The sequence below is a fragment of the Streptosporangium sp. NPDC048886 genome (assembly GCF_055586905.1).
The window spans coordinates 1-57311 of the sequence record NZ_JBVJHH010000011.1 but is presented as its reverse complement, the minus strand read 5'-3'; the positions used below and the strand labels follow the sequence as shown (position 1 = coordinate 57311).

The following is a 57311-nucleotide window of genomic DNA, read 5'->3' as shown; positions in this document are numbered from 1 at the left end:
CGCCCAGTACAAGGCCGACCCGGACCTGCAGGCCGCGCACGCCGCCGCGTCCTGGCTGGTCGTCTGGGACGACCACGAGCTGGACAACAACTGGGCCGACGAGGTGCCGGAGAAGCCCGAGGTCCCGCAGCCGGACTTCCTCGCCCGGCGCGAGGCGGCCTTCCGGGCCTACTACGAGAACATGCCCCTGCGCCGCGAGTCGATCCCCCGGGGCGTCGACATGCAGCTCTACCGGCGGATCCGGTGGGGCAGGCTGGCCACCTTCCACATGCTCGACACCCGGCAGTACCGCAGCGACCAGGGCTGCGGCGACGGCTACAGCGACTGCCCGGCCGCCGTCGACCCCGCGCGCTCGATCACCGGCGACGCGCAGGAGCGCTGGCTGCTGGACGGCTTCCGCCAGTCGCGGGCGCAGTGGGACATCCTCGGCCAGCAGGTCTTCTTCGCCCAGCGCGACAACAACGCCGGGCCCGCCAAGATCACCAGCCAGGACGCCTGGGACGGCTACGTCGCCTCACGGCAGCGGGTCACCCGGGGATGGGTGGACGCCGGGGTGCGCAACCCCGTGGTGCTCACCGGCGACGTGCACGCCCACTGGGCCAGCGACCTCAAGCTCGACTACGACGACCCCACCACGCGCACGGTCGGCTCGGAGCTGGTCGCCTCCTCCATCACCACGGGCGGCGACGGCCGTGACTCCGACCCGAAGACCCATCCGTATCTGACCATCAACCCGCACCTGAAGTTCTACAACAACCAGCGCGGCTACGTGCTGACCCGGATCGGGCGCGAGCAGCTCACCGCGGACTTCAAGGTGCTGCCGCAGGTCACCCGTGCGGGCGCGGCGGCGCACACCAAGGCGACCTTCGTGATCGAGGACCGGGTCCCGGGAGTCCAGCAGACCTACCTGCGCCCGCTCGACCCCTCGGTCAGCAGGATGCCCGAGGTGCCGGCGACCGACCAGATCCAGGAGACCGTGGACTGGGAGACCAAGCGTCCCTGACCGTCCCGGGGCGGCGTCCGGAGAGGGCGCCGCCCCCTCTCCGGAATAATAGTTAGCCAGACTAAGTTAGACTGGCTAACTATGACGACGGACGATCTGGCGCAGAGCCTTTCGAGAGAGCTGCGCCACCTGGTGCTGCTGCTGCGCCGCGTGGCGGCCGGACAGCCCCTCACCAGCCAGCAGTACGCCGTGCTGGGCTCGCTGGAGAGCGGCCCCCGCCGGATGACCGAGCTGGCCGAGGAGCACGGCGTCCAGCTGCCCACCATGACCGTGCAGATCAACCGGCTGGAGGAGCCGGGCCTGGTGACGCGCGGCGCGGACCCGGCCGACGCCCGGGTCCGCGCGGTCGAGCTCACCGAGGAGGGGCGCGCCCGCCTGGCCGCCGTCCGCCAGGCCCGCATCGCCTACCTGACCGGGCAGCTCACGGCGCTGACGGCCGAGGAGCGCGCCGCGATCGCCGCCGCGCTCCCGGCCCTGGCCAAGCTCGGCGACGGCTGACCCGGACCCGCGGGCCGGCGCCCTCGCCGCCGGCCGCGGCCCGCGCGCGGACGGCCCGCGTCACGGAGAAAACCCGCACCACCGGACGGTCCGGCGCCCGCGCCCACCCCGTCCGAGAAGGAGTTCACCCCCATGTCCGCACAGAGTGGCGGCAGCATCCTGCGCCAGCCGATGTCCGTCTGGGCCACCGCCTTCGCCGCGGTCGTCGCCTTCATGGGCATCGGCCTGGTCGACCCGATCCTGCCCTCCATCGCCCAGGGCCTGCACGCCGGTCCCAGCCAGGTCTCCCTGCTGTTCACCAGCTACTTCCTGGTCACCGCCGTGGCCATGCTCGTCACCGGGTGGGTCTCCAGCCGGATCGGCGGCAGGTCGACCCTGCTGCTCGGCCTGGCCCTGGTCGTGGTCTTCGCCGCGCTGGCCGGCACCTCCGGCAGCGTCGGCGAGCTGGTCGGCTTCCGCGCCGGCTGGGGGCTGGGCAACGCCCTGTTCGTCGCCACCGCCCTGGCCGTCATCGTCGGCGCGGCCAGCGGCGGCGCCGAATCGGCCATCATCCTCTACGAGGCGGCCCTGGGCCTGGGCATCTCCATGGGCCCGCTGGTCGGCGCCGCCCTCGGCGACTGGAACTGGCGCGCGCCCTTCTTCGGCACCGCCTCCCTCATGGCCGTCGGGTTCGTCCTCATCGCGACCCTGCTGAGGTCCACCCCCAAACCGGCGGTGAAGACCCGCCTGACCGCCCCGCTCCGGGCGCTGGCCCACGGCGGCCTGTCCACCACCGCCTTCACCGCGTTCTTCTACAACTTCGCCTTCTTCACCATCCTGGCCTTCACCCCGTTCATCCTCGGCATGTCGCCCTACGGCATCGGCGCGGTCTTCTTCGGCTGGGGCGCCTGCGTCGCGCTCTCCTCGGTCTTCGGCGCCCCCTTCCTGCAGCGGAGGATCGGCTCGGTCCGGGTGCTCCACCTGTCCCTGGCGGTGCTGGCCGCCCTGCAGGTCTGCATCGCGCTGTCCGGCCATGTCGGGATCATCGTCTCCGTCGTCCTGTCCGGCATCCCGATCGGCCTGAACAACACGGTGTTCACCGAGGCGGCCATGGAGGTCTCCGACGCGCCGCGTCCCGTCGCCTCCGCCGGCTACAACTTCGTCCGCTGGATGGGCGGGGCGCTGGCGCCGTACGTCGCCACCAAGCTGGGGGAGGAGGTCGCCCCCGCCCTGCCGTACTTCCTCGGCGCGCTCTGCTGCCTGGCGGGCATGGCCGTCCTGTACGGCAGACGCCACCACATGAGGAGCCTGGAGCGGGTGGACGCCGGCCACGCCCTCCAGGAGGCCCCCGCCGCGGCCTGACCCGGTTTGGGACGATGCGCAGAGTGGCCATACGCTGTGAGGGCATTCCGCGCACCTTGAAAGGACCACTGGTGACCATCGCCCCGACGATCGGTGTGTTCGCGTTGCAGGGTGACGTGCGTGAGCACGTGCACTCCCTGGAGACGGCGGGCGCGAAGGCGGTAGCCGTACGGCGGCCCGGTGAGCTGGAGGCGGTCGACGCCCTGGTCATCCCCGGCGGGGAGTCCACCACGATGTGGAAGCTCGCCGAGACCTTCGACCTGCTCGAACCGCTCCGGCTGAGGATCAAGGGCGGCATGCCCGCCTACGGCTCCTGCGCCGGCATGATCATGCTGGCCGACCGGATCGAGGGCGGCGTAGACGGCCAGCAGACGATCGGCGGCATCGACATGGTGGTCCGCCGCAACGCCTTCGGCCGCCAGGTCGACTCCTTCGAGGCCGACGTCGACTTCGCCGGCCGGGGCCCGTTGCGTGCGGTGTTCATCCGGGCGCCGTGGGTGGAATCCGTCGGTTCCGGGGTCGAAGTGCTGGCCCGGGCCGAAGCTGGGGATAGGATCGTCGCGGTCCGTCAAGGACCGCTGCTCGCCACGTCCTTCCATCCGGAACTTACCGGGGACGTCGGCGTGCATTCATATTTTGTTGAGATGGTGAGGGAGCTCTAGGCGATGTCCGGCCACTCCAAATGGGCGACGACGAAGCACAAGAAGGCCGCGCTCGACTCCAAGCGCGGCAAGCTGTTCGCCAAGCTCATCAAGAACATCGAGGTCGCGGCCCGGACCGGCGGCCCCGACCCGGACGGCAACCCGACGCTGTACGACGCCATCACCAAGGCGCGCAAGAGCTCGGTCCCGATCGACAACATCGAGCGTGCCCGCAAGCGCGGCGGCGGCCTGGAGGCCGGTGGCGCCGACTGGCAGACCATCATGTACGAGGGCTACGCCCCCGGCGGCGTGGCGGTGCTGATCGAGTGTCTGACCGACAACCGCAACCGCGCGGCCTCCGAGGTCCGGGTCGCCCTGACCCGCAACGGCGGCTCCCTGGCCGACCCCGGCTCGGTGTCCTACATGTTCAACCGCAAGGGCGTCGTGCTCGTGCCCAAGGGTGAGCTGTCGGAGGACGACGTGCTGACCGCGGTCCTCGACGCGGGCGCCGAGGAGGTCAACGACCTGGGCGACCAGTTCGAGGTCGTCTCCGAGGCCACCGACCTCGTCCCGGTCCGCAAGGCCCTGCAGGAGGCCGGGATCGACTACGACTCGGCCGAGTCCAGCTTCCTGCCGACGCTGAACGTCCCGCTCGACGAGGACGGCGCGCGCAAGGTCTTCAGGCTGATCGACGCCCTGGAGGACAGCGACGACGTCCAGAACGTCTGGGCCAACTTCGACGTCTCCGACGAGGTGCTGGACAAGCTCGACGCGTGAGGTCCGGTGCGGCGCCCGTCTCTCCGAGGAGAGGCGGGCGCTCCGCCGTCTGATACGGACTCCACGTCGTCTGTGGCGTTTGTCCCCCAGGGGATGTTTGTCCCCCAAGGGCGGGGCAGATCACGCGGACGATGGGAAACCCTGATCTGATCTTCGCGCTGGCGGGCGCCGGCGCCCTGCTCGCGGCCGTCCTGCCCAGGCTGCTCAACCGCAGGCCCTTCTCGCTGCCGCTGGCCTGCCTGATCGGCGGGGCCCTGCTCTACCTGCTGCCGCTGGAGCTGCCCAGACCCGACCCGGTGGCCCACCGGGCCCTGGTCGAGCACGCCGCAGAGATCTGCGTGCTGATCTCGCTCATGGGCGCCGGGCTCGCGATCAACCGGCCCTTCGGGCCGCGCGGCTGGGCCTCCACCTGGCGCCTGCTGGGGTGGACGCTCCCGCTGACCGTCGTGGCGGTGGCCGGCGTGGCCTCCGCGCTGCTGGGCTGGCCCCCGGCCGCGGCGCTGCTGCTGGGCGCGGTGCTCGCCCCGACCGATCCGGTGCTCGCCTCCGACGTGCAGGTCGGCGAGCCCGTCGACTCGGAGAAGGCCGACGACGAGGTCCGTTTCACCCTCACCTCCGAGGCGGGGCTCAACGACGGCCTCGCCTTCCCCCTGGTGTTCGCCGCCGTCGCGATGACGGCCACCGGGGGCCTCGGCTGGGTCGGCGGCTGGGCGCTGGTCGACCTGCTCTACCGGTGCGGGGCCGGCCTGGTCTGCGGGCTGCTGACCGGCAGGCTGCTGGGCCGGCTCTTCTTCCGCGCCCAGGTCTCCGATCTGCGCCTGGCCGAGCACCGGGACGGCTTCGTCGCGCTGGCCGCGACGTTCCTGGCCTACGGCCTGACCGAGCTGGTGCACGGGTACGGCTTCATCGCGGTGTTCGTGACCGGGTGCACGATCAGGGCGGCCGAGCGCACCCACGGCTACAACGGCGTGCTGCACGGCTTCATCGAGCAGATCGAGCGGCTGCTGACCGCCTGGCTGATCCTGCTGCTCGGCGGTTACGTGGCGACCGGCGGCCTGGCCGCCCTCACCTGGCGGGGCGCGGCCGTCGGGCTGTCGCTGCTGCTGGTGATCCGGCCGCTGGCCGGCTGGGCCGCCCAGCTCGGCGGCCCGGCGGGCCCGCGTGAGCGCGGCGTGACGGCCTTCTTCGGGATCCGCGGCATCGGCTCGCTGTTCTACCTCGCCTACGCCCTCGGCCAGGCCGACTTCGGCGTGCCCGCCGAGGAGCTCTGGGCGGTGGTCGCCTTCACCGTGCTGGCCTCGCTCGTCCTGCACGGCGTCACGGCGACCCCGGTGATGCGGCGGCTGGACCGCCTGCGCGACAGGGCGGGGGCCGCGGACGCCGAGCCCGCCACGCGCCACCTGTAGGGACCGATTCACCTGTGGTGACGATTCGCCTTAGCTCGCGTTCTCTGCCTAGGTTGGAGCCTTGTGGAACTACGTGATCTGACCGTCGACGATCTCGACGCGGTGCTGGACAACCGCAAGCGCGCCTTCGGGCCCGTCCCCGAGGGGGTGCAGGAGGTCTGGCGGAAGCTGGCCGTCCCGGCGCTGGAGGAGGGCAGATACCTCGGCGTCGTCGACGGCGCCCGCCTGGTGGCGACCAGCCGGATCAACGACTTCACCCAGTGGTGGCACGGCAGGCCGATCTCCATGGGCGGCGTCGCCTCGGTGACCGTCGCCCCCGAGGACCGGGGGCGGGGCGTCGGCCGCACCCTGATGCAGGCCACCATCGACCGCTGCGCGGCCCTGGGCCATCCGGTCTCGGCGCTCTACCCGGCCACCACCCACATCTACCGCTCCCTCGGCTGGGAGCACGCCGGCGCCATGCACGTGGCGACCCTGCCCGCCGAGGCGCTGCGCACGATCAGGCCCACCGAGCAGGTCAAGATCCGCCGGATGGGCCCCGGCGACGCCCCCGAGGTGGTCGCGCTCCTCGGCCGCGTCCACGCCGCCACCCGAGCCTCCGGCCCCCTGAGGCGGGGTGAGAGCGCCTGGCGCGTGCTGCTGGAGAACAAGGACGACTTCCTCTATCTGGCCGACGACGGCTTCGTGACCTACCACTGGGACGGCGGCGACATCAGGGTCTCCGCTCTCGTCGCGGGCTCGGAGGCCACGGCGCGGGCACTGTGGTCGCTGGTCGGCACCTCGGCCTCCGTCGCCAAGTCGGTCCGGGCGGTCGTCGCCCCCGACGACCCGGTGTTCTGGCTGATCGGCGACCGTCCCGAGGACCACGTCGCGCAGACCCGCTGGATGTTCCGCGTCGTCGACCTCGTCGCGGCCGTCGCCGGGCGGGGCTTCCCGGCGGGCGTCACCCTCGACGCCGCTATCCAGGTCGACGACCCCCAGCGCCCCGGCAACTCCGGCCCCTGGCAGCTGTCGGTCTCCGGCGGCTCCGGTACGGCCGAGCCCACCGCGACCCTGCCGGGATTCACCCCCACCTTCACCGCGGCCGGCTTCTCGGCCCTGTACGCCGGGATCCCGGCCGCGACCCTGCGCCGCTCGGGGATCCTCACCGGCCCGGCGGACTCCGACGACGCCCTCGACGCCGCCTTCCACGCCAAGCCGTACATGCTGGACCACTTCTGACGGGCGCCGCCGGGTAGCCGTGCGAGCGGCGCTCCCACGCGGTAGAGTCGGGCACCGAACAGGTGTTCGGCGAGCGGAGGCGTGTCGGTGCGGTTGCCCGAGCTGCGGGTGATGGGGGTCGACCCGGGGCTGACCCGGTGCGGACTCGGTGCGGTCGAGGGACGGCCCGGGGCGCCGCTGAGCCTCGTCAAGGTCGGAGTCGTCCGGACTCCGGCCGACGACGAGATCGGGGCCAGGCTGGTGGCGATCGAAGCGGGCATCGAGCAGTGGCTCGACGAGGTCGAGCCCGACGCGGTGGCCGTGGAGCGGGTCTTCGCCCAGCACAACCTCAGGACCGTGATGGGCACCGCGCAGGCCTCCGCGGTGGCGATCCTGTGCGCCTCCCGCCGGGGGCTGCCGGTGGCGTTGCACACGCCGTCGGAGGTCAAGGCCGCGATCACCGGCAGCGGCACGGCCGACAAGCAGCAGGTGGGGACCATGGTGACCCGGCTGCTGCGGCTGGATGCGATGCCCAAGCCCGCCGACGCCGCCGACGCGCTGGCGCTGGCGATCTGTCACGTGTGGCGGGGCGGGGCACAGAACCGGCTGGCGGAGGCGGTCGCCAGGACCAAAACCGGGCCGGGCACGACCGCCGCCGCCTACTTCCGGGGGCGGGGCCGGGCCGGATATTCGAGAGGAACCACACAGTGATCGCCTCGGTGCGGGGACGGGTGGCCGCGGTCGCGCCTGACGGCGCGGTGGTCGAGGTCGGCGGGGTGGGGATACTGGTCCACTGCACGCCGGGCACGCTGGCGACGCTCCGGGTGGGCGAGGAGGCCCGGCTGGCCACCTCGCTCGTGGTCCGGGAGGAGTCGCTGACGCTGTTCGGCTTCGGCAGCGACGACGAGCGCGCCGTCTTCGAGATGCTGCAGACGGCCAACGGGGTCGGCCCCAAGGTCGCCCTGGCGATGCTGGCCGTGCACACCCCCAACGCGCTCCGGACGGCCGTGGCGAGCGCCGACGTGAAGGCGCTGACCAGGGTCCCCGGCGTCGGCCCCAAGGGGGCCCAGCGGATCATCGTCGACCTCAAGGACAAACTCGGCACCCCCGAGCAGGCCGTCAACGCCGCGCTCAACGGCGGCGCGTCCGCGCCCGCCTGGCGCGACCAGGTCCACTCCGGTCTGGTCGGACTCGGCTACTCGGCCAGAGACGCCGACGAGGCCGTCGCCGCCGTCAGCTCCCAGGCCGACGCCGAGGTGGCGGAGGGCCGCTCCCCGCAGGTGGCGGCGTTGCTCAAGGCCGCGCTCCGCGCGCTGAGCGTCCGATGAGGGGGGCGCGCCCGATGCGGGCCTCCCGCGGACGCGGCGGCTGTGGCGAGGCGTGGACCGCCCACGTGGACCGGGTCCGGGCCGGCGGGCCGGGAGCGGGCCGGGTGGCCTGGGCTGAAACCTGGGATGACAGAGGCGGGGCCGGCGGGCCGGCGACCGCGCGTGCGAGTGAAGGCGGACCGGCGTGAGCTTCGAGCGGGATCTGGTGGCGCCGGACGCCGAAGGGGACGAACGCCTGATCGAGGCGGCGCTGCGGCCCAAGCGGCTGGATGAGTTCATCGGCCAGGCGCGGGTGCGCGAGCAGCTGTCACTGGTGCTGCAGAGCGCGCTGCGACGTAACCGGCCGCCGGACCACGTGCTGATGAGCGGCGGGCCCGGGCTGGGCAAGACGACCCTCTCCATGATCATCGCGACGGAGCTCTCCGTGCCGCTCCGGATCACCTCCGGGCCCGCGCTGGAGCGGGCGGGCGACCTGGCGGCGATCCTGTCGACCCTCTCGGAGGGAGAGGTCCTCTTCATCGACGAGATCCACCGGATGGCCCGTCCGGCGGAGGAGATGCTCTATCTCGCGATGGAGGACTTCCGTGTCGACATCGTGGTGGGCAAGGGGCCCGGGGCGACCGCGATCCCGCTGGAGGTCGCGCCGTTCACCCTGGTCGGGGCCACCACGCGGGCCGGGCTGCTGCCCGCGCCGCTGCGCGACCGGTTCGGGTTCGTCGCGCACATGGACTTCTACGAGGTGGCCGAGCTGGAGCAGGTGCTGCACCGCTCCTCGCGGCTGCTCGGTCTGGAGCTGCCCGGCGACGCGGCGCACGAGATCGCCGGGCGGTCGCGGGGCACGCCCCGCATCGCCAACCGGCTGCTGCGCCGGGTCCGCGACTTCGCCGAGGTGCGCTCCGACGGGGTGGTCACCAGAGACGTCGCCTCGGCGGCGCTGAACCTCTACGAGGTCGACGCCGAGGGCCTCGACCGGCTCGACCGGGCGGTGCTCGGGGCGCTGCTGCGCAAGTTCGGCGGCGGTCCGGTGGGGCTGTCCACGCTGGCGGTCGCGGTGGGGGAGGAGCCGGAGACGGTCGAGGTGGTCGCCGAGCCGTTCCTGGTCCGTCAGGGCCTGCTGGCGCGCACCCCCCGGGGCCGGGTCGCGACCGCCGCCGCCTGGCTCCACCTGGGCCTGACCCCGCCGCCCGACGCCTTCGGCGCCTCGATGATCGTCGATCTTGAGGATGATCCGGGCCCCGTCTGACGTTGGGTTTCGATGGGGAAACCGTACAGAGTTGATCACAGATCGGTGACAACGGTATCGAAATGGGAACTTCCCTGCGCGCCTGTCCGTGACTTCGTTGCCGCGCTCTTACAGCTCGCCTAAACTCCGTGGCTTGGCTGGCTGTGTAGGCTGACGTGCTGAGCGGCGTGGCCGCATATGACGTCCGGCGCCAGGCCGGTCATTCTTAAGCCTAAGGAGCGGCCCTATGGGCGACTACTCAAGCCTTATCATGATCGCTCTGATGGTCGTGGTGTTCTACTTCCTGCTCATCCGGCCGCAGCGCAAGCGGCAGCAGGAGCAGTCTCAGATGCAGAACTCCCTGACCCCTGGAACCCGCATCATGACCACGACGGGGCTCTTCGCGACCGTTGTGGCGATCGATGCCGACGACGTGATCCTGGAGATCGCCCCCGGTGTCGAGACCCGCTGGGTCAAGGCCGCGATCGGCCGCGTGCTGACCCCGGTCGACGACGAAGATGTCAAGTCCGTCGACATCGTGGACGACAATGTGGTGGAGACCGTGAAGCCGCACGGTGACGACCCGGACTCGCCGAAGAAGTGATGATCAGGCTAACCGACCATCCCCTATAGCCGAAAGAACTGACGACCAGTGGCCCGACCGACCAGCGGCCAGAGCAGACCGGGGCGTATGCTCCTGGTGCTTCTGGCGATCATTCTCGCCATGGGCGGGGTGATGTTCCTGAACAAGGCGTTCACCCCGGAATATGGCCTCGACCTCGCCGGCGGCACGACAGTGACGCTGCAGCCCGTCACGCCGAACGGCAGCGCTCCCACCGAGGAGAGCCTCAACCTCGCCGTCAGCATCATCCGGAACCGGGTTAACGGCAGCGGAATCTCCGACGCCGAGGTCGCCAAGTCCGGTGACAACATCGTCATCTCCGTCCCCGGAGCGGGCCAGGAGGAAGTCGTCAAGCTGGTCGGCACCACCGCGGAGCTCCGTTTCCGCCAGGTGATGGCGGTCACGGCCGGGTCGCCGCCCCCTCCCGGGCAGATGTCCACCCAGGCGCCGACGCCGTCGCCCACCCCCGCGGCCACCGGTAAGCAGACCTCCAAGACGCGGCAGCCGGCCCAGACGGCCACGCCGAGCCCCACCGGCTCGCCGGCCGGCCGCGCCCTGTCCTCGGCGCTGACCAACCCGAGCCCGGCCACCACGCCGGCCCCCTCGGACCGGCCGCGCAAGAACGCCTCCCCGTCCGCGGAGCCGCGCAAGAACGCCTCCCCGTCCGCGGAGCCGAGCAAGAGCGCCGCCCCGTCGGCCCAGCCGACCCTCCCGGCCGACGACCCGATGGCGGGCGTCGACACGACCGGGATCGACTCGGCGGTGCTCAAGCAGTTCGAGGCGCTCGACTGCTCCAAGCACAAGGGCCAGGGTGCCCAGGACGACCCCAACAAGCAGTTCGTGGGCTGCAGCCAGGACGGCAGCGCCAAATACGTGCTCGACAAGGCGGCCGTGACCGGCACCTCGATCGACACCGCGACCTCCGGCGTGGACCAGACCACCGGAGAGTGGCTCGTCCAGCTCTCCTTCAAGGGCGATGGCCCGAGCCAGTGGTCGAAGGTCACCACCACCGCCTTCAACTCCCAGCCGCCGCGCAACCAGGTCGCCATGGTCCTGGACGGCGTGGTGATCTCCGCTCCGGTCATCCAGGAGCCGATCACCGGCGGCCGGGCGCAGATCTCCGGCAGCTTCACCCAGGTGACGGCCGACGAGCTGGCCAGCCAGCTCAAGTTCGGCGCCCTGCCGCTGAAGTTCGAGAAGAGCTCCATCGACGAGGTCTCCTCCACCCTGGGCGCCGACCAGCTCCGCGGCGGTCTGATCGCCGGTGCGATCGGCCTCGGCCTGGTGCTGATCTACTCGATGCTCTACTACCGGGGCCTGGGCATCGTCTCGGTGCTGAGCCTCATGGTCGCCTCGGTCCTGACCTACGAGGCGGTGGTGATCCTCGGCGAGTTCGCGGGCTTCCGCCTGTCGCTGCCGCACATCATCGGCCTGATCGTCTCGATCGGTATCACCGCGGACTCGTTCATCGTCTACTTCGAACGCATCCGTGACGAGATGAAGGAGGGCCGCCGCTCGCTGCGGACGGCCGTCGAGGTCGCCTGGGTCCGTGCCCGGCGCACGATCCTGATCGCCGACGCGGTCATGTTCATCGCCGCCGTGGTGCTCTACTTCCTGGCCGTCGGCGGTGTGGCCGGATTCGCGTTCGCGATGGGCCTGACCACTCTCATCGACATCGTCGTGGTGTTCATGTTCACCAAGCCGTTCGTCGCCCTGCTCGCCAAGAGGAAGTTCTTCGCCAAGGGCCACAAGCTCTCCGGTCTGGACGCCGAGCGCATGAGCACCCAGACGGCGGCCGGCTCCAAGCCCACCCCGCAGGAGGCCTGATGTCCGGCATCGCGCGCCGGCTCTACCGCGGCGAGGTCGACGTCGACTTCGTCGGGCGCAAGAAGCTCTGGTACGGCCTCTCCGCCGTCCTTCTGGTGATCTCCATCGCCGGTCTGGTCATCCACGGCCTCAACCTGGGGGTGGAGTTCAAGGGCGGGTCGGTCTTCTCCTTCAAGGCCCCGGCCGCCAACATCCAGGAGGTGCGCGGCACCTTCAGCGACGCCGGCGTGCACCAGATCATCGCGCAGACGACCAAAAACGGCTGGCGGGTCACCACCGAGAGCCTGCCGCCCGAGGAGGTGACCACGGTCCAGAAGTCGGTCGCCCAGAAGTTCGGCCTGCCGCAGAACCAGGTCAACCTCCAGGTGATCGGCGCCTCGTGGGGCGGTCAGGTGGCCGACAAGGCCGTCGTCGGCCTGATCGTCTTCATGCTGGCGATCATCCTGTACCTGACGCTCGCCTTCGAGTGGAAGATGGCGCTGGCCGCCGTCGTGGCGCTGTTCCACGACCTGGTGATCACCGCCGGCGTCTACGCGTGGTCCGGCTTCGAGGTCACCCCGGCGACCCTGCTGGGCTTCCTGACGATCCTGGGCTACTCGCTGTACGACGCGGTCGTCGTGTTCGACATGATCAAGGAGGTCACCGCCAAGCTCGGCACGACCTCCAAGATGACCTACACGCAGGCCGCCAACAACGCGCTGAACCACACGCTGATCCGGTCGCTGAACACCACCCTGGTGGCGATCCTGCCGGTGGCGGCGATCCTGTTCATCGGCACCACGCTGTTCGGCGCCGGTACGCTGAAGGACCTGTCGCTGGCCCTGTTCGTCGGCATGATCGTCGGCACGTACTCCTCGCTGTGCGTGGCGACGCCGCTGCTGGTCACGTTGAAGGAGCGCGAGCCGCGCTACCAGGCCATCGCCCGCAGGCTCGCCGCCCACGGCGGCGCGGCCGGGAGCGCGGCCAAGAGCACCCGCCAGCCGGTCACGGCGGGAGCCGCCAACGGCTCCGCCCCCGAGGCCGACAAGCGCGACAAGAAGAAGTAGGCAACAGCAGATCACGCCTCCGCTCCCTCCGAGAGGGGGGCGGAGGCGTTTTCGTAAGGATGTGACCATGAGTGACCTGCGCCGGCTGATCCTGGACCGGATCCGCGACGTGCCCGACTACCCCCAGCCGGGAGTGCTGTTCAAGGACATCACCCCCCTGCTCGCAGACCCGCACGCGTTCGCCGCGGTGGTGGACGAGTTCGCCGGGCTCCACCAGGTCGACAAGATCGTCGGCATCGAGGCGCGGGGCTTCATCCTGGCCGCCCCGGCCGCCTGCAGGGCCGGCGCCGGGTTCGTCCCGGTACGGAAGAAAGGCAAACTGCCCTCCGAGACGCTTGAGGCGTCCTACGATCTGGAGTACGGTTCCGCCACCATCGAGGTCCATCGGGACGCCTTCGCCCCAGGAGATCGCGTCCTGATCGTCGACGACGTGCTCGCCACCGGAGGTACGGCGCGTGCGGCGGTGGAGCTGGTCCGCAGGGCGGGTGCCGAGGTCGTCGCCATCGCCGTGCTCATGGAATTGGCCTCCCTCGAGGGGCGCAAGCAGCTGGACGGCGTCGAGCTGCACTCCCTCGTGATCGTCTGATTCCACCCCGCCGGGGGAAGCATCTAAGCCGGTCTGGATACACTTGGGGGATCTGGACTCGAATGTGAGGAGTCTGAGTGCCCCGTGATGTGGTCGTCCCCGACGTGACCGCCGACGGTGGCGGTCCCGTGACGGCCGTCCCGGCCGGCGATGCCGGTTCCGCCATGTCCGGAGCCACCGAAGAGAAGCCTGCGGTAAGGCGCAGACTCGCACGCTTTGGGGGGCAATGGGGTGGCGCCATGAATCCGGTGCTGGAGCCTCTGTTCAGGACGGTCCGCGCGACCCATCCGAAGGCGGACCTGCGGCTGATCGAGCGTGCCTACGACGTGGCCGCCTATCATCACCGCGATCAGAAGCGCAAAAGCGGCGATCCCTACATCACTCATCCCCTGGCGGTCGCGACGATCCTGGCCGAGCTGGGCACCGACGACGAGACGCTGTGCGCCGCGCTGCTGCACGACACCGTCGAGGACACCGCCTACGGCCTGGAGGAGCTGCGCTCGGACTTCGGCGAGAACATCGCGCTGCTGGTCGACGGCGTCACCAAGCTGGACAAGGTCAAGTTCGGTGACGCCGCGCAGGCCGAGACCGTGCGCAAGATGGTCGTGGCGATGTCCCGCGACATCCGGGTCCTGGTGATCAAGCTCGCCGACCGGCTGCACAACATGCGCACCATGCGCTACCTGCCCGAGCACAAGCGGCAGCAGAAGTCCCGCGAGACGCTGGAGATCTTCGCGCCGCTCGCCCACCGGCTGGGCATGAACACCATCAAGTGGGAGCTGGAGGACCTCGCGTTCGCCATGCTCTACCCCAAGCGCTACGACGAGATCGCCAGGATGGTCTCCGAGCGCGCCCCGCGCAGGGACCTGTTCCTGCAGGAGGTCATCGAGAAGGTCTCCGTCGACCTGCGCGAGGCCAAGATCCGCGCGGTGGTCAAGGGGCGCCCCAAGCACTACTACTCGGTCTACCAGAAGATGATCGCCAGGGACGTCGCCTTCGACGACATCTACGACCTGGTCGGCATCCGGGTGCTGGTCGACACGGTCCGCGACTGCTACGCCGCCCTCGGAACGATCCACGCGCGATGGAACCCGGTGCCCGGCCGGTTCAAGGACTACATCGCGATGCCCAAGTTCAACATGTACCAGTCGCTGCACACGACGGTCATCGGCCCCGAGGGCAAGCCGGTGGAGCTGCAGATCCGCACCCACGGCATGCACCACAGGGCCGAGTACGGCGTGGCCTCGCACTGGAAGTACAAGGAGGAGATGACCACCTCCGGCCCGCCCGGCGGGAAGCTGAAGCCGGCCAGCGACATGGCCTGGCTCCGTCAGCTGCTGGACTGGCAGAAGGAGACCGCCGACCCGGGGGAGTTCCTGGAGTCGCTCAGGTTCGACCTGTCGGTCTCGGAGGTGTACGTCTTCACGCCGCGGGGCCAGGTGATCGCCCTCCCCGAGGGGGCGACGCCCGTCGACTTCGCCTACGCGGTGCACACCGAGGTCGGCCACCGCTGCATCGGCGCCCGGGTCAACGGCCGCCTGGTGCCGCTGGAGTCGCGGCTGGGCAACGGCGACACCGTTGAGATCTTCACCTCCAAGTCGCCCGACGCGGGCCCCTCGCGCGACTGGCTCAAGTTCGTCAAGTCCGGCCGGGCCCGCAACAAGATCCGCCAGTGGTTCTCCAAGGAGCGCCGCGAGACCGCGATCGAGGCGGGCAAGGAGGCCATCGGCCGGGCCATGCGCAAGCAGGGCCTGCCCCTGCAGCGCATGATGTCCGGAGAGTCCCTCCTGACCCTCGCCAGGGATCTGCGCTACCCCGACGTCTCCGCGCTCTACGCGGCCGTCGGGGAGGGCCACATCGCCGCCCAGGCGGTCGTGCAGAAGCTGGTGCACTCCCTCGGGGGAGTGGAGGGCGCCGAGGAGGACATCGCCGAGGCGGCGGTGCCGACGAAGGTGCGCGGCCGTCCCCGGGGCAGCGGCGGCGCCGGTGTGGTGGTGGCGGGCGACTCGGACGTGTGGGTACGGCTGTCGCGCTGCTGCACCCCCGTGCCCGGTGACGAGATCATCGGGTTCGTCACCCGCGGGCACGGCGTGTCGGTGCACCGCACCAACTGTCCCAACGTGGAGCAGCTGAAGTCCGAGCCGGACCGGCTGGTGGAGGTGGCCTGGTCGGCCGCGGACGGCTCGGTGTTCCTGGTCGCCCTGCAGGTCGAGGCGCTCGACCGGCCGCGCCTGCTGTCGGATGTGACCCGGACCCTGTCGGACCAGCACGTCAACATCCTGTCGGCGTCGGTGACGACGTCCAGGGACCGGGTGGCGATCAGCAAGTTCACCTTCGAGATGGGCGATCCCAAGCATTTGGGGCACGTCCTGAAGGCGGTGCGCAACATCCCGGGCGTCTACGACGTCTACCGGGTGAGCGGCGCCGGCGCCTGACCCGTCCGCCCTCCCGCCGGGCCGGTCCACGCCGCCCGGCAGGAGGGCCGCTCCGCGCTCCGGAGCCCGGACCGCCTGGGGAAGCTCCGGCCGCGCCGTACGGGCCCCTCAGGGGGACCTGAGGGCGCCACAGGGGGTCCTGGCGGCGGCCGGCGCCGAGGGGAGCCGGGGAAAAACCTGAGGGCGTGCCCCCGAGCGGGGAGCACGCCCTCGGCGCCTGTCAGCGGGTCAGGAGAACTCGGCGAGCGTGCGCTCGGCCTCGTCCAGCCAGGAACGGCGGGCGTTCAGGGCCTCCTGCGCGTCCTTGACGTCCTTGTCCTTGCCGGCCGCCTGCGCCTTGGCCAGACGGGCCTCCAACTGCTCGATCGACTTGTGGAGCTGGTCGACCGTGTTCTGGGCCCGGGCGCGGGCCTCGGGGTTGGAGCGCTTCCACTCCGCCTCCTCGGCCTTGCGGACCGCGTCGTCGATCTTGCGCAGCCCGCCCTCGAGGCGGTCGCGCTGCTCGCGCGGGACCGGGCCGGCCGCCTCCCACCGCTCCAGGATTCCGCGCAGCGCGGTCCTGGCGGAGCGGGCGTCGGAGACCGGAACGATCTTCTCGGCCTCGGCCAGGAGCTGCTCCTTGGCCTCGGCGTTGGCCGCGAGCGAGGCGTCGCGCTCGGCGAAGACCGCGGAGCGGGCCTGGAAGAACTGGTCCTGGGCGCCCTTGAAGCGGGCCCAGAGCTCGTCCTCGACCTCGCGGGAGGCCCGGCCGGCCGACTTCCACTGCTGCATCAGCTCGCGGTAGGCGGAGGCGGTGGCGCCCCAGTCGGTGGAGGAGGCCAGCGCCTCGGCCTCGGCCACGATGCGCTCCTTGGAGGAGCGCACGCCCTCGCGCTGCTCGTCCAGCCCCGCGAAGTAGGCCTTGCGCCGCTTGGCGAAGGCCGTGCGGGCCGCCGACAGCCGCTTCCAGAGCGCCGCCTCGGTGACGCGGTCGATGCGCTCGGCCGCCTTCCACTCCTCGACGAGCTGGCGCAGCCGCTCGCCGCCGGTCTTCCAGTGGGTGGTGTCGTCGGCGATGCGCTCGGCCTCGGCGACGATCCGCTCCTTGACGCCCTTGGCCTCCGCGCGGGCCACGTCACGGGCGGCCTTGACCTCCTCGCGGCGCTGGGCGACCAGCTCCGTCAGGGCGGCCAGCCGGCTCAGCAGCGCGTCGAGGTCGCCGACCGCGTGCGCGTCGGTGATCGCTTCGCGGAGCTTGACGATGGTCGCCTCGGCCTGGGCGGGCGGCAGGTCGGTGCCGCGGACCCGCTGTTCCAGCAGCGTCACCTGCCCGGCCAGCTCGTCGAACTTGCGATGGAAGTAGGCGAGTGCCTCTTCCGGCTCGCCGGCCTGCCAGGACCCGACGGCCCGTTCTCCCTCAGCCGTACGCACGTAGACGGTGCCGTCGTCGTCTACCCGGCCCCACGGGTCGGTGCTCACCGTGTCCTCCCGCACTTTCATCAGCCTTTCGAGGCTAACCGCCCCTTGGTTGTATTACGTCAGCTCTTGTTGGACATTGTCACGTTTTTGATTTCGACGGTTTCCTTCGGGGCTCCGGTCCCGTCCGGCCCGGGGGTGATGACGCCGCCCTTGTTCACCTTGTCGATGATCTCCATGCCCTTGGTGACCGTACCGAACGGGGTGTACTGCGGCGGCAGCTGGGTGTCGCCGTACACGATGAAGAACTGGCTGCCGTTGGTGTCGGGGCCGCTGTTGGCCATGGCCACGACACCGCGGGTGTATTTGGCGCCTTCGAGGTTCTCGTTGACGAAACGGTAGCCCGGGCCGCCCTGGCCGTCGGTCTGGCCCTTGCCGTCGGCCTTGGCCAGTGGGTCGCCGCACTGCAGCATCGGGAACTGGTCGGAGCCGAGGCGGTGGCACTTGGAGCCGTCGAAGAACTTCTTCTCCGCCAGGAACGCGAAGGAGTTGACCGTGCACGGCGTCTTCTCGGCCGAGACCGCGATCACGATGTCGCCCTGGTTGGTCTTGAGGGTCATCGTCTTGGGTTTGGTGTCCACCTTGGCCGGGGGCATGCCCACGTTCTTGGCGGGGCCGCCGTCGGCGTCGGCGACGTAGCCGCAGGTGCCGCTGGCCGGGTCGAAGGCCGTCGGCTTGGCGGCGGCGGCACCCGTCTCCGACGGGCTCGCCGAGGCCGCCGGGGTGGCCGTGGCCGGTGAGTCGCCGCCTCCGAGCAGGGTCGTCGCGGCGACGACGCCGCCGATGACCACCACGACGGCCACGCTGGTGCCGATGATCGCGTTGCGCTTGGCCCTGGCCTCGCGCTCCAAGCGCCGCTGGGTCTGCCGCTCGTAGTGCTCGCGCGCCAGCTGCTTCTGGCGGTCCTTGCCGCTCACCGCTTCGCCCTCCCGAGTGCCGGAGTATTACTTAATGAGGTGGGCGAATCGTATCGGCCAAAGGGTAATGGTTCGCAGCCCGCCGACCCGCACCGGTACCCTTCGGTTACATTCCCATCCGTATTCTTGACGAGATCAGCTGAGGCAGATGCTCATCGCCGGCTTTCCCGCAGGGTCGTTTCAGACCAACTGCTACGTCGTCGCTCCCGCCGCCGGCGAGGAGTGCGTCATCGTCGACCCGGGCCAGAACGCCGTCGGCGACCTCGACGACGTGCTGCGCGAGCATCGGCTCAAGCCGGTCGCGGTGCTGGTCACCCATGGGCACATCGACCACATGTGGTCGGTCGCCCCGGTCTGCGGGGCACGCGACGTCCCCGCGTGGATCCACCCGGAGGACCGCGAGCTGCTCTCGGATCCGGGCAAGGGGCTGTCGCTGACGACCCGGCAGCAGCTGTTCGGCGGGCTGACCTTCAGCGAGCCCGACGACGTGCGCGAGCTCGCCGACGGCGAGGTGCTGCGGCTGGCGGGCATGGAGCTCACCGTCGACCACACCCCGGGCCATACCAGGGGGTCGGTGACGTTCCGGCTGCCCAGCACCGAAGAGATCCCGGACGTGCTGTTCTCGGGCGACCTGCTGTTCGCCGGCTCCATCGGCCGCACAGACCTCCCGGGCGGCGACTACCCGACCATCCTGCGCAGCCTGGCGACCAAATGCCTGCCGCTGCCGGAGGACACGGTGGTCCTGCCCGGCCACGGACCACAGACCACGATCGGCCACGAGCGCGCCACCAACCCGTATCTCGCGGAAGCCGCCCCGTACGCCGCTCCCACCAGGGGACTCTAAAAATGACTTTGCAGGCGCCCAAGGGCACCTTTGACTGGCTCCCACCGCGTTCGGAGCAGGCGCTCGCCGTGCGGGAGGCGCTGACCGCCCCGGCCCGCCGCGCGGGCTACGGCTACATCGAGACCCCGGTCTTCGAGGACACCGCGCTGTTCGTCCGCGGGGTCGGCGAATCGACCGACATCGTCTCCAAGGAGATGTACACCTTCGAGGACAAGGGCGGGCGCTCCCTCACGCTGCGCCCCGAGGGCACCGCCTCGGTCGTGCGCTCGGTCCTCCAGCACGGCCTGCACAACGGCCAGCTCCCGGTGAAGCTGTGGTACTCCGGCAGCCAGTTCCGCTACGAGCGCGCCCAGAAGGGCCGCTACCGCCACTTCTGGCAGGTCGGCGCCGAGGCGCTGGGGGCGGAGGACCCGGCGCTGGACGCCGAGCTGATCGTGCTGGCCGCCGACGGCTATGCCGGGCTGGGGCTCACCGGGGTCCGGCTGCTGCTCAACACGCTGGGCGACCGGGAGTGCCGCCCCGTCTACCGGGCCGCGCTCCAGGACTTCCTGCGCACCCTCGACCTCGACGAGGCCACCCGGCAGCGGATCGAGATCAATCCGCTGCGCGTGCTCGACGACAAGCGCCCCGAGGTGCAGGCCCAGCTCGCCGGGGCCCCGCTGGTCGTCGACCACCTGTGCGAGGCGTGCAAGATCTACCACGAGGAGGTCCGCTCGCTGCTGACCGCCTCCGGCGTGGCCTACACCGACGACCCCAGGCTGGTCCGCGGGCTCGACTACTACACGCGCACCACGTTCGAGTTCGTCCATGACGGGCTGGGCTCCCAGTCGGCGGTCGGCGGCGGTGGCCGCTACGACGGGCTGAGCGAGATGCTCGGCGGCCCGGCCCTGCCCAGCGTCGGCTGGGCGCTCGGCGTCGACCGGACGCTCCTGGCCATGGAGGCCGAGGGCCTGGCGGGCGCCGAGACCACCGACCCGCGCGTCCAGGTGTACGGTGTGCCGCTGGGTGAGGAGGCGCGCCGCCGGATGTTCCTGCTCATCACCGAGCTGCGCCGGGCCGGTCTCGACGCCGACATGTCGTTCGGCGGCAAGGGCGTCAAGGGCGCCATGAAGGGCGCCGACCGGTCGGGGGCGAGCTATGCGGTGATCCTCGGCGAGCGAGATATCGCCGCGGGGTCCGCACAGGTCAAGGACCTGGTCAGCGGCGACCAGGCCGCCGTACCGCTCGCTGAGATCGTCACGACCTTGAAGGAGAGACTGAAGAAATGATCCGCACGCACGAAGCGGGATCACTGCGCAAGGAGCACGCCGGGCAGCAGGTGACGCTGGCCGGCTGGGTGGCGCGCCGCCGCGACCACGGCGGCGTGGTCTTCATCGACCTGCGTGACGCCTCCGGTTCCTCCCAGGTGGTCTTCCGCGAGGAGGACGACGCGCACGGCCTGCGCGCGGAATACTGCGTCAAGGTCGTCGGAGAGGTGCGGGTCCGTCCGGAGGGCAACGAGAACCCCGAGCTGCCGACCGGTGCGATCGAGGTCGTCGCCTCCGAGGTCGAGGTGCTCAGCGAGTCCGCCCCGCTGCCGTTCCCGATCGAGGGCGGCACCGGGGTGTCGGAGGAGGCCCGGCTCAAATACCGCTACCTCGACATCCGCCGCCAGCAGGTCGCGCAGGCCATGCGGATCCGCTCCAAGGCCACCTACCTGGCCCACGAGGTGATGAACGAGCACGGGTTCAACTACATCGAGACCCCGACGCTGACCCGTTCCACCCCCGAGGGCGCCCGCGACTTCCTGGTCCCGGTCCGCCTGCAGCCCGGTAGCTGGTACGCGCTGCCCCAGTCGCCGCAGCTGTTCAAGCAGCTGCTCATGGTCGCCGGCATGGAGCGCTACTACCAGCTCGCCCGCTGCTTCCGCGACGAGGACCTGCGCGCCGACCGGCAGCCGGAGTTCACCCAGATCGACGTCGAGATGTCCTTCGTGGACCAGGACGACGTCATCGCCCTGGGCGAGGCTCTGATCAGCCGCATCTGGAAGGAGACGCTCGGCTACGAGCTGCCGACGCCGCTGCCCCGGATGACCTACTGGGAGGCCATGTCCCGCTACGGCTCCGACAAGCCGGACCTGCGGTTCGGCCAGGAGCTCGTCGAGATGACGGAATACTTCGCCGAGACCACCTTCCGCGTCTTCCAGGCTCCCTACGTGGGCGCCGTGGTCATGCCGGGTGGCGCCTCCCAGACCCGCAAGGAGCTGGACGGCTGGCAGGAGTGGGCCAAGTCGCGCGGCGCCAGGGGCCTGGCCTACGTCCTCGTCGGCGAGGACGGCACGCTCGGCGGCCCGGTCGCCAAGAACCTCTCGGAGAGCGAGGCCGCGGGCCTGGCCGCCAAGACGGGCGCCAAGCCCGGTGACGCGATCTTCTTCGCGGCCGGCGCGGCCTCGGGCTCGCGCGACCTGCTCGGCGCGGCCCGCCTGGAGATCGGCCGCCGCTGCGGCCTGATCGACGAGTCGGCGTGGAACTTCCTGTGGATCGTCGACGCCCCCATGTTCGAGGAGGACGGCGAGGGCGGCTGGACCGCGGTCCACCACCCGTTCACCGGGCCCAAGCCCGAGTGGGCCGACAACTTCCAGGACCACCCCGGCGAGGCCCTGGCCTACGCCTACGACATGGTCTGCAACGGCATGGAGATCGGCGGCGGCTCGATCCGTATCCACCGGGCCGAGATGCAGCAGCGCGTCTTCGACGTGCTCGGCATCTCCAAGGAGGAGGCGGAGAGCAAGTTCGGCTTCCTGCTGGAGGCGTTCAAGTACGGCCCGCCCCCGCACGGCGGCATCGCCTACGGCTGGGACCGCGTCTGCATGCTCCTGGCGGGCGGCGACTCGATCCGCGACGTCATCGCCTTCCCGAAGACGGCTTCCGGCTTCGACCCGCTGACCAGCGCGCCCACCCCGATCACGGGTGAGCAGCGCAAGGAGGCGGGCGTGGACGCCAAGCCGAAGGCGGAGGTCTAGGCTCCCCGGCACGGTCGGAGGCCCCCCGGAACAGCCGCGTTCCGGGGGGCCTCCGCCGTGACCGGAAGGGGCTAGAAGCGGACGGGCAGCGCCCGCAGCCCACGGATCAGCGAGCCGTTCCGGTGCCAGGCGATCTCGCCGGGCGGGCAGGCGAGCGCGAGGTCCGGCAGGCGGCGCAGCAGCGTCTCGAAGGCGATCTGGGCCTCCAGGCGGGCCAGCGGCGCGCCCAGGCAGAAGTGGATGCCGTGGCCGAAGGCCAGGTGGCGGTTGTCGGTCCGGGTGATGTCGAGGGTGTCGGGACCGTCGAACGCCCCGGGGTCGCGGCCCGCCGCGCCGAGGCAGATGTGGACCAGGCTGCCCTTGGGGATGGGGACGCCGGCGATCTCCATGTCGTCGGTGGAGAAGCGGAAGGAGGCTCGCTCCACGGGGCCGTCGTAGCGTAGGAACTCCTCGATCGCCGACGGCAGCAGTCCGGGCCGTTCCCGCAGCAGCGCGAGCTGGCCGGGGTGGGTGAGCAGGGCCAGCATGCCGTTGCCGATCAGGTTGACCGTGGTCTCGTGCCCGGCGATGAGCAGCAGCGTGAGCGTGGACAGCACCTCCTCCTCGCTGAGCAGCTCCTCCTCGTCGCGGGCGGCGACCATCGCGCTGACCATGTCGTCGCGGGGCCGGGCCCGGCGCTCGGCGATGATCCGGGTGAAGTAGGCGCGCACGGCGTCGTTCGCCTCGGCGCGGTGCCGGACCTGCTCCTCGTCGAGAGGCGGGGTGATCAGAGAGGTCGACCAGTCACCGAAGGCTTCGCGGTCGTCGACCGGGACGCCCAGCAGCTCGCAGATCACCGTGATCGGCAGCGGGAAGGCGAAGTCGTCGAGCAGGTCGGCGTGGCCCCTGGCGGTCATCGCGTCGATGAGCTCGTCGGTGATCTCCTGGACCCGGGGCCGCAGGCTCTCGGTCCGCCGCGGGGTGAAGGCCCTGGAGACCAGGCGGCGCAGCCGGGTGTGGTCGGGCGGGTCGCTGTTGAGCATGTTGTGCGCGAGCACCGGGTTGTCCTGCTCGAGGAGCATGGGGAACAGCTCCGGCCACCGGGCCGGGTTCATGCTCAGGCGGGGGTCGTTGAGGGCCTTGCGGCCGTGCTCGTAGTCGACCACCAGGAAGGCGTCGGTACCGGGTGGGAAGTCGATCGGGTGGACCGGGCCCCTGTCCCGGAGCGCGCCGTAGGTGGAATAGGGATCCCTGCTGAACTCCGGGCTGAACACGAACTCGGCGGGTAGTTTCTCCGGCATCGGCGCCCCTCAGTGAGATGGATCACACTGTCTCCGCTTCAAGTGTCACTTGGGGACGCCGGATGTCGACCCTATATGAGCGGGATCACACGATATGGGATAGATCGTCCGCAGTATCGGGAGCTCCGCGGCGCGGGCCCGCCAGGGAGAAACGGCTCGGAAAAACCGGCGCGGGAGAACCCGCTCGGAGCGCCGGCCCGGAGAAAAGCGGACGCCCCGGCGGTCGGTCGACCGCCGGGGCGTCCCGCCCGGAACCTCGTCAGGTGAGCTTCATGTCCTTGATGATCACCGGGAGCTTGGGGGCGGTGGACCCGCCGTCGCCGGTGATGTCCTCGGGGTTGACGATCCACCCGCCCGCGGCGATCTTCTCCAGGACGTCCATGCCCTTGGAGACGATCCCGAAAGGCGTGTATCCCTGGTCCAGCTGGGCGTTCTCGTCTCCGAGGGAGAACCAGAACTGGCTGCCGTTCTGGTTGCTCGCGTCGGGGGGCTGGGCCAGCGCGACCGTGCCCTTGGCGTACGGCATGCCCCCGAGGTTCTCGTCGTTGAAGACGTAGCCCGAGCTGCCCTGGCCGTCGGTGGGATTCTCGCCGTCGGCCTTGGCCTGCGGGTCGCCGCACTGGAGCATGGACAGACCGGAGTTCTCCGGGGTGGCCAGGCGGTGGCACTTGGTGTTGTCGTAGAAGTTCTTCTTGGCCAGGAAGGCGAAGGAGTTCACCGTGCAGGGGGCCTGCTGGGTCGCCAGGTCGATCACGACGACACCGTGGTTGGTGGTGATCGTCATGGTCTTCAGCTTCAGGTTGGGCTTGCTCGGCGGCATGCCCACCTTCTTGGCCGGGCTGCCGCTGGTGTCCTTGCGGTAGGCGCAGCTCACCTTGGACGGGTCGGCCGGGGTGCTGGGCATGGCCGAGATCGACGGCTGCGCGGTGTCGGAGGGGGCCGGCGAGCTCGCGGCCACGGGCTTGCCGTCGCCCTTGCCTCCGAGCAGGGTCGTCGCGGCGACCAGGCCGCCGACGACGACGACGACCGCGACGCCGGCGCCGATGAAGGTGTTCCGCTTCGCCTTGGTCGCCTGCTCAGCACGCTGGGCCTGACGCTCCTTGTGCTCCCGCGCCAGCTGGCTCTGGCGGTCCTCGCCGCTCACCGCTATGTCCTCCACGATCACCGTTTCATGACTATTGACTGGCGGAAAGCGTACCGGCCTTGGCGTGTGCTGGATGTAAGTGACGTAATCCAACGCATGGGACAGATGGGGAACTCACCGGACACCCTGGTGCATTTCAGAACCGTTCGTGGTGAGATTCCGTATTCGGTGATGAAGAGTCGCGTATGACCGGAGCCCCCGCATGTTCGACGAGATCCTGGGCCTGCCCGCCCATCCCCTGATCATCCATGCCGCCGTGGTCCTGACGCCGCTCCTGGCGGTGCTGGCCGCCGCCCACGCGCTGGCACCGCGCACGCGGGCCGTACTGAAGTGGCCGGTGACGGCGCTCGCGGTGATCGTCCCGATCGCCGTCCTCGCGGCCAGGCAGAGCGGCGAGGCGCTGAAGGACGGGCGGTTCTCCTCGGTCGACGGCCGGCTCGGCCGGCGCATCGCCGAGCACGAGGGCTTCGCCACGCCGCTGCTGCTGTCCGCCCTCGCCCTGGGCGTGGTCTCGCTGATCCTCGTCCATCTCTCGCAGGGTGAGCGGTACGGACGGCTGAGCGGGCCGGCCGTCTCGGCGCTCACCGTGCTCGTGGCCGTCGCGGCGCTCTACTACGTGCTGCGCGCCGGGCACAGCGGGGCGGTCGCCGTCTGGGGGAGCTGACCGGGCCGGGGCTCCTTCCGCGGGCGCCGGCGGGCGCCCGCCGGAAACCCCCGCCGCGTTGGACGGACTCCCCGCCGCGCCGGACGGCCTCCTTGTCGGACGGCCTCCCTCCCGCGCCGGACGGGCGCCCGGCGCGTGGATCCGGCAGCGGCGCCCTGCCGGTACTGTCGGAGCGTGGACAGCCTGTTCGATTCGGCGGTGGAGGAGGCCCATCGCGGCCATGAGCCCCTGGCGGTGCGGATGCGCCCGCGCGGCCTCGACGAGGTGATCGGCCAGCGCCACCTGCTGGGCCCCGGCACGCCGCTGCGCAGGCTGGTCGAGGCCGAGGCGCCGATGTCGCTGTTTCTGTGGGGCCCGCCCGGCACCGGCAAGACCACCCTGGCCTATGTGGTGGCGGGGGTCACCAAGCGCCGCTTCGTCGAGGTCTCCGCCGTGTCCGCGGGCGTCAAGGAGGTCCGCGCGGCCATCGAGCAGGCCCGGCGCGAGCTGGGCATGTCCGGCCGCCAGACCGTGCTGTTCGTGGACGAGGTGCACCGTTTCAACAAGGCCCAGCAGGACGCCCTGCTGCCCGCGGTGGAGAACCGCTGGGTCACCTTCATCGGCGCCACCACCGAGAACCCGTTCTTCTCCGTCATCTCGCCGCTGCTGTCCCGCTCGCTCCTGCTGACCCTGGAGTCGCTGTCGGAGGACGACATCCGGTCGGTGCTGGAGCGCGCCGTGACCGACCCGCGCGGCCTGGACGGCAGGACGGAGCTGGCGCCCGAGGCCGCCGAGCACCTGACACGGCTGGCCGGGGGAGACGCCCGCAGGTCGCTGACCTACCTGGAGGCCGCCTCGCTGATCGCCGACGGCGAGATCACCGTCGAGGTGGTGGAGCGCGCGGTGGACAAGGCGGCCGTCCGCTACGACCGCCAGGGCGACCAGCACTACGACGTGATCAGCGGCTTCATCAAGAGCATGCGCGGCTCGGACGCCGACGCGGCGCTGCACTATCTCGCTCGCATGATCGAGGCGGGTGAGGATCCCCGCTTCATCGCGCGCCGGATCGTCATCTTCGCCTCCGAGGACGTCGGCATGGCCGACCCGACGTGCCTGCAGGTCGCGGTGGCCGCGGCCCAGGCGGTGGAGTTCATCGGCCTGCCCGAGGGGCGGCTCAACCTGGCCCAGGCGGTCATCCACTGCGCGCTGGCCCCCAAGTCCAACGCGGTGACCAACGCGATCGGCGCGGCCTCGGAGGACGTGCGGCGCGGCGGCATCGGCCACGTGCCCAACCACCTGCGCGACGCCCATTACAGCGGAGCCGGGAAGCTCGGCCACGGCAAGGGCTACAAATACCCGCACGACTTCGAGCACGGTCTGGTCCGCCAGGACTACGTCCCGCAGGAGCTCCGGGAGCGCCGCTACTACCAGCCCACCCGCCACGGGGCCGAGGCGGCCTTCGCCGACCGCTGGTCCAAGATCCGCTCCTTTCTCCGCGGCCAGTAACCCCCCCGGAAGGGGGGTGGCGGCCGCCCGGAGGGAGGTCCTGGGAGATCCGCCCGGCGCGGGCCGCCGCGGCGTCAAGCTAGCCGCGGCGGGGTTTCCGGCGACTAGCCTGGGTAGGCGCCCCCTGCGGGGCGGGGACGGCCCGCCGGCGAGGTCCGGCCCCGCGACGCCTCCCGGCCCATGCGGGACGGCCCGTCTGAGACGGCGTGCCGGGGGAGTGGTGCCGGACGCGATAGGGTTTTGCCGTTCCAGCCGGGTCGAGTGAGGAGATCGGCGCATGCTTACCGCCGGAGAGGTCGCAGGGCTGATCGTCGCCGTGGCGTGGGTGGTCCTGGTCTGCTTCCTGGCCATGGTCCTGGTGAGGCTGGCCCGGCTGCTCACCGAGACCACCAAGATGGTCTCGGAGCTGGGCGAGCGGGTGGTGCCGCTGCTGGAGGACGTCACGACCACCGTCAGCGAGGCCAACCGCCAGCTCGTGGCCGTCGAGGCGATCGCCGTGGACGTCAAGCAGGTCAGCGGGCACGTCGCCAAGGTCAGCGATGTCGCCCAGACCCTGGTCACCGGGCCGCTGATCAAGATCGCGGCACTCGGTCACGGCGTCCGGCAGGCCCTGCACGTCCGTGGCAGATCGAACCTTCGGATGCTGGAGAGGCGGCGGCGATGATCCGGCGACTGTTCTACATGTCCCTGGGCGCGTTCGGCGCGGTGTGGGTCATGCGTAAGCTGCAGGCGCTGCACCCGAACCACCTGGCCCGGCGCGCCGTGCACAGCGCCTCCGGCGCCCTGGAGCAGATGAGGGACTTCGCCGGCGACGCCCTGGAGGGCGCGGCCAAGCGGGAAACCGAGTTGCGGTCCAGGTTCGGGCTCGACACTGTTGAGAACACCTATCACTACGATGTAAAGGATGGCCGCTGACATGGAGTCGGCAGAGATCGCCCGCCGCTTCCTGCGCTTCTTCGAGGAGCGTGGGCACGCCGTAGTGCCCTCGGCCAGCCTGGTTGCCGAGGACCCGACGCTGCTGCTGGTCCCCGCGGGCATGGTGCCGTTCAAGCCCTACTTCCTGGGCCAGCAGAAGCCGCCCTTCAGCCGGGCCACCAGCGCCCAGAAGTGCGTGCGCACCCCCGACATCGAAGAGGTCGGCAAGACCACCAGGCACGCCACGTTCTTCCAGATGCTGGGCAACTTCTCCTTCGGCGACTACTTCAAGGAGCAGGCGATCCCGCTGGCGTGGGAGCTGCTGACCAAGCCGGAGTCCGAGGGCGGCTTCGGCTTCCCCGAGGAGCGCCTCTGGGTCACCGTCTACTACGACGACGACGAGTCCTACGCCATCTGGCACGACAAGGTCGGCGTCCCGGAAGAGCGCATCCAGCGCCGCGGCATGGCTGACAACTACTGGTCGATGGGCGTGCCCGGACCATGTGGCCCGTGCACCGAGATCTACTACGACCGCGGCCCCGAATACGGCAAGGACGGCGGCCCGATCGCCGACGAGAACCGCTACCTCGAGGTGTGGAACAACGTCTTCATGCAGTTCGAGCGCGGCGCGGGCGGGGTGAAGGAGGACTACCCGATCCTCGGTGAGCTGCCCGCCAAGAGCGTCGACACCGGCATGGGCCTGGAGCGCATGGCGGCGATCCTGCAGGGCGTCGACAACATCTACGAGATCGACACCACCTACAAGATCCTTGAGCGGGCCGCCGAGCTCACCAAGACGCGCTACGGCCGCGACGAGCGCGCCGACGTCTCGCTGCGGGTCATCGCCGACCACGTCCGGACCGGCGTCATGCTCGTCGCCGACGGCGTGCTGCCCTCCAACGAGGGACGCGGCTACGTGCTGCGCCGCATCCTGCGCCGCGCCATCCGCAACCTGCGCCTGCTCGGCGCGGGCGAGGAGCGCTACATGCACGAGCTCACCGCGGTGACCATCGGCGTGATGAGCGACCAATACCCCGAGCTCAAGGTCGACGCCCCGCAGATCCACGGTGTCATCGACGCCGAGGAGGCCTCCTTCCTGGGCACCCTCCGCACCGGCACCGCGATCTTCGACGTGGCCGTGGAGGAGACCAAGCGCAAGGGGCAGGGCACGCTCGGCGGGGAGCAGGCCTTCCAGCTCCACGACACCTACGGCTTCCCGATCGACCTGACCCTGGAGATGGCCTCCGAGCAGGGGCTGAAGGTCGACGAAGAGGGCTTCCGCCGGTTGATGAAGGAGCAGCGCGACCGGGCCAAGGCCGACGCCGCCGCCAAGAAGACCGGCAACGCCGACATCTCGGTGTTCGGGCAGATCCTGGAGAAGACCGGCAAGGTCGAGTTCCTCGGCTACGACCAGGTCAGCGCCGAGTCGGAGGTCATCGGCGTCCTCGTCGGCGGGCTCTCGGTCCCGGCCGCGGGCGCCGGCACCGAGGTCGAGGTCGTGCTGGGCCGCACCCCCTTCTACGCCGAGGGCGGCGGTCAGCTCGCCGACCAGGGCGTCATCCGCACCGACGGGGCCGAGGTGGAGATCGTGGACGTGCAGTCCCCGGTCGCCGGCGTCGTCGTGCACCGCGGAAAGGTCCGCACCGGTGAGATCCGGGTGGGCGACCAGGCCCAGGCCGAGATCGACGTCGAGCGGCGCCGCGCCATCTCCCGCAGCCACACCGCCACCCACCTGGTGCACCGCGGTTTCCGCAACGCGCTGGGCGAGACGGCGGCGCAGGCCGGTTCGGAGAACTCGCCCGGCCGCTTCCGCTTCGACTTCACCGCCGCCGGCGCCGTGGCGCCCAGCATGCTCCGTGACGTCGAGGACGAGGTCAACGCCGTCCTGATCAACGACCTCAAGGTCAACGCCTTCCACACCTCGCAGGCCGAGGCCCGGGCGATGGGCGCGCTGGCCCTGTTCGGCGAGAAGTACGGTGAGACCGTCCGCATCGTCGAGGTCGGCGAATACTCCCGTGAGCTCTGCGGCGGCACCCACGTCTCCAGCTCCGGCCAGCTCGGTCTGGTCAAGGTGCTGGGCGAGGCGTCGATCGGCGCGGGCGTGCGCCGGGTGGAGGCCCTGGTCGGCCTGGACGCCTTCCGCTTCCTGGCCCGCGAGAGCGTGCTCGTCGCCCAGCTGTCGGAGCAGCTCAAGGCCCGTCGTGAGGAGCTGCCCGAGCGGATCGAGGGCATCGTCACCCGGCTGCGCACCGCGGAGAAGGAGCTGGACAAGCTCCGCTCCGCCCAGGTGCTCGCGATGGCGGGCGAGCTGGCCGCCGGTGCCCGGGACCTGCACGGCGTGTCCGTCGTGACGCACCGCGCCCCTGACGGGACCTCCCCCGACGACCTGCGCAGGCTCGCCCTCGACGTGCGCGGCCGCTTCCCCGGTGAGCGCCCCGCGGTCGTCGTCGTCGCCGGCGTCCCCGGCGACCGGCCGGTGGTCGTCGCGACGGTGAACGAGACCGGGCGCGAGCGGGGTCTGAAGGCGGGCCGGCTCGTCGGTGTCGCCGCCAAGGCGCTCGGCGGTGGCGGCGGAGGCAAGGACGACGTCGCCCAGGGCGGCGGGGTCCGTCCCGAGGCGATCGGCGAGGCGCTCGGCGCCGTCGAGCAGGCGATCGCCCAGACGCTCGTCTGACGGCGGGCGCCTGCGGACCGGATCCGGCTCGGGGCGGAGACGATGATGAGAAGCGGTATCCGGATGGGCGTCGACGTCGGCTCGGTCCGCATCGGCGTGGCCCGCAGCGACCCCTCGGGGCTGCTGGCCACGCCGGTGGAGACCGTACGGCGCGGCAGGGGCGACCTGGACCGGCTCGCGGAGATCGCGGCCGAGTACGAGGTCGTCGAGATCGTGGTCGGCCTGCCGACCTCGCTTTCGGGGCGCGAGGGACAGGCGGCCGAGGCCGCCCGCGACTTCGCCGCCCGGATCGCGCGGCGGCTGGCGCAGATCCCGGTCCGGCTGTTCGACGAGCGGCTGACCACGGTCACCGCCCAGCAGGGCCTGCGGGCCAGCGGGGTGAAGGCCAAGAACCAGCGTGGTGTGGTGGATCAGGCGGCGGCCGTCGTGCTGCTCCAGGCGGCCCTGGACGCCGAGCGCGCCACCGGCACGCCGCCGGGCAGGGCGCTCGACCCGCCGGGCGAGGGGCAGCCCGGCGGAGGATCGAGTGGTGGGGCCGCTCGGTGAGCCCCCTGCGGCCGCCTGCGAGTGGTATGGCCCCGTCCCCCCTGGCGGTCGTCACGGTGGCGGGGCTCCGCCACGCCGAGGACGGACGGAGCCCCGGCCGTTCCGGGGGCACCGGAGCGACCGGCGGCCGGATCAGGGCGCGGGCCCCGCTCCGGTCCGGCGTCACGGTGCGCTACGCACAGTGGCGCGGGACCCCCGAGGTGCCGGAGAAGGGCACCCGGGTGAGACCGCCTCACGTCTGCTGTCCGCGGCCCGGATCCACTGTGTGGCCGGGGGCGAGGGTGCTGCGGACGCCTCTCAGGCCATATCAAGGTGATTGCTTCCGGTTTGTCACAATCGCTCCGGAGCATAGAATCACGAAATTCGCTGATACGGAGAGTGAGTTCGTGAGAGACCGGGAAGACCTGAACCGTTACCTCGGGGCGTGTTGATGCCCGGCGGAACACCTCTCGTTCCGTCGCATGCGGCGACGCGCACCGGCAGGCCTGGAGAAGGTGCCCGGCGAACCGGGGCGTTTGGCCCGGTGTCCCCCCTCGGTTTGGCATACCCGCTTGACGCCAGGCCGCACCTACCGGGAGATTGGCCGGCGACTCTATGAACGATCTCGATATGGACTTCCTGGTCGCCGACGACGACGGTGGGTCGCGGCGCAAGTCCCGCGCGTCCTCGGGCGGCGGCCGGCGCGGCCGTCGCCGTAAGCGCCGCCGAAACCGGGGCGGGTTCCTCGCCCCGATGCTCGCGGTCATCGTCCTGCTGGGCGGCATCGGCGCCGGAGGCTTCTACGGCTACACCTGGCTGCGCGATGTGATGACGCCCGACGACTACACCGGGCAGGGCACCGGCGAGGTCGTCGTGGAGATCAAGGGCGGCCAGAGCGCCTCGGACGTCGCCCAGACCCTGCAGGACAAGGGCGTGGTCAAGAGCGCCCGGGCCTTCGCCGACGCCGTCGCCAAGGCGGGCAAGAGCTCCTCCCTGCAGCCCGGCGAATACACCATGCGCAAGCAGATGTCGGCCGCCGCCGCCGTCGAGCTGCTCGACCCGGCCAAGCGGCTGCTGGAGCGGGTGACCCTCAAGGAGGGCCTGCGCCTGTCCGACACCCTGGAGCAGCTCGCCAAGCAGACCGGCAAGCCGCTCAAGGAGTTCCAGCGGGCCGCCAAGGACGTCAAGGCGCTGGGCCTGCCCTCCTACGCCAAGGGCAGGCTGGAGGGCTACGCCTTCCCGGCCACCTACGAGATCACGCCCAAGATGGAGCCCGCCGACATCCTGATCGCGATGGTCGACCGCTTCCACGAGACCGCCGGCAAGGACGGGCTGGTGAAGGAGGCCAGGGCTCTCGGTCGCACCCCGCACGAGATCATGACGATCGCCAGCATCGTCCAGGCCGAGTCCGGCAGCGTCAAGGACATGGGCAAGGTGGCCCGGGTCATCTACAACCGCCTCGACGGCAACCCCCCGCGCAAGCTGGAGATGGACAGCACGGTGATGTACGGGCTGAACAAGTACGGCGTCGCGGCGACCAACGCCGACCTTGAAAGCGACTCGCCCTACAACACCTACGCGCGGCTCGGCCTGCCGCCGGGACCGATCGCCAACCCCGGCGACCACGCCATCCAGGCGGCGCTCCACCCGACCAAGGGCGACTGGGTCTGGTTCGTGACCACCGACACCAAGCGCGGCATCACCAAGTTCACCTCCTCCGAGGCCGAGTTCTTCCGGTTCAAGGCGGAGTTCGAGCAGAACCAGAGGGGCGGATGATGAGGGCGGCGGTGCTCGGGTCCCCCATCGCCCACTCGCTCTCCCCCTACCTGCACCGCGCCGCCTACGAGGCCCTGGGCCTGTACGACTGGCGCTATGAGGCGATCGAGTGCGACGAGGCCGGGCTGCCCGCCCTGATCGGCGGCTCCGGCCCCGAGTGGGCGGGGCTGTCGCTGACCATGCCGCTCAAGCGGGCCGTGCTGCCGCTGCTCGACACGGTCTCCGAGCTAGCGGTCCAGGTGGGCGGGGCCAACACCGTGATCTTCCGCGACGGAGCCCGGCACGGTGACAACACCGACGTCCACGGCATCGTGCAGGCGCTCGCCGAGGCGGGCGTGACCCGGCCCCGGGCGGCGACGATTCTCGGTGGGGGAGCGACGGCGGCCTCCGCGCTGGCCGCGCTGCGCGAGCTGGGCCTGGCCGAGGCGGCCCTGGTGGTCCGCGAGCCGGCCAGGGCCTGGGAGACCGCGGAGGTGGCCGAGCGGCTGGGCATGACCCTGGCGGTGCGGACCTTCGACAAGCTCGACGACACCCTGGATGTGGACCTGGTCGTTTCGACCCTGCCCGCCGGAGCCGCCGACGACCTCGCCGGCCGGGTCGCCGGGGTGCCCGCGCTCTTCGACGTGGTCTACGCGCCGTGGCCCACCCGCCTGGCCGCGGCCGTGGCGGAGCGGGGCGGCGCGGTGATCGGCGGCTTCCCCATGCTCCTGCACCAGGCGGTCCGTCAGGTCGAGCTGATGACCGGCCGGACCGACGTGCCGGTGGAGACGATGCGGGCGGCAGGCAAGGCCGAGATCGTCAGACGAGCCGCTCCGGAGAGCTGACCGTCCCGGTGCCGTAGGGCATGAAGCCGCGCCGGGCGGCGACGGCCAGGACGCCGACGAGCAGGATCTCCACCAGGGACAGGAGCCACCTACCGTCGAGGGTCCTGCGGATCAGGCCGTCGCCGTACATCAGGAGCAGCATCGGCGACAGCAGCAGGATCACCCGGCGGCCGACCGGGGTGCGGCTGCCGGCCCCGCAGGCCATGGCGACCAGGGCCGGGCCGAGCAGGACGTTGGCGTAGTCGTCGGCTGACCAGCCGTACCAGAACGCGGTCGCCGCCGCCATCGCCACCGTGCTGACGGCGGCCCACAGGAGCAGTCTCCGGCGGCCGATGAGCTCGGTGCCCTCGGCGGGACGCGGCGCGGCGGTGAGCAGCAGAGCCGTGATCAGACCGGGCAGGGCCCCGAGCGCCTGCTCGGCGAGGGTGGATGCGCTGCCCGGGGGGTAGCCGCCCGTCCGCTCGACCAGGTCCGCGGTGGCCACGGCGGTGACGACGGGACCGGCGAGCCCGAGGATCCACGCGGCGGCCGCCGCCGTCCAGCGCAGGCCGCGCAGTGCGAGCCCCACGATCAGCGCGTTGGGCAGGAGGTCGACGAGCCCCAGCAGGTTGTAGGCCGACAGGCCCGGATCGCTCGGCCACAACAGCACGACCATCCCGGCGACCTGGTTGAGGAGCAGGTAGACGGGGGTGATGACGGCGGCGACGTTCAGCGCGTCGCGCCAGTGCGCGGCGGCCTCGGGGCCGAGGAACCGCTGGAGGCGGATCTGCACTCCGCCCCGGACCAGGTCGAGGGCGTCGCGTGGGTCCGGCAGCCTGCGCCCCGGCTCGGCTCCGGCCAGCAGCACCCCGATCATCTCCTCCTCGTGGCGCGCCCTGTGCTCCCGGGGGTAACAGGCCATGAGCCTGCGGTAGCGCGTCTCCAGAGGGTTCACGCGGCGCCTCCGGCGAGACCGCGGCGGAACAGCGTGCCGCCGGCCGGCCGGACGCGCAGGCGGGCGGCGGCGGCCGCGGCGTGCCGGCGCAGCCGTTCGGCCTCGGCCGCCAGGCGGTCGGCGCCGTCGCCGGTCAGCCGGTAGTAACGCCGCAGGCGGCCGTCCACGACCTCCTCGCGGTCGGCGGCGACGAGACCCTCGGACTGGAGGCGGTCGAGGGCGGCGTAGAGGGTGCCCGCGCGCAGGCGCACCCGGCCGTCGGAGATCTCCTGGACGTCGGTGATCACCCCGTAGCCGTGCTGGGGCCCGGCGGCCAGGGCCGTGAGGATCAGGAACGTGGGTTCCTGCATCGATCGCTCGCTCATACTGTCTTTATATAACGACCATCGGCATATCGCGCAACGGCTCCCGGGATCGCGCCGCCGGCGGGGATGTCGCGGGATGATTCTGTGGACGTGGGGGGTTGTGGTAATGTAACTACTCGATCGGTCCGGCATGCCTGCTGGACGCGCAAGCGGAGGTTCACCTCCCACCTGGTCGACCGCAAGGTCGGCAGGTCAAGGATCACACCGGGTAACTCCGGAGAGCTCAAGGTGTCAGATCCGATGAGCTCATGTGGCCCCGCATGCGCGACGTGCGGGGCATTTCGTGCATCCAGACCTGCCAACGGCCTGCGTTCCACGACCTCCCGGCACGATCGAGCATGTGGCAGCCGCCCGCGAAGGCGGCTGCGGATCGCAACCTAGGAGGCCCCATCAGCGCCGAGCCCCGCATCAACGACCGTATTCGCGTCCCCGAGGTCCGCCTCGTCGGCCCGAACGGCGAACAGGTTGGCATCGTCTCCATCGGCGATGCTCTGAAGCTGGCTCAGGAGTCCGACCTCGACCTCGTTGAGGTCGCGGCCACGGCCCGCCCGCCCGTGTGCAAGCTCATGGACTACGGCAAGTTCAAGTACGAGTCCGCGATGAAGGCACGTGAGGCGCGGCGTAACCAGGCGTACACGATCATCAAGGAGATCAAGCTCCGGCCGAAGATCGACCCGCACGACTACGAGACCAAGAAGGGTCACGTGGTGCGGTTCCTCAAGGCCGGAGACAAGGTCAAGGTCACGATCATGTTCCGCGGGCGGGAGCAGTCCCGACCCGAGCTGGGCTTCCGGCTCCTGCAGCGCCTGGCGGAGGACGTCACGGAGCTCGGCTTCGTGGAGTCCCAGCCCAAGCAGGACGGCCGAAACATGATCATGGTGATCGGCCCGCACAAGAAGAAGGCCGAGGCCAAGGCCGAGAAGGCGGCGGCCAAGGCGCGGCGTGACGAGGACTCCGTGGAGGGTCAGGCGCCCGTCGAGGACGAGGTGGCCGCTCCGCAGGAGTGACTCGCATAGCCTGAACCGTCAGGTAGTCGCGAGATTAAGCCGAGACCGGGTCCGGTCTCGCAGTCAGGCATGCCCTTGACTCGGGTTACCGGCCCGGGACATCGGCACGATCGAGGGAGAGACGGCTGAGATGCCGAAGATGAAGACGCACAGCGGTGCGAAGAAGCGATTCCGGCTCACCGGTTCCGGCAAGATCAAGCGCCGCCGGGCCAACCGCGCGCACTACAACGAGTGGAAGTCGTCCACCTTGACGCGTCGTCTCAAGTCCGAGGTCGTGCTCTCCGATGCCGACGCCAAGAAGATCAAGAAGCTGCTCGCTAAGTAACGGCCCCCGGGGAGATAGATACACATGGCACGCGTGAAGCGGGCGATCAACGCCAAGAAGAAGCGCAAGGTCGTTCTCGAGCGGGCGAAGGGCTACCGGGGCCAGCGGTCCAGGCTGTACCGCAAGGCCAAGGAGCAGATGCTCCACTCGATGACCTATGCCTACCGCGACCGCAAGGACCGCAAGGGCACCTTCCGCCGTCTCTGGATCCAGCGCATCAACGCCGCTGCCCGCCAGAACGGCATCACCTACAACCGGCTCATCCAGGGTCTGCGCCTGGCCTCCATCGAGGTCGACCGCAAGATCCTCGCTGACCTCGCGGTCAACGACGCCGCCACGTTCGCGACGCTGGTCGAGGCCGCCAAGAAGGCGCTCCCGGCCGACGTGAACGCGCCGGTCGCCGGCTGAATCCGGCACTGACGAGTGTGCGGCCCACAGCGATCACGCTGTGGGCCGCATTCGCATTCTTGGGGGGACGGGCATGGCGGGATCTGAGCTGACCAACATCAAGTCGCCGAGGGTCAAGGCCGTGCGGCGGCTGACCAAACGGGCCTTCCGGGACCGGGACCGGTCCTTCCTCGCCGAGGGGCCGCAGGCCGTCCGCGAGGCGCTGGCGCTGGACGGCGTCGTGGTGGAGCTGTTCGCCACGGCCGAGGCCGGGACGCGCCACGCCGACATCGTCGCCGCCGCCACCGCCGCGGGGGTGCCCGTCCACCGGGCCAGCGGCGAGGTCATGGCCGAGCTCGCCCAGACCGTCACCCCGCAGGGGCTGTTGGCGGTGTGCCGGTTCGTGCACGTGGCCCTGGAGCGCGCCGTCACCGCCGACGCCAGGCTGGTGGCCGTGCTCGCCCACGTCCGCGATCCGGGGAACGCCGGGACCGTGCTGCGCACCGCCGACGCGGCGGGCGCCGACGCGGTCGTCTTCACCGACGCCTCGGTGGACCCCTACAACGGCAAGTGCGTCCGGGCCAGCGCGGGCAGCCTGTTCCACCTCCCGGTCACCACCGGGGCGCCGGTGGCGCAGGCCGTGCGGAGGCTGAAGGACTCCGGGCTGCGGGTGCTCGCCGCCGACGGCGCGGGCGAGCGGACCCTGGACGACGTGGACCTGTCCGGGCCGACCGCCTGGGTCTTCGGCAACGAGGCGTGGGGACTGCCGGAGGAGATCCTGCGGCTGACCGACGAAGTGGTCCGCGTGCCGATCTACGGCCGGGCCGAGAGTCTCAACCTCGCGACCGCCGCCGCGGTGTGTCTGTACGCATCTGCCCGGTCTCAGCGGGCCGGTTCCCGGACCCCCGCTCCGAGGCTGCCGTAGAACGCGGGAAACCCGCTATTGTCGGCGTTGTAGCGTCGAGGAGGCGGGGTCGTGCACGGCGAACACACCGACGAGCGGAGCGCTGATTCCGCCTGTGTGATCGACGTGGACGAGCTCCCCGACGGCCTCGTCGTCACCGACCGGGACGGCCACGTGCTGGCCGTCAACCGGGCCGCGACCCGCCTGACCGGGGTCACCCGCGACCAGGCCGCCGGACGGCACCTACGGGACGTGTTCTCCTTCCGTGACCACGACGGGCGCGACTGGTGGAAGTGGTTCGACACCTACGGCGGGCTGCCCACCCGCAGCCGCCAGCCCGAGCTCCCGCTGCGCACCCCGGGTGGCCAGGAGATGCTCGTGGCCGCCCGCCTGGTGCGCCGGCCCGAGCGGGGCGGCGAGATCGTCCGAGTGGTGATCACGATGCGCGACGCCGGCGCCCGCGCCCGCCTGGAGCGCAGCCGCGCCGACCTGGTCTCCACCGTGGCCCACGAGCTCCGCTCCCCGCTCACCAGCGTCAAGGGCTTCACCGCGACCCTGCTGGCCAAGTGGACCCGCTTCACCGACAACCAGAAGCTCGTCATGCTGGAGACGGTCAACGCCGACGCCGACCGGGTGACCCGGCTGATCACCGAGCTGCTCGACGTCTCCCGCATCGAGTCCGGGCGGCTGGAGATCCACCGCCAGGTGGTCGACATCCCGGCCAGGGCCCGCAAGATCATCGCTGGGCGGGTCGCGGCGGGCGAGCCGGAGGACCGCTTCCGGCTTCAGGTGCGGGACGAGCTGCCCGAGACCTGGCTCGACCAGGACAAGATCGACCAGGTGCTGGCCAACCTGGTGGAAAACGCGGTGCGGCACGGGCGCGGTACGGTGACAATAACCATCGAGCCGAACGAATGGGGAGTGACCGTGTCCGTCCGTGACCAGGGAGAGGGCATCCCGCCCGAGCTGGCCACGCGCGTGTTCCGGCAGTTCTGGCGGGGCAACGCCCGCCGCCGCGGTGGCACCGGGCTCGGCCTGTTCATCGTCAAGGGCCTGATCGAGGCCCATGGCGGCACCATCTCCGTGCAGCGGGGGCCCGAGGGCGGGGCCGAGTTCCGATTTATGGTGCCCACCGGCACCCCTGACTTCGCCTGAGCGTGGATGCAGGCCCGGTGGGCTCTCCCGACTAGACTCGTTGCCGCTTAAGCCCTGGATTCGGAGCTCTCTTGTCTAACTACGACCCGGTTGAGGTGACCCCGCTGCACGCCGATGAGATGGTGCGCATGCAGGCCGACGCGCTCGACGCCATCAAGGCGGCGCGCGACCTCGACGAACTCAAGCAGGTACGGCTCGCGCACGCCGGTGACCGCTCGCCGATCGCCCTGGCCAACCGTGAGATCGGCGCCCTGCCGCCGGCGGCCCGCGCCGAGGCGGGCAAGCGCATCGGCGGTGCCCGCAAGGCCGTCACCGAGGCTCTCGCCGAGCGCCAGGCCCAGCTGGAGGCCGAGCGTGACGAGCGGGTCCTCGTCGAGGAGACCGTCGACGTCACGCTGCCCGCCGACCGCGCCCCGCGCGGCGCCCGGCACCCTCTGACCACCCTGCAGGAGCGCGTCGCCGACGCGTTCGTCGCGATGGGCTACGAGGTGGCCGAGGGCCCCGAGCTGGAAGGCGAGTGGTTCAACTTCGACGCGCTGAACATCTCGCCCGACCACCCGGCGCGCTCGGAGCACGACACCTTCTTCGTGGAGTCGGTCGACTCCGGCATGGTGCTGCGCACGCAGACCTCGCCGGTGCAGATCCGGGCCCTGCTCAGCCGGAGCCTGCCGGTCTATGTGATCTCGCCCGGCAAGGTGTTCCGCACCGACGAGCTCGACGCCACCCACACCCCGGTCTTCCACCAGGTCGAGGGGCTGGCGATCGACGAGGGCCTGACCATGGCCCACCTCAAGGGCACCCTCGACCGGTTCGCCGAGGTCATGTTCGGCGAGGGCATCACGACCAGGTTCCGGCCGAACTACTTCCCGTTCACCGAGCCGTCCGCCGAGATGGACCTGAAGTGCTTCGTCTGCCGGGGCGCCTCCGCGGTGCCCGGCAACCCGCACTGCCGCACCTGCAAGTCCGAGGGCTGGATCGAGTGGGGCGGCTGCGGCATGGTCAACCCGCGGGTGCTCATCGCCTGCGGCGTCGACCCCGGCCGCTACAGCGGCTTCGCTTTCGGCATGGGCATCGAGCGCACGCTGATGTTCCGCCACAACGTCGAAGACATGCGCGACATGGTCGAGGGAGACGTCCGCTTCACGCTCCCGTTCGGGATGGAGGTCTGATGAAGGTCCCGCTTTCATGGCTGCGGGAGTATGTCGATCTCCCCGCCGTCACCGCCCAGGAGGTCGCCGACAGGCTCACCGCCGCGGGCCTCAAGCTGGAGGCCGTCACCTCCTATGGCCACGACGTCAAGAACGTGGTCGTCGGCGAGGTGCTCGCCATCGAGGAACTGCAGGGCTTCAAGAAGCCCATCCGGCACTGCCAGGTCGAGGTGGGAGAGGCCGCGCCGCGTGAGATCGTCTGCGGCGCGACCAACTTCGCCGTCGGCGACCGGGTGCCGGTCGTGCTGCCCGGCGGCGTGCTGCCCGGCGGCTTCGAGGTCGGCGCCCGCAAGACCTACGGACGGATGTCCGAGGGCATGATCTGCTCCGAGCGCGAGCTCGGGCTGGGCGACGAGCACGGCGGCATCATGGTGCTGGCCGAGGGCACCCCGATCGGGGCCGACGTGGTCGAGCTGCTCGGCCTGCGTGACGACGTGATCGAGCTGGAGATCACCCCGGACATCGGCTACGCGCTGTCGATCCGCGGTGTGGCCCGTGAGGCGGCCACCGCCTTCGGCTCGGCCTTCCTCGACCCGGCCGACGTCTCCCCGCCCGCCGGCGCGGGGCCGTCCTATCCGGCCTCCATCGCCGACCCGGCCGCCTGCGACCGTTTCGTGCTGCGCGAGGTGCAGGGCTTCGACCCGGCGGCGCCCAGCCCGCTGTGGCTGCGCGTACGGCTCACCCGCGCCGGCATGCGCCCGGTCTCGCTGGCCGTCGACGTCACCAACTACGTGATGCTGGAGCTCGGCCAGCCCCTGCACGCCTTCGACGCCGCCAGGCTGACCGGCGGGATCGTGGTGCGCCGGGCCGAGCCGGGCGAGACGCTGGAGACGCTCGACCACGTCGTCCGCAAGCTCGACCCGGAAGACATCCTGATCACCGACGCGTCGGGGGCGATCTCGATGGCCGGGACCATGGGTGGCCTGCACACCGAGATCTCCGAGGCCTCCACCGACATCGTGATCGAGGCCGCGCACTTCTCCGCCAGCGGCGTGGCGCGGATGTCCCGCCGCCACAACCTGGTCAGCGAGGCGTCCAAGCGCTTCGAGCGGGGCGTGGACCGGGAGCTGCCGCTGTACGCCTCCTGGCGCGCGGCCCAGCTCCTGGCGGAGCTCGGCGGCGGCACGATCCAGCCGGGCGTGACCCATGCCGAGGCCGAGGTCGAGCCGGTCCGCATCTCCATCCCGAGCGGCCACCCCGGCAGGGTCGCCGGGATCGGCTACGACCGGGAGACCGTGATCCGCCGCCTTGAGCAGGTCGGCTGCACGGTCGCCGGCGGCGCGGTCGCCCCCGCCGATGAGATCGCCGCCAAGCTCGCGGTCACCGGCGACGACATGCTGACGGTCACCCCGCCTTCCTGGCGGCCCGACCTCACCGACCCGAACGACCTCGCCGAGGAGGTCATCCGGCTCGAAGGCTACGAGAACCTGCCCTCGATCCTGCCGGCCGCCCCGGCGGGCGCCGGTCTCAGCGAGGGCCAGCGGCTGCGCCGCCGGGTGGGCCGGGCGCTGGCCGCCTCCGGCTACGTCGAGATCCTGGCCTACCCCTTCGTCGGGGAGCGTGACTTCGACAACCTGCAACTGCCCGCCGACGACGCGCGCCGCCGGGCCGTACGGCTGGCCAACCCGCTCAGCGAGGATGAGCCGCTGATGCGGACCACGCTGCTGCCGGGGCTGCTCAAGACGCTGGTCCGCAACGTGGGCCGGGGTTTCGGCGACACCGCGCTGTTCGAGACGGGCCTGGTCTACCGGCCGTCCCAGGGCGCGGCCAAGACCGCGCCGGTGCTCGGGGTGGACCGCAGGCCGAGCGAGGAGGAGCTCGCCTCCATCGAGTCCGCGCTGCCCGCCCAGCCGCTCCGGGTGGCAGCCGTGCTGGCCGGGGAGTTCGAGCGCTCCGGATGGTGGGGCCAGGGACGCGCGGCCGCCTGGGCGGACGCCGTCGAGGCGGCCCGCACGGTGGCCCGCGAGGCCGGGGTCACCCTCGAGGTCCGTGCCGACCGGCACGAGCCCTGGCACCCGGGCCGCTGCGCGGCCCTGTACGCCGGGAATGTGCTCGTCGGTCACGCCGGTGAGCTGCACCCGCGCGTCATCGAGGCCTACGGCCTGCCCGCGCGCACCAGCGCGATGGAGCTGGAGCTGACCAGGCTGGAGCCGCTGTCGGCCGGTCCGGCGCAGGCCCCCGCGGTCTCCTCCTACCCGGTCGCCACGCAGGACGTCGCGCTCGTCGTCGAGGCCGCCACCCCGGTGGCCGAGGTGGAGAGGGCGCTGCGCGAGGGGGCGGGCGAGCTGCTGGAGTCGGTCCGGCTGTTCGACGTCTACACCGGGGCCCAGACCGGCGAGGGCAGGAAGTCCCTGGCCTACACCCTGCGGTTCCGGGCGCCGGACCGGACGCTGACCGTCGAGGAGACCACCGCGGCCCGCGACGCGGCCGTGGCGCTCGCCGGCGAGCGCACCGGAGCCCAGCTCCGCGGCGTCTGAGGCACATCTGAGAGGGCCCCGGCGGCGCCGCCGCCGGGGCCCTCGCCTTCGGCGAGGACGATTCCGGGAGGGACGATGAGACACCTGCTGGTGTTCGCCGAGCGCGACGACGCCGAGGAGGTCGCCGAGAGCGTGGCCGAGGAGTTCCCGCGGATCGGCGTGCCCGCGGTCGTCCGGGAGACCCTCGCGGGAGAGGACGACGCCGAGGACGCCCAGTGGGTCGTGGTCGTCGAAGATCCCGGCGGGACGCTGGAGGCCGGTCACCTGGCGTGGCTGGAGGCGCTGGCGGAGGAGTACGACGGCTGGCGCGAGGCCGGCTGACCGGTTCGGGGCCAGGCGCTCCCGCCCCCCCGCCGCCTCCGGCTCCGTACGCCGGCCGTCGTGTCCTCGCAGGGGCGACGGGCCCCGCCCGGTGCGCGAGCCCGCGTCGTGTCCTCGCAGGGGCGACAGGCCCGTCCGGCGGACGGGGCCGGCCGCCGCCGGGGCTCAGGTCTCGGTGACGGCCTCGCGGCGGGCGCGCTCCCTGACCGCGTGCTCATCGGTGCGGGCGTCGTAGCCACGGAACCTGGGCAGCAGCCCGGCCATCGCGACCACCGCGCCGACGCACAGCAGGCCGCCGGCGCCCAGGGAGAAGCGGGTCCCGCCGAGATCGCCCATCAGGCTCGCCCTGGCGTTGCCGAGCATCGGACCGCTGGTGTAGGAGAGCAGCTCGATGCCGGCCAGACGGCCGCGGAACTCGTCCGGGATGGTCTGGTTCCAGATCGTGGAGCGGAAGACGCCGCTGATCATGTCGGCCGCCCCGGCCAGCGCCAGGCAGGCGAAGACGCCCCAGGCGGTCGGCATGACGGCCGCCAGCGCCACCGCGGCGCCCCATCCGATCGCCGCGACGATGACGCCCAGACCGTGGCGGTGGACGTGGTTGGTCCAGCCGGAGGTGACCGAGGCGACCAGCGAGCCGATGGCCGAGGCGGAGAAGAACAGGCCCTGCGCCTCGGGGACGCCGAGCTCGTCGGCGAGGAAGGGGTAGAGCGCGGTGGAGAAGGCGAAGACCATCGCGGCGACGTCCACCAGGTAGGTGCCCATCAGGTCGGGGCGGCCCACGGCGTAGCGGACGCCCTCGACCAGTGCCCTGACCGACGGCGGGGGAGCGTCCTCGGACTGCGGTGGGGCCTTCACCGGCCAGAGCAGGGCCAGGGAGATCAGGAACGTCGCGACGTTGACGCCGTAGGTGGTGGCGAAGCCGGACCAGACGACGAGCAGGCCGCTGAGACCGGGGGCGACGATGGCGCCGAGGTTCCAGCGGAAGCTGGTCAGCGCGGCGGCGGCGGTGAGCTGGTCGTGCCTGACCACGCGTGGCATCAGCGACTCCAGGCTGGGCCGCTGCAGGCTGCCCAGGCCCGCCGAGAGCGCGCCGACCACGTACAGCACCCAGACCTGCGGCTCGGGCAGCATCGCGTTGAGCATCAGGACCACGACCGTGGCGCAGAGCCCCGCCTCGGTGTAGAGGATGATCTTGCGCCGGTCCAGCGCGTCCGCGATCGCCCCGCCCCACAGGCCGCAGACCACCATCGGCACGAACTCGGCCACGCTGACCAGGCCGACCGCCAGGTAGGAGTCGTCGGTGAGCTCCTTCATCTGCAGCGGGACCGCGACCAGGGTGAGGAAGGTGCCGAACATCGTGATCATCCCCGAGCCGAACAGCAGCCGGAAGTCACGGGAGTCGCGCAGCGGGCTCAGATCCATTTTCAGCCGGCGGGCCAGCGTTCTGAGCGGTCGATCGGCAGTTTCAGGCACGGACAGCTAGTCTCGGCGCCGGCCCGCGCCAGGGCAACTGGTTTTGGGCCGGACCGGACGGCCCGCGCCGGCACAGGCCGCTCCGGGCCGGACCGTCCGGCCCGCGTCGCGGCGGACCGTCCGGCCCGCCGCCGGGGGCGTCAGGAGCCCAGGACCTCCTTGCGCAGGTGGGTCTTGAGGATCTTGCCGCCGGGGTTGCGGGGGAGTTCGGTCTCGCGGACCCAGAACCGGACCGGGACCTTGAAGGCCGCGATCCGCTCACGCAGGAAGGCCTGGAGCTCCTCGGCGCTCGCCGGGGACGCCAGCCGTACCACCGCGCCGACCTCCTCGCCCAGCTCGTCGTGGGGGATGCCGATCACCGCGACGTCGTCCACCGCCGGATGCTCGAACAGCGCGGCCTCCACCTCGGCGCAGTAGACGTTCTCGCCGCCGCGGATGACCATGTCCTTGGCCCGGTCCACGATGAACACGAACCCCTCCTCGTCCACCCGTGCCAGGTCGCCGGTGTGCAGCCAGCCGCCGATGAAGGTCTCGGCGGTGGCCTCGGGGTGGTTCCAGTAGCCGAGGATCACGTTCGGGCCGCGCAGGCAGAGCTCGCCGACCTCGCCGACAGGCAGCTCGTCGCCGAGCGGGTCGGCGATCTTCACCTCGACCACGGGCACCGGCAGACCGATGCTGTCGGGCTTGGCGAGGTAGTCCACGCCGGCGTTGTTGATGGTCAGCGCGGTGGTCTCGGTCAGGCCGTACCCGTTGGAGGGGGAGCGGCTGGGCAGCAGCTCGGTGATGCGCTCCAGCAGCTTGGGCGGGGCCGGGGCGCCGCCGTAGCCGAGGGAGTTGAGGCTGGAGATGTCGAACTTGCCCAGGTCGGGGTGGGACAGCAGCTGCCACACGTTGGTGGGCACGCCGCTGAACGTGGTGACCCGCTCGCGCTCGATCAGCTCCAGGGCCCGTCCGGCGTCCCACTTGTACATCAGCACCAGGCCGCTGCCGGTGAACATGGTGGTGGTCATCACGGCGAAGCAGCCGGTGACGTGGAAGAGCGGCACGGTGAGCAGGGTGACGCGGCGCTTGCCGGCCGACTCCGCCGGGTCCTGGCCCGCCCGCGCCACGCTGCGCAGCAGGCTGTAGGCGACGGTCATGGGGGACTGGCCGAGGTTGCGGTGGCTGCCGAGGGCGCCCTTGGGGCGGCCGGTGGTGCCCGAGGTGTAGAAGATCGTGGCCGGATCCTCCGGGGAGAGCTCGACCGGCGGCAGCGTCACCCCGGCCTCGACCGGGCCCAGCACGTCCTCGAACGCGCGGGCGCCCTCGGGCACCTCGCCCCGGGCCACGATCAGGGCCTGTGCCAGGCCGGCGAGCTTGGTGGCGCGCTCGCCGTCGGCGATCAGCACCTTGGCCCCGGAGTCCGACAGCCCGTACTCCAGCTCCTGCGTGGTCCACCAGGCGTTGAGCGGCACGGCCACCGCCCCGGCGGCCAGTGCGGCGGAGAAGGCGATCACCCACTCCGGGTAGTTGCGCATGGCGATGGCGATCCGGTCGCCCTTGACCACGCCGTACTCCTCCACCAGGCGCCGCGCCAGTGTCGCCGCCCGCCGGAAGTGCTCCTCGTAGGTGATGTGCTCGTCCTCGTAGGACAGGAAGACCTTGTCGCCGTGGAACCGGCTCGTCTCGAGGAGCGCGCGGAAGTGACCCGGAGCGTGCTTCCACGTCCGGACGGTGCCGCCGTGACCGGCGACCTCCTCCATCTCGAAAAGCTGGCCTGGACCGGTGAGCTGGGCCTGGACCTGGTCGTGGGTGACAGTCATGCGTTCGTACTCCCCGGGTGCGGAGGGACCGGAAACGTCACGATACCGACCGGTAGGTACGTGCAACAGTGCCGAAATGTCACCGCCGTCAGCCCCGCATGATCATGCATGTAGATATATGCCTTTTTGGGTGCTTATGGCCTGCTTAACGGTCAGTGTGTCTCCGGAGCGGCCGGAGCAGGTACTTGCATGACAATCCCTAAGAGTGCATACTCTCTCTAGTAAGTTCATGAGCAAAAATGAATGACTATGCAATCTAGGGGGACGGATGAGAGCGGCGATCGCCGGTGCCAGCGGCTATGCCGGGGGCGAGCTGCTGCGCCTGCTGCTGTCGCACCCCCAGATCGAGATCGGCGCGCTGACCGCGGGCTCCAACGCCGGCGCCGCGCTCGGCGCCCACCAGCCGCACCTGACCCCGCTGGCCGACCGGATCCTGCTGGACACCACGGCCGACACCCTCGGCGGCCACGACCTCGTCTTCCTCGCCCTCCCGCACGGCCAGTCCGCGGCCGTCGCCGAGCAGCTCGGCGAGGACACCCTCGTCGTCGACTGCGGCGCCGACTTCAGGCTCACCGACCCCGCGGCCTGGGAGCACTTCTACGGCGGCGCCCACGCGGGCGCCTGGCCCTACGGCCTGCCCGAGCTACCCGGCCAGCGTGACAGGCTCCGCGCCACCAGCAGGATCGCCGTCCCCGGCTGCTACCCCACGGCCGTCACCCTGGCCCTGTTCCCCGCCTTCGCCGCGGGTCTGGCCGGGCCCGACGTGGTCGTGGTGGCCGCCACCGGCACCAGCGGAGCGGGCAGGTCGCTCAAGCCCCACCTGCTGGGCAGCGAGGTGATGGGCTCGGTCAGCGCCTACGGCGTCGGCGGCGTCCACCGGCACACCCCGGAGATGGAGCAGAACCTCTCCCCGCTGGCGGGCGAGCCGGTGAAGGTCTCCTTCACCCCCATGCTGGCCCCGATGAGCCGTGGCATCCTCGCCACCTGCACGGTCCCGGCCAGGCCCGGCGTCACCGCCCAGGTCCTGCGCGAGGCGTACGAGGCCGCGAGCAAGGACGAGCCGTTCCTGCGGCTGCTCCCGGAGGGGCAGTGGCCCGCGACCTCGATGACCCTCGGCGCCAACGTCGCCGCCCTCCAGGTGACCCTGGACGAGCGCGCCGGACGCATCGTCGCCGTCATCGCCATCGACAACCTGACCAAGGGCACCGCGGGAGGCGCGATCCAGAGCGCCAACCTCGCCCTCGGCCTGCCAGAAGAGCTCGGCCTGCCTCTCAATGGAGTTGCCCCATGAGTGTGACCGCCCCCCTCGGCTTCCGGGCAGCGGGTGTCGCCGCCGGAATCAAGTCCGGTGACGCCCGCGACCTCGCGCTCGTCGTCAACGACGGCCCGTCGCGCGCGGCGGCAGGCGTCTTCACCGGCAACCGCGTCAAGGCCGCGCCGGTGCTCTGGTCCCAGCAGGTGCTGGCCGGGGGCCGGGTCCACGCGGTCGTCCTCAACTCCGGCGGCGCCAACGCCTGCACCGGCCCGCTCGGCTTCCAGGACACCCACGCCACCGCCGAGAAGGTCGCCGAGGCGCTGCAGGAGTCGGCGGGCGAGATCGCGGTCTGCTCCACCGGCCTGATCGGCGAGCGGCTGCCGATGGAGGCGCTGCTGGACGGGGTGGACCTCGCGGTCTCCCAGATCAGCAGGGACGGCGGCCTGGCCGCCGCCGACGCCATCCGCACCACCGACACCGTCTCCAAGATCTCCTTCAGGCGGGGCGAGGGCGGCTACATGGTCGGCGGCATGGCCAAGGGGGCGGGCATGCTCGCCCCCGCCCTGGCCACCATGCTCTGTGTGATCACCACCGACGCCGACGTACCCGCCGACCAGCTCGACGCGGTGCTCCGCGGGGCGACCCGCGTCACCTTCGACCGGCTCGACGCCGACGGCTGCATGTCCACCAACGACACCGTCCTGCTGCTGGCCAGCGGCGCCTCCGGTGTCACCCCGGACCTCGGCGAGTTCGAGCAGGTGGTCCGCTCCGTCTGCGCCGACCTCGCCCGCCAGCTCCTGGTGGACGCCGAGGGCGCCACCAAGGCCATCGCCATCGAGGTGGTCGGCGCCGCGTCGGAGGACGACGCGGTGCTCGTCGGCCGCGCCGTCTCGCGTTCCAACCTTCTCAAGTGCGCCATCCACGGCGAGGACCCCAACTGGGGACGGGTGCTGGCGGCGGTCGGCACCACCGACGCCGTCTTCGAGGCCGACCGGCTCAACGTGGCCATCAACGGTATCTGGATCTGCCGGGGCGGCGCCGCCGGGGACGACCGGTCCAAAGTGGACCTGCGCCCCCGCGACGTGACGATCACCATCGACCTGTCGGCCGGCCCCCACTCGGCGACGGTCCACACCACCGACCTCACCGCCGCCTACGTCCACGAGAACTCGGCGTACTCCTCATGAGGACCGACGACGCCCTGGCCAAGGCGCACACACTGATCGAGGCGCTGCCCTGGCTCGCCCGCTTCAACGGCGCGACCGTCGTCATCAAATACGGCGGCAACGCGATGACCGAGGAGCACCTGCGGGAGAAGTTCGCCGCCGACGTCGTCTTCCTGCGCTACGCCGGGCTCAGGCCGGTGATCGTGCACGGCGGCGGACCGCAGATCAACGCCCAGCTCGACAGGCTCGGCATCGAGTCCACCTTCACCGCCGGGCTCCGGGTCACCACCCCCGAGGCCATGCAGGTCGTCAGGATGGTGCTGGTCGGCCAGGTCAACCGCGACGTGGTCGGCCTGATCAACCAGCACGGACCGTTCGCCATCGGCATGTCGGGCGAGGACGCCCACCTGTTCACCGCCGTCCGCAAGCACGCCGTCGTCGACGGCGCCCAGGTGGACATCGGCCAGGTCGGGGACATCGTCAACGTCGAGGCCGGAGCCGTGCAGGCGCTGCTGGACGACGGGCGGATCCCGGTGATCTCCTCCATCGCACGCGGCGACGACGGCACCGTCTACAACGTCAACGCCGACACCGCCGCCGCCGCGCTCGCGGTGGCGCTCCAGGCGACCAAGCTCATCGTCCTGACCGACGTCGAGGGCCTCTACCGCGACTGGCGCCCCGACGCCGGGGACGGCGGCAACGAGGTCATCAGGCAGCTGTCGGCCACCGAGCTCGGCGCGCTCCTGCCCGGCCTGTCCAGCGGCATGGTGCCCAAGATGGAGGCGTGCCTGACCGCCGTCCAGGGCGGCGTGCCCCAGGCGCACGTGCTCGACGGCCGGGTGCCCCACTCGGTGCTGCTGGAGATCTTCACCGACGAGGGCGTCGGAACCATGGTGCTGCCGGACGCCGCCAGGACCCCGGCCGTGCCGAGCCTGGTCAACCGGCGGCTGACCGCCACCATCAAGCTGAACGGGAGCGACAAGTGAGCCCGCACGAGCGTCCTGCCACAGACGCGCTCAGCAAGCGCTTCGAGGCCGTCTTCATGCCGAACTACGGCGTGCCGCCCGTGGCGCTGGCGCGCGGCGAGGGATCGAAGGTCTGGGACGTCGACGGCCGCGAATACCTCGACCTGATCGGCGGCATCGCCGTCAGCTCGCTCGGCCACGCCCATCCGGCGCTGGTGGAGGCCGTCTCCGGCCAGGTCGCCACGCTCGCCCACACCAGCAACCTGTTCCTGCACGAGCCGGAGGTGCTGCTCGCCGAACGCCTGCTCGGCCTGCTCGGCGCCCCGGCCAGGGTCTTCCTCACCAACTCGGGCACCGAGGCCAACGAGGCCGCGCTCAAGCTGGCCATCAAATACGGCAAGGCACAGGGCCGCCCCTACTTCGTGGCCGCCGAGAACGCCTTCCACGGCCGGACCCTCGGCGCGCTCTCGCTGACCGGCAAGCCGTCGATCCGCGACCAGTTCGGCCCGTTCCCGGTCGACGTCCGGTTCGTCCCCTACGGCGACGCCGACGCGCTGAAGAACGCCGTCACCCAGGAGTGCGCCGCGCTCTTCCTCGAGCCCACCCAGGGCGAGGCCGGAGTCGTCCCCCCGCCCGACGGCTACCTCAAGGCCGCCAGGGAGGTCTGCGACGCGACCGGCGCCCTGCTGGTCGCCGACGAGATCCAGTCCGCGATCGGCCGCACCGGGCACTGGTTCGCCCACCAGCACGACGGCGTCCTGCCCGACGTGCTGACCCTGGCCAAGGGCCTCGGCGGCGGCATGCCGATCGGCGCCTGCATCGGCTTCGGCCCGGCCGGCACGATCTTCGCCAAGGGCGACCACGGCTCCACCTTCGGGGGAAACCCCGTCTCGGCCGCCGCCGCGCTCGCCGTACTCGACACGATCGACAAGGACGGCCTGCTGGAGCACGTCCGCACGGTCGGCGCGCAGCTCGCCGAGGGCATCGCCGCGATCGACCACCCGCTGCTGGCGGGCGTCCGCGGCCGGGGCCTGTGGCTGGCCGCCGTGCTGACCGCCGACCGCTCCGCGCAGGTCCAGGCGGCGGCTCAGGAGGCCGGATTCCTGGTCAACGCCCTGCAGCCCGACGCGGTACGGCTCGCGCCCCCGCTGGTGATCACCTCCGAGCAGGTCGCCGCCTTCGTGGCCGCGCTCCCCGCAATCCTTGACGAGGCCGCCGATGACTGACAACCGCACCGACTCCACGCCGGCCAGGCACTTCCTGCGCGACGACGACCTGTCGCCCGCCGAGCAGGCCGAGGTGCTCGACCTGGCCCAGGCCATGAAGAAGGACCGCTACGGTTACCGGCCGTTCGAGGGCCCGCAGACCGTCGCGGTGCTCTTCGACAAGCCGTCCACCCGGACACGGATCTCCTTCGCCGTCGGCATCGGCGAACTCGGCGGCCTCCCCCTGATCATCGACGCCGGATCCTCGCAGATGGGCCGGGGCGAGTCGATCGAGGACACCGCCCGGGTCCTGGAGCGCCAGGTCGGCGCCATCGTGTGGCGCACCTCGGGACAGGAGAGGATCGAGGCCATGGCCTCAGCGTCCTCGGTGCCCGTGGTGAACGCCCTCACCGACGAGTTCCACCCCTGCCAGATCCTCGCCGACCTGCAGACCGTCAGGGAACACCTCGGCAGGACCGCCGGGCTCACCCTGACCTACCTCGGAGACGGCGCCAACAACATGGCCCACTCCTACCTGCTGGGCGGGGCCCTGGCCGGCATGCACGTGCGGATCGCCTCCCCGGCCGGATACCAGCCGGACCCGGAGATCCTGCGGCGGGCCGGCGAGCTCGCCGCCGGGACCGGCGGATCGGTCGCCGTGCTGCCCGACGCGGGCGTGGCCGCCGACGGCGCCGACGTCATCGCCACCGACACCTGGGTCTCGATGGGCCAGGACGGCAAGGAGCAGCGGGTCGCCGACCTGACGCCCTTCCAGGTCAACGCCGAGCTGATGGGCCGGGCGGCCCCCGGCGCGATCGTGCTGCACTGCCTGCCCGCCTACCGGGACCTGGAGATCGCCGCCGACGTCCTCGACGGACCGCAGAGCGTGGTGTGGGACCAGGCGGAGAACCGGCTGCACGCGCAGAAGGCCCTGCTGCACTGGCTGGTCTCGGCGACCCGGCGGGCGGCGGGCACGGGCGGGCATGACACCCTTGGCATGAGGCCCGAGAACGAGGCCACCCGATGATTCCCATGACCAAGGTCGCCCGCCAGGCGCGGATCGCTGAGCTGCTGGAGCGGCAGCCGGTCCGCTCCCAGCCCGACCTGGCCAAGCTCCTGCTGGAGAGCGGGGTGGAGGTCACCCAGGCCACCCTCTCCCGGGATCTGGACGAGCTCGGCGCGCTCAAGCTGCGCGCGGAGGACGGCTCCCTGGTCTACGCCCTGCCGGGCGAGGGCGGCGGCCGGATCCCGCTGGCCAGACTCGGCTCCGGTGAGTCGCCGGCCGCCCGGCTGAGCCGGCTCGCCGAGGAACTGCTCGTCTCCGCCGAGGCGTCCGCCAACCTGGTGATCGTCCGCACCCCGCCGGGGGCCGCGCAGTTCCTCGCCTCCGCCATCGACCACGCCGACTGGAAGTCCATCCTCGGCACGGTGGCCGGAGACGACACGATCCTCGTCATCAGCCGGGATCCGACGGGCGGGGAAGCGGTCGCCGAGGCCCTGCTCAGGCACGCCGACCGACGTACCTAGCCCGCTCCGGCGGGCCGCCCCAGCAGCTCCACCCACCACCTGTGACGAAAAGACTTTGGGAGAACTGATCATGACTGACCGGGTCGTACTCGCCTTCTCCGGCGGCCTCGACACATCTGTTGCCATCCCCTTCCTCGCCGAGAAGACCGGCGCCGAGGTCATCGCCGTGGCCGTCGACGTCGGCCAGGGCGGCGAGGACATGGAGGTCATCCGGAAGCGGGCCATCGACTGCGGCGCCGTGGAGTCCGTCGTCGTGGACGCCCGCGAGGAGTTCGCCGCCGACTTCTGCGTGCCCGCCCTGCAGGCCAACGCCCTCTACATGGACCGCTACCCGCTGGTCTCCGCGCTGTCGCGGCCGCTGATCGTCAAGCACCTGGCCGCCGCCGCCAAGGAGTTCGGCGGCACCCACGTCTCGCACGGCTGCACCGGCAAGGGCAACGACCAGGTCCGCTTCGAGGCCGGCCTGGCCGCGCTCTTCCCCGAGCTCAAGGTCATCGCCCCGGCCCGCGACTACGCGTGGACCCGGGACAAGGCGATCGCCTACGCCGAGGAGAAGAACCTGCCGATCGAGACCACCAAGAAGAACCCCTTCTCGATCGACCAGAACATCTGGGGCCGCGCCGTCGAGACCGGCTTCCTGGAGGACGTCTGGAACGGCCCCACCGAGGACGTCTACTCCTACACCGCCGACCCGGCCCAGCCGCGCGAGGCCGACGAGGTCATCATCAGCTTCGTCAAGGGCGTCCCGGTGGCGCTCGACGGGCGGCACCTGACCCCGTTCCAGATCATCGCCGAGCTCAACCAGCGCGCCGGCGCCCAGGGCGTGGGCCGGCTCGACATGGTCGAGGACCGGCTCGTCGGCATCAAGTCCCGGGAGGTCTACGAGGCACCCGGCGCCATCGCGCTGATCACCGCGCACATGGAGCTGGAGAACGTCACCGTCGAGCGGGACCTCGCCCGGTTCAAGCGGTCGGTCGACCAGCGCTGGGGCGAGCTCGTCTACGACGGCCTCTGGTTCTCCCCGCTCAAGAAGGCCCTGGACGTCTTCATCGCCGAGGCCCAGCAGCACGTCACCGGCGAGATCCGGATGACCCTGCACGGCGGCCGGGCCACGGTCACCGGCCGGCGCTCCGAGGCCTCGCTGTACGACTTCAACCTCGCCACCTACGACACCGGCGACACCTTCGACCAGTCGCTGGCCAAGGGCTTCGTCGAGCTGTGGAGCCTGCCCTCGAAGATCGCGGCCGCCCGGGACGCCCGACTGGCCTGATTGGGCTATGGTCGCGGATTGAACTGGGAGGAGAACAACGGTGACTGATGGTGGTAAGCCGATGCGGCTGTGGGGCGGCCGGTTCGAGGGGGGGCCGGCCGACGCGCTGACCAGGCTCTCGGTGAGCGTGCACTTCGACTGGCGGCTCGTGCCGTACGACCTGCTGGCCTCGCGCGCGCACGCCCGGGTGCTGCACCGCGCCGGGCTGCTCACCGAGGAGGAGCTGGGGCGCATGATCGGCGCCCTGGACGACCTGGAGCAGGCGTGCAAGGCGGGTGAGTTCCGGCCCACGGTGGCCGACGAGGACGTCCACACCGCCCTGGAGCGCGGCCTGCTGGAGCGCCTCGGCACGCTCGGCGGCAAGCTCCGCGCCGGCCGCAGCCGCAACGACCAGGTGGCCACCGACCTCCGCCTCTACCTCCGCGACCACGTCCGGCACATCGTGTCCCGGCTCGTCGAGCTGGAGACCGCGCTGATGAGCCAGGCCGAGGAGCACGCCGAGACGGCCGCCCCCGGCATGACCCACCTGCAGCACGCCCAGCCGGTCTCCTTCGGCCACCAGCTCCTGGCCCACGTGCACGCGTTCGCCCGCGACATCGAGCGGCTGCGCGACTGGGACCGGCGGGCGGCGGTCTCCCCGCTCGGCTCCGGCGCGCTCGCCGGATCGTCGCTGCCGCTGGACCCGCAGGCCGTGGCCAGGGAGCTCGGATTCGACTCCGCCGCGCCCAACTCGATGGACGCGGTCGCCGACCGTGACTTCGCCGCGGAGTTCCTGTTCGACGCGGCGATGATCGGCATGCACCTGTCGCGGCTGGGCGAGGAGATCGTCCTGTGGGCCTCGCAGGAGTTCCGCTGGATCGAGATGGACGACGCCTACTCCACCGGCTCGTCGATCATGCCGCAGAAGAAGAACCCGGACGTCGCCGAACTCGCCCGGGGCAAGAGCGGCCGTCTCATCGGCAACCTCATGTCGCTGCTGACGACGCTCAAGGGCCTGCCGCTGACCTACAACCGTGACCTGCAGGAGGACAAGGAGCCGGTGTTCGACTCGGTCGACACCCTGCTGCTGGTCCTGCCGGCCGTGGCCGGCCTGGTCGCCACCATGCGCGTCAACACCGCCAAGCTGGAGTCCTCGGCCCCCGACGGGTTCGCACTGGCCACCGACCTGGCCGAGCTGCTGGTCCGCCGGGGTGTCCCGTTCCGCGAGGCGCACGAGGCGGTCGGCCACCTGGTGGTCTGGTGCCAGGTCAACGACAAGGACTTCGACGAGCTCACCGACGAGGAGCTGGCCAAGGTCTCGCCGCACTTCACGCCCGACTCGCGCGAGGTCCTGTCGGTGCCGGGCGCGCTGGCGGCCCGCAAGGCGCACGGCGGCACGGCCCCCGACCGGGTCCGCGACCAGCTCACCGAGCTGCGTGAGGTCGTCGACGCCCAGGCGGCCTGGGCGAGCGGCAACTGATGCCGGCCGACGGACCCGGCGAGCCGGTGCTCGCCGGATCCGTGCCCCTGACCCGGGAGTTCTTCGACCGGCCCGGCCACGAGGTCGCCCCGGACCTGCTGGGGCGGGTGATCGTGCACGGGCCGGTCTCGGTCCGGCTCACCGAGGTCGAGGCCTACGGCATCCCCGGGGAGGACCCCGCCTCCCACACCTACCGGGGCCGGACGCCGCGCAACGCGGTGATGTTCGGGCCGCCGGGGCACCTGTACGTCTACTTCACCTACGGCATGCACTACTGCGCCAACATCGTCTGCCTCCCCGAAGGGGTGGGCTCGGGCGTGCTGCTACGGGCCGGTGAGGTGGTCGCCGGCGTCGAGGTGGCCCAGGCACGCCGGACGGCGGGCGCGAGCCGCACCGTCACCGCGCGCGACCTCGCGCGCGGGCCCGCCCGCCTGGCGGTGGCACTCGGCTTCACCCGGCAGGACGACGGGCTCGACGTCTGCCCGCCAGGTCCGGTGAACGTGCTGCGGGGCGATCCCCCCGGGGAGGGGGAGATCAGGTCGGGACCGCGCACCGGAGTCTCGTCCGCCCGGGAGACCCCCTGGCGCTTCTGGGTCGACGGCGACTCCACGGTCTCGCCCTACCGGCCGCATGTCCCGCGCCGCCGCTAGCCGCACCGGCCCGCCGGGCTGCCGGGCTGTCGATCCGGGTGAGCGGCGGCCGGCATCCGCCGGAGGCCGCGGTCCCGGGGACACGCCCGTTCTCCGGCCACGGGCGATTCCGAGTGGCGCGGCGGTGCCGCCATCGGGCAGGCTGTACAGAGCGGTAAATGTCCCTTCGACTGGAAAGCAAGGATCGTGACCGACATCCTCGATGAGCTCGAATGGCGCGACGTCATCGCGCAGACCACCGATGCCGACGCGCTGCGCACGGCACTCGCCGAGGGGCCGATCACGGTTTATGCGGGCTTCGACCCGACCGCTCCGTCGCTGCACGCCGGAAACCTGGCCACGCTGCTGATCCTCACCCGCTTCCAGCGGGCCGGCCACCGCCCGATCGGCTTGGTCGGCGGTGCCACCGGCCTCATCGGCGACCCCAGCGGCCGCAGCACCGAGCGCTCGCTGAACTCCTCCGAGGTCGTCGCCGAATGGGTCGCGAGGATCCGCGTCCAGGTGGAGAAGTTCCTCTCCTTCGACGACGGGCCCACCGGCGCGACCCTGGTCAGCAACCTCGACTGGACCGCGGAGATGTCGGCGATCGACTTCCTCCGTGACGTCGGCAAGCACTTCCCGGTCAACCGCATGCTCGCCCGGGAGTCGGTGTCGGCGCGGCTGGGCGGCGACGGGCTCAGCTACACCGAGTTCAGCTACCAGATCCTGCAGGCGAACGACTACCTGGAGCTCTACCGCCGGCACGGCTGCACGCTCCAGCTCGGCGGCAGCGACCAGTGGGGCAACATCACCGCCGGGGTCGACCTGATCCGCCGGGTGGAGGGCACGCACGCCCACGCCCTGACCGGCAAGCTGATCACCAAGGCCGACGGCACCAAGTTCGGCAAGACCGCCGGCGGCGCCATCTGGCTCGACCCGGCGCTGACCTCGCCGTACGCCTTCTACCAATACTGGCTGAACGCCGACGACCGGGATGTCGTCCGCTTCCTGAAGGTGTTCACCTTCCGCACCCACGACGAGATCGCCGAGCTGGAGAAGGCGGTCGCCGACCGGCCCGCGGCCCGTGAGGCGCAGCGGACGCTGGCCGAGGACGTCACGACCCTCGTCCACGGAGCCGACGAGCTGGCACGGGTGGTGGCGGCGTCGCGGGCGCTGTTCGGCCAGGGCTCGCTGGAGGAGCTCGACGCGCGGACGCTCGGCTCGGCGCTGGCCGAGGTGCCGCGTGCCGAGGTGCCCGCGCTGGGATCCTCGTTCGTCGACCTGCTGGCCGAGAGCGGACTGGTGGAGTCGAAGTCCGCCGCTCGCCGGGCGGTCAAGGAGGGCGGCGCCTACCTCAACAACGTGAAGATCACCGATGAGGCCTACGTGCCGTCGGCCGGTGACCTGCTGCACGGCCGCTTCCTGGTGCTGCGCCGTGGCAAGCGGTCCATCGGAGGCGTCGAGGTCACCGCCTGACGTTCTCCGTACGGCTGCCGCCCGCCCGCTCACGGCCCGCGCACCCGACGGTCCGGCCACTCACGGTCCGCGCACCTGGCGGCCCAGACATGCATGACACGACGCCCCGGCTCCGGCCGGGGCGTCAGTCGTTGGGCGGGATGTCAGCCCTCTGGATTTGACGATGCTCCGGAGGCGGCCTAGTGTTCTCAATGCCCCGGGAGCGAGCCGGACGCCGGATCGGCGGACGGGCCCCAGGGCCGACCCCCACTGAACGGACCTTCCCCTTCGGTGTCTGCGCATATCACCTGGAAAACCAGATGGTTTGACGCGACCTGGATGACTAGGTAAGTTTAGAGGGTTGCCCCGGAGACGGAGCACGCAAAACTTTAGTCAAGCTGGACCGGCTTGTGGCAAGTAGCTCAAAATGAGCGGTTTGACACGAAAAGGTCAGGCAAGCTAAGATCGAAATACCGAACGGAACGCCCCGGAGCCGGGACCATGGTCACGGTGACGGAGAACGCGTCCGTTTCTTGAGAACTCAACAGTGTGTTAAAAGCCAGTGCATGAAGCACAACCCCGTCCC

Annotated in this window: 52 protein-coding genes (1 of these 52 running past the window's edge); 44 read left to right on the top strand and 8 right to left on the bottom strand. The window is 71.2% G+C overall.

Annotation, left to right across the window (positions count from 1 at the left end):
* The 15 genes from ACZ6R6_RS15465 to ACZ6R6_RS15395 form a co-directional block, all read left to right on the top strand.
* Positions 1-1003: the 3' portion of an alkaline phosphatase D family protein gene (locus tag ACZ6R6_RS15465; protein ID WP_470093734.1), read on the top strand. 689 nt of this gene lie to the left of the window's left edge; only the last 1003 of its 1692 coding nucleotides appear in the window; the start codon falls outside the window, past its left edge; its stop codon occupies positions 1001-1003.
* An 81-nt stretch (positions 1004-1084) separates the two neighbouring features.
* The gene (locus tag ACZ6R6_RS15460) at positions 1085-1501 is read left to right on the top strand and encodes a MarR family winged helix-turn-helix transcriptional regulator (protein ID WP_470093732.1); all 417 of its coding nucleotides are present in this window, start codon (positions 1085-1087) and stop codon (positions 1499-1501) included.
* Positions 1502-1633: 132 nt separating this feature from the next.
* Positions 1634-2842, top strand: coding sequence for an MFS transporter (locus tag ACZ6R6_RS15455; protein ID WP_470093730.1), 1209 nt, complete (start codon positions 1634-1636; stop codon positions 2840-2842).
* Between the two features lie 71 nt (positions 2843-2913).
* Positions 2914-3504, top strand: a complete 591-nt coding sequence (gene pdxT, locus ACZ6R6_RS15450; RefSeq protein ID WP_470093728.1) for a pyridoxal 5'-phosphate synthase glutaminase subunit PdxT — start codon at positions 2914-2916, stop codon at positions 3502-3504.
* A 3-nt stretch (positions 3505-3507) separates the two neighbouring features.
* Positions 3508-4260 (top strand): YebC/PmpR family DNA-binding transcriptional regulator, encoded by a 753-nt coding sequence (locus tag ACZ6R6_RS15445; RefSeq protein WP_470093726.1) that lies wholly within the window; start codon positions 3508-3510, stop codon positions 4258-4260.
* 131 nt (positions 4261-4391) lie between these two features.
* Positions 4392-5666, top strand: coding sequence for a cation:proton antiporter (locus ACZ6R6_RS15440; protein ID WP_470093724.1), 1275 nt, complete (start codon positions 4392-4394; stop codon positions 5664-5666).
* Positions 5667-5729: 63 nt separating this feature from the next.
* Positions 5730-6887, top strand: a complete 1158-nt coding sequence (locus tag ACZ6R6_RS15435) for a GNAT family N-acetyltransferase (RefSeq protein WP_470093722.1) — start codon at positions 5730-5732, stop codon at positions 6885-6887.
* Positions 6888-6989: 102 nt separating this feature from the next.
* Positions 6990-7577, top strand: coding sequence for a crossover junction endodeoxyribonuclease RuvC (gene ruvC / locus ACZ6R6_RS15430; RefSeq protein ID WP_470094057.1), 588 nt, complete (start codon positions 6990-6992; stop codon positions 7575-7577).
* Positions 7574-8194: a Holliday junction branch migration protein RuvA gene (ruvA, locus tag ACZ6R6_RS15425; protein ID WP_470093720.1), complete on the top strand. Its 621-nt coding sequence runs from the start codon at positions 7574-7576 to the stop codon at positions 8192-8194. The genes ruvC and ruvA overlap by 4 nt, the downstream gene beginning before the upstream one ends.
* Before the next feature lie 184 nt (positions 8195-8378).
* The gene (gene ruvB / locus ACZ6R6_RS15420) at positions 8379-9437 is read left to right on the top strand and encodes a Holliday junction branch migration DNA helicase RuvB (RefSeq protein WP_470093718.1); all 1059 of its coding nucleotides are present in this window, start codon (positions 8379-8381) and stop codon (positions 9435-9437) included.
* A gap of 226 nt (positions 9438-9663) precedes the next feature.
* The gene (gene yajC, locus ACZ6R6_RS15415) at positions 9664-10020 is read left to right on the top strand and encodes a preprotein translocase subunit YajC (protein WP_470093716.1); all 357 of its coding nucleotides are present in this window, start codon (positions 9664-9666) and stop codon (positions 10018-10020) included.
* Positions 10021-10107: 87 nt separating this feature from the next.
* Positions 10108-11865 carry a protein translocase subunit SecD gene (secD, locus tag ACZ6R6_RS15410; RefSeq protein WP_470093714.1) on the top strand — a complete coding sequence of 586 codons (1758 nt, stop codon included), beginning with the start codon at positions 10108-10110 and terminating at the stop codon, positions 11863-11865.
* The gene (secF, locus tag ACZ6R6_RS15405; RefSeq protein ID WP_470093712.1) at positions 11865-12911 is read left to right on the top strand and encodes a protein translocase subunit SecF; all 1047 of its coding nucleotides are present in this window, start codon (positions 11865-11867) and stop codon (positions 12909-12911) included. The genes secD and secF overlap by 1 nt, the downstream gene beginning before the upstream one ends.
* A gap of 67 nt (positions 12912-12978) precedes the next feature.
* Positions 12979-13497: an adenine phosphoribosyltransferase gene (locus ACZ6R6_RS15400; RefSeq protein WP_306868713.1), complete on the top strand. Its 519-nt coding sequence runs from the start codon at positions 12979-12981 to the stop codon at positions 13495-13497.
* Positions 13498-13736: 239 nt separating this feature from the next.
* Positions 13737-15932: a RelA/SpoT family protein gene (locus ACZ6R6_RS15395; protein WP_306868714.1), complete on the top strand. Its 2196-nt coding sequence runs from the start codon at positions 13737-13739 to the stop codon at positions 15930-15932.
* A gap of 228 nt (positions 15933-16160) precedes the next feature.
* On the opposite strand, the gene ACZ6R6_RS15390 is transcribed toward ACZ6R6_RS15395, so the two are convergent.
* Together ACZ6R6_RS15390 and ACZ6R6_RS15385 are read right to left on the bottom strand one after the other, a co-directional pair.
* Positions 16161-17411: a DUF349 domain-containing protein gene (locus ACZ6R6_RS15390; RefSeq protein WP_470093709.1), complete on the bottom strand. Its 1251-nt coding sequence runs from the start codon at positions 17409-17411 to the stop codon at positions 16161-16163.
* Positions 17412-17449: 38 nt separating this feature from the next.
* On the bottom strand, positions 17450-18304 hold the full coding sequence (locus ACZ6R6_RS15385) for a peptidylprolyl isomerase (RefSeq protein ID WP_470093707.1): 855 nt from the start codon (positions 18302-18304) through the stop codon (positions 17450-17452).
* Positions 18305-18452: 148 nt separating this feature from the next.
* Here ACZ6R6_RS15385 and ACZ6R6_RS15380 point away from each other — a divergent pair, with 148 nt between their 5' ends.
* Genes ACZ6R6_RS15380 through aspS form a run of 3 tightly spaced genes read left to right on the top strand, consistent with a single transcriptional unit; the run spans position 18453 to position 22149 of the window.
* Complete coding sequence (locus ACZ6R6_RS15380) at positions 18453-19148, top strand: MBL fold metallo-hydrolase (RefSeq protein ID WP_470093705.1); 696 nt, start codon at positions 18453-18455, stop codon at positions 19146-19148.
* A 2-nt stretch (positions 19149-19150) separates the two neighbouring features.
* Positions 19151-20416, top strand: coding sequence for a histidine--tRNA ligase (gene hisS, locus ACZ6R6_RS15375; protein WP_470093703.1), 1266 nt, complete (start codon positions 19151-19153; stop codon positions 20414-20416).
* Positions 20413-22149, top strand: coding sequence for an aspartate--tRNA ligase (gene aspS / locus ACZ6R6_RS15370; protein WP_470093701.1), 1737 nt, complete (start codon positions 20413-20415; stop codon positions 22147-22149). The genes hisS and aspS overlap by 4 nt, the downstream gene beginning before the upstream one ends.
* A 71-nt stretch (positions 22150-22220) precedes the next feature.
* On the opposite strand, the gene ACZ6R6_RS15365 is transcribed toward aspS, so the two are convergent.
* Together ACZ6R6_RS15365 and ACZ6R6_RS15360 are read right to left on the bottom strand one after the other, a co-directional pair.
* Positions 22221-23429: a cytochrome P450 family protein gene (locus ACZ6R6_RS15365; protein WP_470093699.1), complete on the bottom strand. Its 1209-nt coding sequence runs from the start codon at positions 23427-23429 to the stop codon at positions 22221-22223.
* Between the two features lie 259 nt (positions 23430-23688).
* Entirely contained in the window at positions 23689-24573 is an 885-nt protein-coding gene (locus tag ACZ6R6_RS15360) for a peptidylprolyl isomerase (RefSeq protein ID WP_470093697.1), read from the bottom strand.
* Between the two features lie 202 nt (positions 24574-24775).
* Between ACZ6R6_RS15360 and ACZ6R6_RS15355 the strand changes: the two genes are divergently transcribed.
* The 8 genes from ACZ6R6_RS15355 (at position 24776) to ACZ6R6_RS15320 (ending at position 33436) form a co-directional block, all read left to right on the top strand.
* On the top strand, positions 24776-25237 hold the full coding sequence (locus ACZ6R6_RS15355) for a hypothetical protein (protein ID WP_470093695.1): 462 nt from the start codon (positions 24776-24778) through the stop codon (positions 25235-25237).
* 174 nt (positions 25238-25411) lie between these two features.
* On the top strand, positions 25412-26722 hold the full coding sequence (locus ACZ6R6_RS15350) for a replication-associated recombination protein A (RefSeq protein ID WP_470093694.1): 1311 nt from the start codon (positions 25412-25414) through the stop codon (positions 26720-26722).
* A 277-nt stretch (positions 26723-26999) separates the two neighbouring features.
* Entirely contained in the window at positions 27000-27386 is a 387-nt protein-coding gene (locus tag ACZ6R6_RS15345) for a DUF948 domain-containing protein (protein WP_470093692.1), read from the top strand.
* Positions 27383-27637: a hypothetical protein gene (locus tag ACZ6R6_RS15340; RefSeq protein WP_470093690.1), complete on the top strand. Its 255-nt coding sequence runs from the start codon at positions 27383-27385 to the stop codon at positions 27635-27637. Before ACZ6R6_RS15345 ends, ACZ6R6_RS15340 begins: the two co-directional genes overlap by 4 nt.
* 1 nt (position 27638) lies before the next feature.
* On the top strand, positions 27639-30311 hold the full coding sequence (alaS, locus tag ACZ6R6_RS15335; protein WP_470094055.1) for an alanine--tRNA ligase: 2673 nt from the start codon (positions 27639-27641) through the stop codon (positions 30309-30311).
* Positions 30312-30356: 45 nt separating this feature from the next.
* Positions 30357-30857, top strand: a complete 501-nt coding sequence (gene ruvX, locus ACZ6R6_RS15330) for a Holliday junction resolvase RuvX (protein WP_470094053.1) — start codon at positions 30357-30359, stop codon at positions 30855-30857.
* Positions 30858-31451: 594 nt separating this feature from the next.
* A complete protein-coding gene (gene mltG / locus ACZ6R6_RS15325; RefSeq protein ID WP_470093689.1) occupies positions 31452-32612 on the top strand; it encodes an endolytic transglycosylase MltG in 1161 nt (386 codons plus the stop codon).
* A complete protein-coding gene (locus ACZ6R6_RS15320; protein ID WP_470094051.1) occupies positions 32612-33436 on the top strand; it encodes a shikimate dehydrogenase in 825 nt (274 codons plus the stop codon). Before mltG ends, ACZ6R6_RS15320 begins: the two co-directional genes overlap by 1 nt.
* Here the strand turns inward: ACZ6R6_RS15320 and ACZ6R6_RS15315 are convergent.
* Positions 33411-34370 (bottom strand): hypothetical protein, encoded by a 960-nt coding sequence (locus tag ACZ6R6_RS15315; RefSeq protein ID WP_470093687.1) that lies wholly within the window; start codon positions 34368-34370, stop codon positions 33411-33413. The two genes, ACZ6R6_RS15320 and ACZ6R6_RS15315, sit on opposite strands and share 26 nt — an antisense overlap.
* Positions 34367-34735: a PadR family transcriptional regulator gene (locus ACZ6R6_RS15310; RefSeq protein ID WP_470093685.1), complete on the bottom strand. Its 369-nt coding sequence runs from the start codon at positions 34733-34735 to the stop codon at positions 34367-34369. Before ACZ6R6_RS15310 ends, ACZ6R6_RS15315 begins: the two co-directional genes overlap by 4 nt.
* A 338-nt stretch (positions 34736-35073) precedes the next feature.
* On the opposite strand from ACZ6R6_RS15310, the gene infC reads away from it, so the two are divergent.
* The 8 genes from infC (at position 35074) to ACZ6R6_RS15270 (ending at position 42519) form a co-directional block, all read left to right on the top strand.
* Complete coding sequence (gene infC / locus ACZ6R6_RS15305; protein ID WP_442480491.1) at positions 35074-35742, top strand: translation initiation factor IF-3; 669 nt, start codon at positions 35074-35076, stop codon at positions 35740-35742.
* 130 nt (positions 35743-35872) lie between these two features.
* Positions 35873-36067 (top strand): 50S ribosomal protein L35, encoded by a 195-nt coding sequence (gene rpmI, locus ACZ6R6_RS15300; protein WP_306868740.1) that lies wholly within the window; start codon positions 35873-35875, stop codon positions 36065-36067.
* A 24-nt stretch (positions 36068-36091) separates the two neighbouring features.
* Complete coding sequence (gene rplT / locus ACZ6R6_RS15295; protein WP_012892552.1) at positions 36092-36475, top strand: 50S ribosomal protein L20; 384 nt, start codon at positions 36092-36094, stop codon at positions 36473-36475.
* A gap of 73 nt (positions 36476-36548) precedes the next feature.
* Positions 36549-37379 (top strand): TrmH family RNA methyltransferase, encoded by an 831-nt coding sequence (locus ACZ6R6_RS15290; RefSeq protein WP_470093682.1) that lies wholly within the window; start codon positions 36549-36551, stop codon positions 37377-37379.
* Positions 37380-37430: 51 nt separating this feature from the next.
* Complete coding sequence (locus tag ACZ6R6_RS15285; protein WP_470093680.1) at positions 37431-38513, top strand: sensor histidine kinase; 1083 nt, start codon at positions 37431-37433, stop codon at positions 38511-38513.
* 119 nt (positions 38514-38632) lie between these two features.
* Entirely contained in the window at positions 38633-39682 is a 1050-nt protein-coding gene (gene pheS / locus ACZ6R6_RS15280; RefSeq protein WP_470094049.1) for a phenylalanine--tRNA ligase subunit alpha, read from the top strand.
* Positions 39682-42198, top strand: a complete 2517-nt coding sequence (gene pheT / locus ACZ6R6_RS15275) for a phenylalanine--tRNA ligase subunit beta (RefSeq protein WP_470093678.1) — start codon at positions 39682-39684, stop codon at positions 42196-42198. Before pheS ends, pheT begins: the two co-directional genes overlap by 1 nt.
* A 75-nt stretch (positions 42199-42273) precedes the next feature.
* Positions 42274-42519: a hypothetical protein gene (locus tag ACZ6R6_RS15270; protein ID WP_306868748.1), complete on the top strand. Its 246-nt coding sequence runs from the start codon at positions 42274-42276 to the stop codon at positions 42517-42519.
* Positions 42520-42684: 165 nt separating this feature from the next.
* Here the strand turns inward: ACZ6R6_RS15270 and ACZ6R6_RS15265 are convergent, their stop codons facing one another.
* Together ACZ6R6_RS15265 and ACZ6R6_RS15260 are read right to left on the bottom strand one after the other, a co-directional pair.
* The gene (locus tag ACZ6R6_RS15265) at positions 42685-43992 is read right to left on the bottom strand and encodes an MFS transporter (RefSeq protein WP_470093676.1); all 1308 of its coding nucleotides are present in this window, start codon (positions 43990-43992) and stop codon (positions 42685-42687) included.
* A 140-nt stretch (positions 43993-44132) separates the two neighbouring features.
* Complete coding sequence (locus tag ACZ6R6_RS15260; protein WP_470093674.1) at positions 44133-45794, bottom strand: class I adenylate-forming enzyme family protein; 1662 nt, start codon at positions 45792-45794, stop codon at positions 44133-44135.
* A 268-nt stretch (positions 45795-46062) separates the two neighbouring features.
* Here ACZ6R6_RS15260 and argC point away from each other — a divergent pair, with 268 nt between their 5' ends.
* The 10 genes from argC (at position 46063) to tyrS (ending at position 56746) form a co-directional block, all read left to right on the top strand.
* Positions 46063-47085 carry an N-acetyl-gamma-glutamyl-phosphate reductase gene (argC, locus tag ACZ6R6_RS15255; RefSeq protein ID WP_470093672.1) on the top strand — a complete coding sequence of 341 codons (1023 nt, stop codon included), beginning with the start codon at positions 46063-46065 and terminating at the stop codon, positions 47083-47085.
* Positions 47082-48236, top strand: a complete 1155-nt coding sequence (gene argJ, locus ACZ6R6_RS15250; RefSeq protein ID WP_470093670.1) for a bifunctional glutamate N-acetyltransferase/amino-acid acetyltransferase ArgJ — start codon at positions 47082-47084, stop codon at positions 48234-48236. Before argC ends, argJ begins: the two co-directional genes overlap by 4 nt.
* A complete protein-coding gene (gene argB, locus ACZ6R6_RS15245; RefSeq protein WP_470093668.1) occupies positions 48233-49201 on the top strand; it encodes an acetylglutamate kinase in 969 nt (322 codons plus the stop codon). Before argJ ends, argB begins: the two co-directional genes overlap by 4 nt.
* Before the next feature lie 56 nt (positions 49202-49257).
* Positions 49258-50406, top strand: a complete 1149-nt coding sequence (locus ACZ6R6_RS15240; RefSeq protein WP_470094047.1) for an acetylornithine transaminase — start codon at positions 49258-49260, stop codon at positions 50404-50406.
* Positions 50399-51412: an ornithine carbamoyltransferase gene (gene argF, locus ACZ6R6_RS15235; protein WP_470093667.1), complete on the top strand. Its 1014-nt coding sequence runs from the start codon at positions 50399-50401 to the stop codon at positions 51410-51412. The genes ACZ6R6_RS15240 and argF overlap by 8 nt, the downstream gene beginning before the upstream one ends.
* Positions 51409-51912, top strand: a complete 504-nt coding sequence (locus tag ACZ6R6_RS15230) for an arginine repressor (RefSeq protein WP_306868760.1) — start codon at positions 51409-51411, stop codon at positions 51910-51912. Before argF ends, ACZ6R6_RS15230 begins: the two co-directional genes overlap by 4 nt.
* A gap of 70 nt (positions 51913-51982) precedes the next feature.
* Positions 51983-53182: an argininosuccinate synthase gene (locus ACZ6R6_RS15225; protein WP_306868761.1), complete on the top strand. Its 1200-nt coding sequence runs from the start codon at positions 51983-51985 to the stop codon at positions 53180-53182.
* Positions 53183-53222: 40 nt separating this feature from the next.
* Positions 53223-54641 carry an argininosuccinate lyase gene (gene argH / locus ACZ6R6_RS15220; RefSeq protein WP_306868763.1) on the top strand — a complete coding sequence of 473 codons (1419 nt, stop codon included), beginning with the start codon at positions 53223-53225 and terminating at the stop codon, positions 54639-54641.
* On the top strand, positions 54641-55291 hold the full coding sequence (locus ACZ6R6_RS15215; protein ID WP_470093664.1) for a DNA-3-methyladenine glycosylase: 651 nt from the start codon (positions 54641-54643) through the stop codon (positions 55289-55291). Before argH ends, ACZ6R6_RS15215 begins: the two co-directional genes overlap by 1 nt.
* 186 nt (positions 55292-55477) lie before the next feature.
* Positions 55478-56746 (top strand): tyrosine--tRNA ligase, encoded by a 1269-nt coding sequence (gene tyrS, locus ACZ6R6_RS15210; protein ID WP_470093662.1) that lies wholly within the window; start codon positions 55478-55480, stop codon positions 56744-56746.
* The last annotated feature ends 565 nt before the right edge of the window (positions 56747-57311 follow it).

Coding starts and splice junctions, on each gene's coding strand:
- ACZ6R6_RS15460 (WP_470093732.1), top strand. CDS start 1,085: ATGACGACGGACGATCTGGCGCAGAGCCTTTCGAGAGAGCTGCGCCAC.
- ACZ6R6_RS15455 (WP_470093730.1), top strand. CDS start 1,634: ATGTCCGCACAGAGTGGCGGCAGCATCCTGCGCCAGCCGATGTCCGTC.
- ACZ6R6_RS15445 (WP_470093726.1), top strand. CDS start 3,508: ATGTCCGGCCACTCCAAATGGGCGACGACGAAGCACAAGAAGGCCGCG.
- ACZ6R6_RS15440 (WP_470093724.1), top strand. CDS start 4,392: ATGGGAAACCCTGATCTGATCTTCGCGCTGGCGGGCGCCGGCGCCCTG.
- yajC (WP_470093716.1), top strand. CDS start 9,664: ATGGGCGACTACTCAAGCCTTATCATGATCGCTCTGATGGTCGTGGTG.
- secD (WP_470093714.1), top strand. CDS start 10,108: ATGCTCCTGGTGCTTCTGGCGATCATTCTCGCCATGGGCGGGGTGATG.
- secF (WP_470093712.1), top strand. CDS start 11,865: ATGTCCGGCATCGCGCGCCGGCTCTACCGCGGCGAGGTCGACGTCGAC.
- ACZ6R6_RS15400 (WP_306868713.1), top strand. CDS start 12,979: ATGAGTGACCTGCGCCGGCTGATCCTGGACCGGATCCGCGACGTGCCC.
- ACZ6R6_RS15395 (WP_306868714.1), top strand. CDS start 13,737: ATGAATCCGGTGCTGGAGCCTCTGTTCAGGACGGTCCGCGCGACCCAT.
- ACZ6R6_RS15390 (WP_470093709.1), bottom strand. CDS start 17,411: ATGAAAGTGCGGGAGGACACGGTGAGCACCGACCCGTGGGGCCGGGTA.
- ACZ6R6_RS15380 (WP_470093705.1), top strand. CDS start 18,453: ATGCTCATCGCCGGCTTTCCCGCAGGGTCGTTTCAGACCAACTGCTAC.
- hisS (WP_470093703.1), top strand. CDS start 19,151: ATGACTTTGCAGGCGCCCAAGGGCACCTTTGACTGGCTCCCACCGCGT.
- aspS (WP_470093701.1), top strand. CDS start 20,413: ATGATCCGCACGCACGAAGCGGGATCACTGCGCAAGGAGCACGCCGGG.
- ACZ6R6_RS15365 (WP_470093699.1), bottom strand. CDS start 23,429: ATGCCGGAGAAACTACCCGCCGAGTTCGTGTTCAGCCCGGAGTTCAGC.
- ACZ6R6_RS15355 (WP_470093695.1), top strand. CDS start 24,776: ATGTTCGACGAGATCCTGGGCCTGCCCGCCCATCCCCTGATCATCCAT.
- ACZ6R6_RS15345 (WP_470093692.1), top strand. CDS start 27,000: ATGCTTACCGCCGGAGAGGTCGCAGGGCTGATCGTCGCCGTGGCGTGG.
- ACZ6R6_RS15340 (WP_470093690.1), top strand. CDS start 27,383: ATGATCCGGCGACTGTTCTACATGTCCCTGGGCGCGTTCGGCGCGGTG.
- alaS (WP_470094055.1), top strand. CDS start 27,639: ATGGAGTCGGCAGAGATCGCCCGCCGCTTCCTGCGCTTCTTCGAGGAG.
- ruvX (WP_470094053.1), top strand. CDS start 30,357: ATGAGAAGCGGTATCCGGATGGGCGTCGACGTCGGCTCGGTCCGCATC.
- mltG (WP_470093689.1), top strand. CDS start 31,452: ATGAACGATCTCGATATGGACTTCCTGGTCGCCGACGACGACGGTGGG.
- ACZ6R6_RS15320 (WP_470094051.1), top strand. CDS start 32,612: ATGAGGGCGGCGGTGCTCGGGTCCCCCATCGCCCACTCGCTCTCCCCC.
- ACZ6R6_RS15310 (WP_470093685.1), bottom strand. CDS start 34,735: ATGAGCGAGCGATCGATGCAGGAACCCACGTTCCTGATCCTCACGGCC.
- infC (WP_442480491.1), top strand. CDS start 35,074: ATGTGGCAGCCGCCCGCGAAGGCGGCTGCGGATCGCAACCTAGGAGGC.
- rpmI (WP_306868740.1), top strand. CDS start 35,873: ATGCCGAAGATGAAGACGCACAGCGGTGCGAAGAAGCGATTCCGGCTC.
- rplT (WP_012892552.1), top strand. CDS start 36,092: ATGGCACGCGTGAAGCGGGCGATCAACGCCAAGAAGAAGCGCAAGGTC.
- ACZ6R6_RS15290 (WP_470093682.1), top strand. CDS start 36,549: ATGGCGGGATCTGAGCTGACCAACATCAAGTCGCCGAGGGTCAAGGCC.
- pheS (WP_470094049.1), top strand. CDS start 38,633: ATGGTGCGCATGCAGGCCGACGCGCTCGACGCCATCAAGGCGGCGCGC.
- pheT (WP_470093678.1), top strand. CDS start 39,682: ATGAAGGTCCCGCTTTCATGGCTGCGGGAGTATGTCGATCTCCCCGCC.
- ACZ6R6_RS15270 (WP_306868748.1), top strand. CDS start 42,274: ATGAGACACCTGCTGGTGTTCGCCGAGCGCGACGACGCCGAGGAGGTC.
- ACZ6R6_RS15260 (WP_470093674.1), bottom strand. CDS start 45,794: ATGACTGTCACCCACGACCAGGTCCAGGCCCAGCTCACCGGTCCAGGC.
- argC (WP_470093672.1), top strand. CDS start 46,063: ATGAGAGCGGCGATCGCCGGTGCCAGCGGCTATGCCGGGGGCGAGCTG.
- argJ (WP_470093670.1), top strand. CDS start 47,082: ATGAGTGTGACCGCCCCCCTCGGCTTCCGGGCAGCGGGTGTCGCCGCC.
- argB (WP_470093668.1), top strand. CDS start 48,233: ATGAGGACCGACGACGCCCTGGCCAAGGCGCACACACTGATCGAGGCG.
- ACZ6R6_RS15240 (WP_470094047.1), top strand. CDS start 49,258: ATGCCGAACTACGGCGTGCCGCCCGTGGCGCTGGCGCGCGGCGAGGGA.
- argF (WP_470093667.1), top strand. CDS start 50,399: ATGACTGACAACCGCACCGACTCCACGCCGGCCAGGCACTTCCTGCGC.
- ACZ6R6_RS15230 (WP_306868760.1), top strand. CDS start 51,409: ATGATTCCCATGACCAAGGTCGCCCGCCAGGCGCGGATCGCTGAGCTG.
- ACZ6R6_RS15225 (WP_306868761.1), top strand. CDS start 51,983: ATGACTGACCGGGTCGTACTCGCCTTCTCCGGCGGCCTCGACACATCT.
- ACZ6R6_RS15215 (WP_470093664.1), top strand. CDS start 54,641: ATGCCGGCCGACGGACCCGGCGAGCCGGTGCTCGCCGGATCCGTGCCC.